The organism is Edaphosphingomonas laterariae (genome assembly GCF_900188165.1).
GTDB lineage: Bacteria > Pseudomonadota > Alphaproteobacteria > Sphingomonadales > Sphingomonadaceae > Sphingomonas_E > Sphingomonas_E laterariae.
This window is the reverse complement of sequence record NZ_FZOS01000009.1, coordinates 1-54,471: the sequence shown is the minus strand read 5'-3', so window position 1 is coordinate 54,471 and position 54,471 is coordinate 1. Positions and strand designations below refer to the sequence as shown.

Annotated in this window: 57 protein-coding genes and 1 pseudogene (1 of these 58 only partly in view); 21 read left to right on the top strand and 37 right to left on the bottom strand. The window is 67.2% G+C overall.

Translation table 11 applies throughout. The features are described from left to right. Together CHB74_RS10070 and CHB74_RS10065 are read left to right on the top strand one after the other, a co-directional pair. A protein-coding gene (locus CHB74_RS10070) for a hypothetical protein (protein ID WP_089219506.1) crosses the window boundary here: on the top strand, positions 1–587 show its 3' portion. It extends 130 nt beyond the left edge of the window; 587 of the gene's 717 nt are visible here — the last part of the coding sequence; its start codon lies beyond the left edge, outside the window; the stop codon is at positions 585–587. A 161-nt stretch (positions 588–748) separates the two neighbouring features. After that, positions 749–1,246: a nuclear transport factor 2 family protein gene (locus tag CHB74_RS10065; RefSeq protein ID WP_245842804.1), complete on the top strand. Its 498-nt coding sequence runs from the start codon at positions 749–751 to the stop codon at positions 1,244–1,246. A gap of 107 nt (positions 1,247–1,353) precedes the next feature. Here the strand turns inward: CHB74_RS10065 and CHB74_RS10060 are convergent, their stop codons facing one another. Beyond that, complete coding sequence (locus CHB74_RS10060) at positions 1,354–2,025, bottom strand: HAD family hydrolase (RefSeq protein ID WP_089219505.1); 672 nt, start codon at positions 2,023–2,025, stop codon at positions 1,354–1,356. 109 nt (positions 2,026–2,134) lie between these two features. On the opposite strand from CHB74_RS10060, the gene CHB74_RS10055 reads away from it, so the two are divergent. The 5 genes from CHB74_RS10055 to CHB74_RS10035 all read left to right on the top strand — a co-directional run bounded on the left by CHB74_RS10055 (position 2,135) and on the right by CHB74_RS10035 (position 6,317). Further along, positions 2,135–2,779, top strand: a complete 645-nt coding sequence (locus tag CHB74_RS10055; RefSeq protein WP_089219504.1) for a prolyl hydroxylase family protein — start codon at positions 2,135–2,137, stop codon at positions 2,777–2,779. A gap of 63 nt (positions 2,780–2,842) precedes the next feature. Next, positions 2,843–3,943: an ABC transporter permease gene (locus CHB74_RS10050; RefSeq protein WP_089219503.1), complete on the top strand. Its 1,101-nt coding sequence runs from the start codon at positions 2,843–2,845 to the stop codon at positions 3,941–3,943. Beyond that, positions 3,943–4,764, top strand: coding sequence for an ABC transporter ATP-binding protein (locus CHB74_RS10045; RefSeq protein ID WP_089219502.1), 822 nt, complete (start codon positions 3,943–3,945; stop codon positions 4,762–4,764). Before CHB74_RS10050 ends, CHB74_RS10045 begins: the two co-directional genes overlap by 1 nt. Positions 4,765–4,770: 6 nt before the next feature. Continuing rightward, positions 4,771–5,724 (top strand): MlaD family protein, encoded by a 954-nt coding sequence (locus CHB74_RS10040; protein ID WP_089219501.1) that lies wholly within the window; start codon positions 4,771–4,773, stop codon positions 5,722–5,724. 5 nt (positions 5,725–5,729) lie between these two features. Continuing rightward, positions 5,730–6,317: an ABC-type transport auxiliary lipoprotein family protein gene (locus tag CHB74_RS10035; RefSeq protein ID WP_089219500.1), complete on the top strand. Its 588-nt coding sequence runs from the start codon at positions 5,730–5,732 to the stop codon at positions 6,315–6,317. Positions 6,318–6,349: 32 nt separating this feature from the next. Here CHB74_RS10035 and CHB74_RS10030 read toward each other — a convergent pair whose 3' ends face one another. The 8 genes from CHB74_RS10030 to CHB74_RS09995 form a co-directional block, all read right to left on the bottom strand. Then, positions 6,350–6,958 (bottom strand): response regulator, encoded by a 609-nt coding sequence (locus tag CHB74_RS10030; RefSeq protein ID WP_245842802.1) that lies wholly within the window; start codon positions 6,956–6,958, stop codon positions 6,350–6,352. Between the two features lie 55 nt (positions 6,959–7,013). Next, complete coding sequence (gene ppc, locus CHB74_RS10025; protein ID WP_089219600.1) at positions 7,014–9,689, bottom strand: phosphoenolpyruvate carboxylase; 2,676 nt, start codon at positions 9,687–9,689, stop codon at positions 7,014–7,016. 80 nt (positions 9,690–9,769) lie between these two features. Next, positions 9,770–10,174 carry a hypothetical protein gene (locus CHB74_RS10020; protein WP_089219498.1) on the bottom strand — a complete coding sequence of 135 codons (405 nt, stop codon included), beginning with the start codon at positions 10,172–10,174 and terminating at the stop codon, positions 9,770–9,772. Positions 10,175–10,229: 55 nt separating this feature from the next. Then, entirely contained in the window at positions 10,230–10,958 is a 729-nt protein-coding gene (gene gloB / locus CHB74_RS10015) for a hydroxyacylglutathione hydrolase (protein ID WP_089219497.1), read from the bottom strand. After that, positions 10,955–12,022: an NAD(P)H-dependent flavin oxidoreductase gene (locus CHB74_RS10010; RefSeq protein ID WP_089219599.1), complete on the bottom strand. Its 1,068-nt coding sequence runs from the start codon at positions 12,020–12,022 to the stop codon at positions 10,955–10,957. The genes gloB and CHB74_RS10010 overlap by 4 nt, the downstream gene beginning before the upstream one ends. After that, positions 12,016–12,429, bottom strand: a complete 414-nt coding sequence (locus CHB74_RS10005) for a VOC family protein (protein WP_089219496.1) — start codon at positions 12,427–12,429, stop codon at positions 12,016–12,018. Before CHB74_RS10005 ends, CHB74_RS10010 begins: the two co-directional genes overlap by 7 nt. Positions 12,430–12,478: 49 nt before the next feature. Next, on the bottom strand, positions 12,479–14,035 hold the full coding sequence (locus CHB74_RS10000; protein WP_089219495.1) for a methyl-accepting chemotaxis protein: 1,557 nt from the start codon (positions 14,033–14,035) through the stop codon (positions 12,479–12,481). Further along, positions 14,032–14,340: a hypothetical protein gene (locus CHB74_RS09995; RefSeq protein WP_245842797.1), complete on the bottom strand. Its 309-nt coding sequence runs from the start codon at positions 14,338–14,340 to the stop codon at positions 14,032–14,034. The genes CHB74_RS10000 and CHB74_RS09995 overlap by 4 nt, the downstream gene beginning before the upstream one ends. Positions 14,341–14,644: 304 nt before the next feature. On the opposite strand from CHB74_RS09995, the gene CHB74_RS09990 reads away from it, so the two are divergent. After that, positions 14,645–15,010 carry a UrcA family protein gene (locus CHB74_RS09990; RefSeq protein ID WP_089219494.1) on the top strand — a complete coding sequence of 122 codons (366 nt, stop codon included), beginning with the start codon at positions 14,645–14,647 and terminating at the stop codon, positions 15,008–15,010. Between the two features lie 113 nt (positions 15,011–15,123). Here the strand turns inward: CHB74_RS09990 and CHB74_RS09985 are convergent, their stop codons facing one another. Together CHB74_RS09985 and CHB74_RS09980 are read right to left on the bottom strand one after the other, a co-directional pair. Continuing rightward, positions 15,124–15,876: a LytR/AlgR family response regulator transcription factor gene (locus CHB74_RS09985; RefSeq protein ID WP_089219493.1), complete on the bottom strand. Its 753-nt coding sequence runs from the start codon at positions 15,874–15,876 to the stop codon at positions 15,124–15,126. Further along, entirely contained in the window at positions 15,866–17,197 is a 1,332-nt protein-coding gene (locus CHB74_RS09980) for a sensor histidine kinase (protein WP_245842796.1), read from the bottom strand. The genes CHB74_RS09985 and CHB74_RS09980 overlap by 11 nt, the downstream gene beginning before the upstream one ends. A 149-nt stretch (positions 17,198–17,346) precedes the next feature. Here CHB74_RS09980 and CHB74_RS09975 point away from each other — a divergent pair, with 149 nt between their 5' ends. Both CHB74_RS09975 and CHB74_RS09970 read left to right on the top strand, forming a co-directional pair. Further along, positions 17,347–17,613 (top strand): hypothetical protein, encoded by a 267-nt coding sequence (locus tag CHB74_RS09975; RefSeq protein WP_179220797.1) that lies wholly within the window; start codon positions 17,347–17,349, stop codon positions 17,611–17,613. Positions 17,614–17,690: 77 nt separating this feature from the next. Further along, on the top strand, positions 17,691–18,188 hold the full coding sequence (locus CHB74_RS09970; RefSeq protein ID WP_089219491.1) for a sterol desaturase family protein: 498 nt from the start codon (positions 17,691–17,693) through the stop codon (positions 18,186–18,188). 30 nt (positions 18,189–18,218) lie between these two features. Here CHB74_RS09970 and CHB74_RS09965 read toward each other — a convergent pair whose 3' ends face one another. The 5 genes from CHB74_RS09965 to CHB74_RS22630 are packed head-to-tail and all read right to left on the bottom strand — an operon-like array spanning position 18,219 to position 21,003. Continuing rightward, a complete protein-coding gene (locus tag CHB74_RS09965) occupies positions 18,219–18,923 on the bottom strand; it encodes an endonuclease/exonuclease/phosphatase family protein (protein ID WP_089219490.1) in 705 nt (234 codons plus the stop codon). After that, entirely contained in the window at positions 18,920–19,141 is a 222-nt protein-coding gene (locus CHB74_RS09960) for a putative signal transducing protein (RefSeq protein ID WP_089219489.1), read from the bottom strand. Before CHB74_RS09960 ends, CHB74_RS09965 begins: the two co-directional genes overlap by 4 nt. A 13-nt stretch (positions 19,142–19,154) precedes the next feature. After that, positions 19,155–20,585 carry a metalloprotease TldD gene (gene tldD / locus CHB74_RS09955; RefSeq protein WP_089219488.1) on the bottom strand — a complete coding sequence of 477 codons (1,431 nt, stop codon included), beginning with the start codon at positions 20,583–20,585 and terminating at the stop codon, positions 19,155–19,157. A gap of 43 nt (positions 20,586–20,628) precedes the next feature. Continuing rightward, positions 20,629–20,835 carry a zinc-finger domain-containing protein gene (locus tag CHB74_RS09950; protein WP_089219487.1) on the bottom strand — a complete coding sequence of 69 codons (207 nt, stop codon included), beginning with the start codon at positions 20,833–20,835 and terminating at the stop codon, positions 20,629–20,631. Between the two features lie 33 nt (positions 20,836–20,868). After that, a complete protein-coding gene (locus CHB74_RS22630) occupies positions 20,869–21,003 on the bottom strand; it encodes a hypothetical protein (RefSeq protein WP_281253533.1) in 135 nt (44 codons plus the stop codon). Positions 21,004–21,121: 118 nt separating this feature from the next. On the opposite strand from CHB74_RS22630, the gene CHB74_RS09945 reads away from it, so the two are divergent. Next, the gene (locus tag CHB74_RS09945) at positions 21,122–22,045 is read left to right on the top strand and encodes an ABC transporter ATP-binding protein (protein WP_089219486.1); all 924 of its coding nucleotides are present in this window, start codon (positions 21,122–21,124) and stop codon (positions 22,043–22,045) included. After that, positions 22,038–23,621, top strand: a complete 1,584-nt coding sequence (nadB, locus tag CHB74_RS09940; protein WP_089219485.1) for an L-aspartate oxidase — start codon at positions 22,038–22,040, stop codon at positions 23,619–23,621. Before CHB74_RS09945 ends, nadB begins: the two co-directional genes overlap by 8 nt. A gap of 80 nt (positions 23,622–23,701) precedes the next feature. Here nadB and gdhA read toward each other — a convergent pair whose 3' ends face one another. The 6 genes from gdhA to CHB74_RS09910 all read right to left on the bottom strand — a co-directional run bounded on the left by gdhA (position 23,702) and on the right by CHB74_RS09910 (position 29,721). Beyond that, entirely contained in the window at positions 23,702–25,051 is a 1,350-nt protein-coding gene (gene gdhA / locus CHB74_RS09935) for an NADP-specific glutamate dehydrogenase (RefSeq protein WP_218821417.1), read from the bottom strand. 493 nt (positions 25,052–25,544) lie between these two features. Then, positions 25,545–26,342 (bottom strand): sulfite exporter TauE/SafE family protein, encoded by a 798-nt coding sequence (locus CHB74_RS09930; RefSeq protein WP_089219483.1) that lies wholly within the window; start codon positions 26,340–26,342, stop codon positions 25,545–25,547. A gap of 7 nt (positions 26,343–26,349) precedes the next feature. After that, complete coding sequence (locus CHB74_RS09925; RefSeq protein WP_089219482.1) at positions 26,350–27,930, bottom strand: bifunctional protein tyrosine phosphatase family protein/NAD(P)/FAD-dependent oxidoreductase; 1,581 nt, start codon at positions 27,928–27,930, stop codon at positions 26,350–26,352. 29 nt (positions 27,931–27,959) lie between these two features. After that, positions 27,960–28,367: a DUF6691 family protein gene (locus CHB74_RS09920; protein WP_179220796.1), complete on the bottom strand. Its 408-nt coding sequence runs from the start codon at positions 28,365–28,367 to the stop codon at positions 27,960–27,962. After that, complete coding sequence (locus CHB74_RS09915; protein WP_089219595.1) at positions 28,367–28,804, bottom strand: YeeE/YedE family protein; 438 nt, start codon at positions 28,802–28,804, stop codon at positions 28,367–28,369. Before CHB74_RS09915 ends, CHB74_RS09920 begins: the two co-directional genes overlap by 1 nt. After that, on the bottom strand, positions 28,804–29,721 hold the full coding sequence (locus tag CHB74_RS09910; protein WP_089219594.1) for an MBL fold metallo-hydrolase: 918 nt from the start codon (positions 29,719–29,721) through the stop codon (positions 28,804–28,806). Before CHB74_RS09910 ends, CHB74_RS09915 begins: the two co-directional genes overlap by 1 nt. A gap of 101 nt (positions 29,722–29,822) precedes the next feature. On the opposite strand from CHB74_RS09910, the gene CHB74_RS09905 reads away from it, so the two are divergent. After that, entirely contained in the window at positions 29,823–30,446 is a 624-nt protein-coding gene (locus CHB74_RS09905; RefSeq protein WP_089219593.1) for a peroxiredoxin, read from the top strand. Further along, positions 30,443–30,841, top strand: a complete 399-nt coding sequence (locus CHB74_RS09900; protein ID WP_089219481.1) for an ArsR/SmtB family transcription factor — start codon at positions 30,443–30,445, stop codon at positions 30,839–30,841. Before CHB74_RS09905 ends, CHB74_RS09900 begins: the two co-directional genes overlap by 4 nt. Positions 30,842–30,896: 55 nt before the next feature. On the opposite strand, the gene CHB74_RS09895 is transcribed toward CHB74_RS09900, so the two are convergent. The 3 genes from CHB74_RS09895 to CHB74_RS09885 all read right to left on the bottom strand — a co-directional run bounded on the left by CHB74_RS09895 (position 30,897) and on the right by CHB74_RS09885 (position 33,346). Beyond that, on the bottom strand, positions 30,897–31,286 hold the full coding sequence (locus tag CHB74_RS09895) for a group II truncated hemoglobin (RefSeq protein ID WP_425442264.1): 390 nt from the start codon (positions 31,284–31,286) through the stop codon (positions 30,897–30,899). 97 nt (positions 31,287–31,383) lie between these two features. Continuing rightward, the gene (locus CHB74_RS09890) at positions 31,384–32,676 is read right to left on the bottom strand and encodes an Hsp70 family protein (protein ID WP_089219479.1); all 1,293 of its coding nucleotides are present in this window, start codon (positions 32,674–32,676) and stop codon (positions 31,384–31,386) included. A gap of 205 nt (positions 32,677–32,881) precedes the next feature. Continuing rightward, positions 32,882–33,346, bottom strand: coding sequence for an Lrp/AsnC family transcriptional regulator (locus tag CHB74_RS09885; RefSeq protein WP_245842795.1), 465 nt, complete (start codon positions 33,344–33,346; stop codon positions 32,882–32,884). Positions 33,347–33,465: 119 nt separating this feature from the next. Between CHB74_RS09885 and alr the strand changes: the two genes are divergently transcribed. The 4 genes from alr (at position 33,466) to CHB74_RS09865 (ending at position 38,587) form a co-directional block, all read left to right on the top strand. Continuing rightward, a complete protein-coding gene (gene alr, locus CHB74_RS09880; protein WP_089219477.1) occupies positions 33,466–34,614 on the top strand; it encodes an alanine racemase in 1,149 nt (382 codons plus the stop codon). Then, positions 34,611–35,870: a D-amino acid dehydrogenase gene (locus tag CHB74_RS09875; RefSeq protein WP_089219476.1), complete on the top strand. Its 1,260-nt coding sequence runs from the start codon at positions 34,611–34,613 to the stop codon at positions 35,868–35,870. The genes alr and CHB74_RS09875 overlap by 4 nt, the downstream gene beginning before the upstream one ends. A gap of 25 nt (positions 35,871–35,895) precedes the next feature. Beyond that, positions 35,896–36,243: a RidA family protein gene (locus CHB74_RS09870; protein ID WP_179220795.1), complete on the top strand. Its 348-nt coding sequence runs from the start codon at positions 35,896–35,898 to the stop codon at positions 36,241–36,243. A 139-nt stretch (positions 36,244–36,382) separates the two neighbouring features. After that, positions 36,383–38,587 (top strand): penicillin acylase family protein, encoded by a 2,205-nt coding sequence (locus tag CHB74_RS09865; protein WP_089219474.1) that lies wholly within the window; start codon positions 36,383–36,385, stop codon positions 38,585–38,587. Positions 38,588–38,614: 27 nt separating this feature from the next. Here CHB74_RS09865 and CHB74_RS09860 read toward each other — a convergent pair whose 3' ends face one another. Together CHB74_RS09860 and CHB74_RS09855 are read right to left on the bottom strand one after the other, a co-directional pair. Beyond that, on the bottom strand, positions 38,615–39,376 hold the full coding sequence (locus CHB74_RS09860; RefSeq protein WP_089219473.1) for an SDR family NAD(P)-dependent oxidoreductase: 762 nt from the start codon (positions 39,374–39,376) through the stop codon (positions 38,615–38,617). Positions 39,377–39,402: 26 nt separating this feature from the next. After that, a complete protein-coding gene (locus tag CHB74_RS09855; RefSeq protein ID WP_089219472.1) occupies positions 39,403–40,587 on the bottom strand; it encodes an acetyl-CoA C-acyltransferase in 1,185 nt (394 codons plus the stop codon). A gap of 189 nt (positions 40,588–40,776) precedes the next feature. Between CHB74_RS09855 and CHB74_RS09850 the strand changes: the two genes are divergently transcribed. Further along, positions 40,777–41,610, top strand: coding sequence for a class I mannose-6-phosphate isomerase (locus CHB74_RS09850; RefSeq protein WP_089219592.1), 834 nt, complete (start codon positions 40,777–40,779; stop codon positions 41,608–41,610). Here the strand turns inward: CHB74_RS09850 and CHB74_RS09845 are convergent. The 4 genes from CHB74_RS09845 to CHB74_RS09830 form a co-directional block, all read right to left on the bottom strand. Beyond that, positions 41,597–42,421 (bottom strand): kinase, encoded by an 825-nt coding sequence (locus CHB74_RS09845; protein ID WP_089219471.1) that lies wholly within the window; start codon positions 42,419–42,421, stop codon positions 41,597–41,599. The genes CHB74_RS09850 and CHB74_RS09845 overlap by 14 nt on opposite strands. 10 nt (positions 42,422–42,431) lie before the next feature. Then, positions 42,432–44,309 carry an ABC-F family ATP-binding cassette domain-containing protein gene (locus CHB74_RS09840; RefSeq protein WP_089219470.1) on the bottom strand — a complete coding sequence of 626 codons (1,878 nt, stop codon included), beginning with the start codon at positions 44,307–44,309 and terminating at the stop codon, positions 42,432–42,434. A 58-nt stretch (positions 44,310–44,367) separates the two neighbouring features. Further along, a complete protein-coding gene (locus tag CHB74_RS09835; protein ID WP_245842794.1) occupies positions 44,368–46,137 on the bottom strand; it encodes a hypothetical protein in 1,770 nt (589 codons plus the stop codon). Positions 46,138–46,582: 445 nt separating this feature from the next. Further along, positions 46,583–46,831 (bottom strand): hypothetical protein, encoded by a 249-nt coding sequence (locus tag CHB74_RS09830; RefSeq protein ID WP_245842791.1) that lies wholly within the window; start codon positions 46,829–46,831, stop codon positions 46,583–46,585. A gap of 109 nt (positions 46,832–46,940) precedes the next feature. Between CHB74_RS09830 and CHB74_RS09825 the strand changes: the two genes are divergently transcribed. Together CHB74_RS09825 and CHB74_RS09820 are read left to right on the top strand one after the other, a co-directional pair. After that, positions 46,941–48,758 carry an ABCB family ABC transporter ATP-binding protein/permease gene (locus CHB74_RS09825; RefSeq protein WP_089219469.1) on the top strand — a complete coding sequence of 606 codons (1,818 nt, stop codon included), beginning with the start codon at positions 46,941–46,943 and terminating at the stop codon, positions 48,756–48,758. Between the two features lie 203 nt (positions 48,759–48,961). Next, on the top strand, positions 48,962–50,002 hold the full coding sequence (locus CHB74_RS09820) for a zinc-dependent alcohol dehydrogenase family protein (protein ID WP_089219468.1): 1,041 nt from the start codon (positions 48,962–48,964) through the stop codon (positions 50,000–50,002). Positions 50,003–50,021: 19 nt separating this feature from the next. On the opposite strand, the gene corA is transcribed toward CHB74_RS09820, so the two are convergent. The 6 genes and pseudogenes from corA to CHB74_RS09790 all read right to left on the bottom strand — a co-directional run. Continuing rightward, the gene (gene corA, locus CHB74_RS09815; protein ID WP_089219467.1) at positions 50,022–50,990 is read right to left on the bottom strand and encodes a magnesium/cobalt transporter CorA; all 969 of its coding nucleotides are present in this window, start codon (positions 50,988–50,990) and stop codon (positions 50,022–50,024) included. A gap of 258 nt (positions 50,991–51,248) precedes the next feature. Next, positions 51,249–52,295 (bottom strand): tyrosine-type recombinase/integrase, encoded by a 1,047-nt coding sequence (locus tag CHB74_RS22425; protein WP_089219466.1) that lies wholly within the window; start codon positions 52,293–52,295, stop codon positions 51,249–51,251. Between the two features lie 23 nt (positions 52,296–52,318). Beyond that, positions 52,319–52,453, bottom strand: a pseudogene (locus CHB74_RS22770) (helix-turn-helix domain-containing protein); the annotation flags it as partial. A gap of 11 nt (positions 52,454–52,464) precedes the next feature. Continuing rightward, a complete protein-coding gene (locus CHB74_RS09800) occupies positions 52,465–52,848 on the bottom strand; it encodes a head-tail connector protein (protein WP_179220792.1) in 384 nt (127 codons plus the stop codon). Beyond that, positions 52,845–53,993: a phage portal protein gene (locus CHB74_RS09795; protein WP_089219464.1), complete on the bottom strand. Its 1,149-nt coding sequence runs from the start codon at positions 53,991–53,993 to the stop codon at positions 52,845–52,847. The genes CHB74_RS09800 and CHB74_RS09795 overlap by 4 nt, the downstream gene beginning before the upstream one ends. Beyond that, a partial coding sequence (locus CHB74_RS09790; RefSeq protein WP_144033765.1) for an HK97 family phage prohead protease occupies positions 53,984–54,471 on the bottom strand: 488 nt, incomplete at its 5' end. The genes CHB74_RS09795 and CHB74_RS09790, both read right to left, overlap by 10 nt.

Here is a 54,471-nt window from a genome sequence, read left to right as displayed (position 1 = left end):
GCGAGGTTTACGCGCTCGATCCGTCGGAGATGATGGAATCGAGCCTCGGCAGCATCGGCTCCGACACCGATGAAGGCGAGCTGACCGACGAGCAGAAGGCTGAAAAGGCGGCCGAAAAGGCGCAGAAAGCCAAGGAAAAGGCCGAAACCGAAGTCAAGCGCAAGGCGGTGGCCGAGGCGTTGATGAAGGAAACCGGCTATCGCTCGGTCGTCTATCTCGGCAACGGTAAATATCTGATCGATTACGAGATTTCCGGCAAGCTCGACCATAGCTTCGTCTATCCGTTCAATTCGGATGCGGAGATCGTGCTGCCGTTCATCGCGGTCGAACTGCGCAAGGACGGATCGGTGCGGGTGAGCGCGCCTGCCTTTGCGGGTTCCACCGACCAGCGCGCCTCCGCGCCCGGCATGCCGAGCCGCAACGACGTGCTGGACGGCAGCTTCACGCTCACCACCGACGCCGAAATCGTCATGCACAATGAAGAAAGCGGCGTGCAGCCCGGCGCGGGCGGCATGAAGACGCTGACCTGGCGGGTGACGCCGCTGACCAAGGACGCGCCCAAGGCATCGCTTCGACTGGCGAAGTGAAGGGCGATGAAGGGGAGGGCGCGAATCGCCGGCCCACCCACCTTGCTGTTGCCGAGGACGCAACGAGGATGCCCCTGACCCTCCATTGAATGCACGCCTGCGATGCGACACTTGCTGAAGGGGCAGGCCCGGCCGGGCCGGGCGAACGACAGGAGGGGCGCATGATGAAGCGGATTTTTGCGGCGGCGATTCTGGCTATGGGCGTGATTGCGCCGGCGCAGGCCGCGCCCCAGGCGCCGACCGCAACCTTCTCCAGGCCGGTGGCCGATGATGCGCTGACCCGGATGTTCACCTGGTGGAACGCGGCGTTCAAGGATCCGCAGGGCTTCACCCCCGAAGCGTTCGGCCGCTATTTCACCGAGGATGCGGTGATGCGGATCAACGGCACCGATCGCGCGCGTGGGCTGACCGACATGGCGCAGCGTTTCCGCAAGATTCAGGCGAGCGTCGATCAGGTCGAGATCAAGGTGCCTTTCGTCGAGGCCTTCTCGTCACCCGATGGCAGCAAGATCTTCACCTATCATCTCGAAAGCTCGGTCAGCGATGGCAAGCCGAGCCGCGGCATGGTGATGGGCTATGCCGAGGTGCGCGACGGCAAGATCGCGCTCGTCAATTTCCTGTCGATGGATGGCGAGCCGGGGCCGATCGCGGGAAAGTGATCGCTTGGAGCGCTTTCCAGGCCGGTCGAATCCCCTGCTGACTCGGAAGGCGCTGTAAACAAAGAGCTTGGAGCATTCGAGCCGACGCATTCGGACCGGAAACTGCTCTAGCCCCATTCCACCGTCGGCCAGCCGCGCACCGCCGCCATGCGGCGCAGCTTGTCGTGCGCGTTGACGGCAAAGGGTTCGTCCGACCATTCCATCACCGGCGCGTCGGAGGCGTGGTCCGAATAGAAGCGGATCCGGCACTCGGCGCGATCCAGCCCCTCTGCCGCCATCCACGCCTGCACCATGCGCAGCTTGGCGGGGCCGTAATTATTCTCGCCATCGATCTTGGCGCGAATCCGCCCGTCGAGCCCGATGATGCTGTTGGTGGCGATGCAATCGTCAAAGCCCAGCCGGTCCGCGATCGCTTCCGAATAGAGGCGGTAGGACGCGGTCGCCAGCACCAGCCGGCGGCCGGCGGCGCGATCGGCGGCGATCTGGGTGAGCGCGCCGGGGTGGATGTTGTTGGCGACGGTCGCCTCGGCGAAACTGTCGATCACGGTGCGCAGTTCGTGCGGGTGGTTATGCCGGCCCAGCAGCAGCGCGTGGTTGATTTCCTTCAACCGCGCCCGATCGATCAGCTTCAGCACATAAGCCAGCATCGACAGCAGCACGAGCGGGGTGAAAAGCAGCCGCCAGGGCGCCCGCCGCCGCGCCGCGTGGAGCAGGAACGGCGTGTAGGTGGCGACGCGCGTGATCGTGCGGTCCATGTCGTAGATGGCAAGTTCCGTCATGGGGCGGGCTTAGAACATCACCGCGCGAGAAGCGAGGCCGGCTGGACCCCCGGCCGGCGGCCGCCTAAGATGCGGCATTCCGATATCGTCTGACGAGGCCCGTTCCGGGATGACCGCTCACACCCCGCCCGCATCGATCGGCGAGCGGCTTTCCTCCACGCCCGGCGTCCGCCGCTTTCCCAACCGCAAGCTGGATCTGTTTCTGGCGCCCGATTTTCTGGACACGGACGCGTGTGCGGCGATCATCGCGCTGATCGACGAGCAGCGCCGCCCGTCCACCCAGGCCGATGCCAATGGCGATCCGCTCTACCGCACCAGCGAGACCTGCGACCTTGACTGCGCGCACCCCGCCGTCGCCGCGCTGGATGCGCGGATCGCGGCGCTGACCGGCCTCGATCCTGCGCATGGCGAGCCGATGCAGGGCCAGCGTTATGCGGTGGGGCAGGAATTCAAGGATCACACCGATTATTTCGAACCCGGCGGGCTGGATTATGATCGCTATTGCACGGGCTGCGGCCAGCGCACCTGGACGGTGATGATCTATCTGAACCAGCCGGCAGCCGGCGGCGCCACGCGCTTTCGCCGGATCGACAAGATCATCCAGCCCGAAACCGGCAAGTTGCTGGCCTGGAACAATCTCGATGCCGCGGGCCAGCCCAATGGCTGGACGCTCCATCATGGCATGAAGGTGCGCAGCGGCACCAAATATGTCGTCACCAAATGGTTCCGGCAGCACCGCTGGCCGCATGGCTGATCGCGGCTTGCGCGGGCGCACGCTACTTGCCGTTCGCATCATCCTCCCCCATGGTTGGCGCGCATGAGCGAAGCGGCTGATTTCACTGTCGACGGGGAGGGGATTCTCCGCTTTTCGGGGGCGCTCACGCTTCCCCGGCTCGATGATCTTGCCGATCGGCTGGACGCGCTTGAAACCCCGCCGGCGCGTATCGACCTGTCGGGCGTTCAGCGCATGGACACGGTGGGCGCGTGGCTCGTCCACCGCCTGACCCGCGACAGCGGAGCCGTGACGCAGGGCGCGAGCGAGGATTGCGCGCGGCTGATCGACCAGGTGGCGCAGGCCGACAAGCCATGCCGCATCCGGCCGGATCATGTGTCCCCGCTCGCGCGGGTATTGGCGCAGATCGGCGCGGCGACGGTGGTCGCGTGGCAGACCTTGCTCGGCCTGATCGGCTTCTTTGGCGCGATCGTCGTTTCAACGGGGGCGGTGATCCGCAACCCACGCAAGTTTCGCGGCAATGCCGTCGCCCGCCAGTTCGAGGTGGTGGGTGTCGACGCGCTCGCCATCATCGGCCTGATGAGCATCCTGATCGGGATCGTCATCGCCCAGCAGGGCGCAGTCCAGCTCCGCCAGTTCGGGGCCGAGGTGTTCACCATCAACCTGATCGGGCGGATCACGCTGCGCGAACTGGGCGTGCTGATGACCGCGATCATGGTCGCCGGGCGATCGGGCAGCGCCTTTGCCGCCCAGCTCGGTTCGATGAAACTGGCCGAGGAAGTGGATGCAATGCGCACGATCGGCGTTTCGCCGATGGAGGCGCTGGTGCTGCCGCGCGTGCTCGCCACCGTCGTGCTGATGCCGTTGCTCGGCTTCTATGCCTCGCTCGTCGCGATCATCGGCGGCGGCATCCTGTGCTGGATCTCGCTGGAGATTCCGCCGGCCACCTATATCCAGCGGATCCGCGAAGTGGTGCCAATGACCGATCTGTGGGTCGGGCTGATCAAGGCGCCGGTGTTCGGCGCGATCGTCGCCATCGCCGGCTGCTATCAGGGCATGCAGGTGAAGGGCAATGCCGAGGAGGTCGGCCTGCGGACCACGGCGGCCGTGGTGCAGGCGATCTTCCTGGTGATCGTGCTCGACGCCTTCTTCGCCGTCTTCTTCTCGTCGATCGGCTGGATCTGATGGGCCAGGGCAGCGACGATATCGCCATCCACGTCCAGGGGCTGAAAAACGCCTTTGGCGATCAGGTTGTCCATGAAGGGCTCGATCTGGACGTGCGGCGCGGCGAGATCATCGGCGTGGTCGGCGGATCGGGCACCGGCAAGTCGGTGCTGATGCGCTCGATCATCGGCCTGCAGATGCCCGAGGCGGGTGAGGTGACGGTGTTCGGCGTGCCGATGCTGGGCCGGTATGACGAGGGCGAGGCCGAGGCGATCCGCCGGCGCTGGGGCGTATTGTTCCAGAATGGCGCGCTGTTTTCGACGCTGACCGTCGCCGAAAATGTCGAGGTGCCGCTGCGCGAATATTATCCGCAGCTTTCGGAAACGCTGCTCGACGAGATCGCGTCCTACAAGATCGTCATGTCGGGCCTGCCGGTGGAGGCGGGGCCGAAATATCCGTCGGAGCTTTCGGGCGGGATGCGCAAGCGCGCCGGGCTGGCCCGCGCGCTGGCGCTCGACCCCGAACTGCTGTTTCTGGACGAGCCGACCGCCGGGCTCGATCCGATCGGCGCCGCGGCCTTCGACGAGCTTCTGGCCGATCTGCAGGAGCGGCTGGGCCTGACGGTGTTCCTGATCACCCATGATCTGGACACGCTCTATGCGATCTGCGACCGCGTGGCCGTGCTGGCCGATCGCAAGGTGATCGCGGTCGGAACGATCCCGGAATTATTGGCGTTGGACCATCCGTGGATTCAGGAATATTTCAACGGCCCGCGCGGCCGTGTCGCCGCCGATACGGCGCAGCGCAACGGAACCGGGCCGGATATGGCGGGGAGCAACTGACGAACGATGGAAACCCGCTCTAACCATATCCTTGTCGGCAGCGTCGTGCTGGCCCTGCTCGCCGTCGTGCTGATCTTCATCGTCTGGCTCGCGCGCCTTTCGGGTGGCAACGAACAGCTGTTCGACATCTTCTTCAAGCAATCGGTGGACGGGCTGGCCAAGGGATCGTCGGTCACCTTTTCCGGCGTGCCGGTGGGGCAGATCAAGGAAATCGTGCTGATGCCCGATCAGCCCGAATTCGTTCGCGTGCGCATATCGGTCAACGGCGATACGCCGATCCTGCAGGGCACCACCGCCACGATTGCCGGCGTCGGCTTTACCGGGGTCAGCCAGATCAATCTTGATGGCGCGATCAAGGGCCAGCCGCCGATCGCCTGCCCGGACAATGATCGCAGCGCGCAATGCCCCCATGGCGTGCCCGTGATCCCGACCAAGCCGGGGGCGCTGGGCGAATTGCTGAACAGCGCGCCCGAATTGATGGAGCGCCTGTCGACGCTGACCGAACGGCTCGGCGAACTGGTGAACGAGGATAATCAGCGTTCGGTGGGCCACATCCTCGCCAATCTCGAACGGTTGACGGGATCGCTGGCGCAGCAGGGGCCCGAAATCGGCCAGGTGCTGGCCGACACCCGAGTCGCCATCCGCCAGGCGGGCGATGCGGCCGAACAGATCGGCAAGCTCGCCGCCACCACCAATGGCGAATTGCAGCCGATCGCGGCCGATCTGCGCCGGACCGTGCAGTCGGCCGAGCGCAGCATGAACCAGCTGGAAGGCGCGATCGGCGATGCGCGGCCGGGCCTCAAGGCTTTCTCGACGCAGACGATTCCCGAAGTCAGCCAGCTCGTCCGCGATCTCACCGAAATGTCGGAAGCGCTGACCGGCGTTGCCGGCAAGCTCGATCGGGGCGGCGCCGGCGCCGTGCTCGGTGGCAACAAGCTTCCGGACTATGAACCGAAATGAGGCGCATGAAACCGCATCCGATCCTGATCGCCGCGGCGCTGCTGCCGCTTTCCGCCTGCGTCAGTTTTGGCGAGGATCCGCCGGCCACGCTGATGACGCTGTCGGCCGATGCCACCATGCCCGCCGGCGCCGCGCGGCCGGCGCGCGATGGCCAGGCGGTGACGGTGATCCCGCCCAGCGTGCCGCAGGCGCTCAACGTGTTGCGCGTGCCGGTGCAGACGGGGCCGACCAGCGTCGCGTATCTCAAGGATGCGCAGTGGATCGAGCCGCCCAACCGGCTGTTCCGCAATCTGCTGGCCGAAACCATCGCCGCGACGACCGGCCGCCCGGTGCTCGACCTGCGGCAATATTCGCTCGCGCCGGGGATCAGGCTGACCGGCCGGCTGCAGCGTTTCGGCCTTGATGCCACGACGCGCGAGGCGGTTGTGACCTATGATGCCAGCCTGGCGCGCGGCGGGGCGGATGCGCTGGAGACACGGCGCTTCGAAGCGCGTGTGCCGGTGACGCGGGAAGATGCCAAGACGGTTGCGCCGGCGCTGAACCGCGCGGCCAACCAGGTGGCGGGTGAAGTGGCGCAGTGGATCGGCGCCTGAACGGCGCGGATTGATCCCAGCGGGGGTTCCGATCAGGCGGTGAGTCGGGCGCTTTCCAGCGATCGCACCATCGCGCTCAGCCGCGCGCGATCGGCCAGTGCCTCGTCGAGCAGGTTGCGCAGCTCACCCAGTTCCATCGCGCGATCGGCGATGCGCGCGTCGAGCGCGGCATTGGTGCGGCGCAGCTCGTTCATCCTCTTCGCGCGATCGAGCAGGCGCAGGAGGCGGGCGGCCAGCACGTCGAAATCGAACGGCTTGGTGACATGATCGTCGGCACCGGCGGCCAGCGCGTCAACGGCCGCGCCGATATCGCTGCGCGCCGTCATCATCAGCACCGGCATGTCCGCCGTGCGGGGGGCGGCGCGAATTTCGCGCAGCGTTGCCAGCCCCGACAGGCCATGGAGCTGCGCGTCGATCAGCATGATATCGAACGCGCGGCTGTGGAGAAGATCGAGCGCGGACGGACCGTCGCTGCACAACATCGTGCGGAAACCGAGCCGGCGAAGCCTGCGGCCGATGACGTTGAGGCTGGTGGGGTTGTCGTCGACCACCAGCACGTCGCGGCCGTTCCGCACCATTTCACCCATGTCGTCCACCATGCCCTTCCCCGGGAATCGATGGACGAAGCCTAGGGCGGTCATGTCACGAAATGGTTAACCATGGCCGTTGGCGCCGGCCGTGATGGGCGGCGCGAGGTTAGCCGCTGTTGCGGAGCGCGGTGGCGATGGCGTTGATCGACAGCTGGATGCCTTCGCGGATGCGCGGATCATCTTCCCCAGCGCGATGGCGCTTGAGCAGTTCGATCTGCAGATGGTTGAGCGGCTCGATATAAGGCAGGCGCAACCGGATCGAATGGTCGAGCGCCGGGTTCTTTTCCAGCAGATGGGCCTGTCCGGTGATCGCGAGAAGCCCGTCGCGGGTGCGATGCCAGTCGTCGCGGATGCGATCGAAGATGGCGTGGGCGCGCGGCTGATCCTCGACCAGCGCGACATAATGGCCCGCGATGCCCATGTCCGACTTGGCGAGCACCATTTCGAGATTGGCGAGCGTCGCGCGCAGGAACGGCCAGCCTTCCACCATTTCGCTCAGCAGCGCGCGATCGGGAAAGGCGGCGATGGCATGGCCGACGCCATACCAGCCCGGCAGCATCACCCGTGCCTGCGCCCAGGAGAAGACCCAGGGGATCGCGCGCAGATCTTCGATCCGGTCGCTTTGGGTGCGGCTGGCCGGGCGCGACCCGATCTTGAGGTCGGCGATCTCGGCGATCGGCGTCAGCTGGCGGAAGAAGGTGCGGAACCCATCGGTGCCGTAAACAAGATCGCGATAGGCGTGGAAGGCGGTGTCGGACAATGCCGCCATCGCTGCCGCGAAGCGTTCATATTGCGCTTCGGGCAGCTGCGGCGGCTCCAGGCTGGCGAGGAGCGTGGCCGACGTCATCGCTTCGAGATTGGCGGCGGCACTTTCGAGCGTGCCATATTTGGCGGCGATCACCTCGCCCTGTTCGGTGATGCGGATGCGGCCCGCGACGGTGCCGGGCGGCTGGGCGCGGATCGCCGCGAAGCTCGACCCGCCACCACGGCCGACCGCGCCACCGCGACCGTGGAAAAGCTGCATCGCCGCGCCGGCGCGCGCGAATACCGGGGCGAGCGCGCGGCTGGCCTGATGCAGGCTCCATACCGATGTCAGATAGCCGCCATCCTTGTTCGAATCCGAATAGCCGACCATCACTTCCTGATAGCCGCGCGCCGTGGTGATCGCCGCCGCTTCGGGCAGGGCGAACCAGTCGGTCATCACCTCGGGCGCATTTTCCAGATCGCCGATGGTTTCGAACAGCGGCACCACCATGATCGCGGCGGTGGGCGGATTGCCCGGCAGATAGAGGCCGGCTTCCTTGAGCAGGACATGCACTTCCAGCAGGTCCGAAACGCTTTCGGCCTTGGAAATCAGATAGGTGGTGATCGCCGCCGGGCCGTAGCGCCCATGGGCTTCGGCGGCGGCGTGGACGATCGCCATTTCGGACGCGGTTTCGTCGGAATAACGCGCATAGGGGCTGGAGAGCGGACGGCTGCTCGCCAGTTCGCGGCGGAGGAGCGCGACGCGTGCCGCCTCATCGAGCGCGCGATAATCGGCTTCGACGCCCGCCACCTGCAGCAGTTCGGCGACCACGCGTTCGTGCACGTCGGCATTCTGGCGCAGATCGAGCGTGGCGAGGTGGAAACCGAAGGTCTCGACCGCCCGGATCAGCCGGCCGAGCCCACCGCCACCGGCCAGCGCGCCCCCGCCGCCTTTGGCGAGCGCATGGGCAATGGCGACGAGATCGGCGCGCAGTTCGCCCGGCGCGGCATAGGGATCGGCCGCGAAGGAGGCCGGGCGCGGCGGCTCGCGCCCCGCAAGCGCGCGATAGGTGGCGGCCAGCCGGGAATAGATGCCGGTGATGGCACGGCGGAACGGTTCGTCGCTGCGGCTGGCCGCCATGTCGCCGCTGCGATCGGCCAGCGCCAGCAGGTCGTCGGTCACGACCGCCAGTTCGGTCGAGATCGACAGTTCGGCACCCAGTTGATGCAGGGTATCGAGATAATGGCCGATCACCGTTTCGGACGCGCGGCGCAGCGCCAGCCGCAGCGAATCGGCGGTGACATTGGGATTGCCGTCGCGATCGCCGCCGATCCAGCTGCCGGGCTTCAGGAAGCTGGGCGGTCGCTGCCCGAGCGCGCGTTCCCAGCGCGCTTGCAGCGCAGGGATGACGGGCAGGAAGATGTCGCGCAGATAAGCGAGCGCGGTTTCCACTTCGTCGGCGACGTAGAGCCGTTCGCGCCGCAGCGGCCGCGTTTGCCAGAGCAGCGCGATCTGGCGGTAGATCGCCTCGTCCACCAGTTCGCCGCCATCGGTTTCGGTGCGGCCAAGATCGCGGAGCTTCATCAGTTCGGCGATATGGTTGCGATGGTCGATCATCGACTTGCGGCGCACCTCGGTGGGGTGCGCGGTCAGCACCGGCGCGATCAGCGCGTGCTGGAGGAGGGTGGCGACCTGATCGCGGCCGATCCCCTGCGCGTCCAGCGCCGCGATGGCGTGGGCGACGTCGGCACCCGGCTCGGCCGCGACGCCCTGGCGATCTTCGGCCAGGTTGGCGAGCATCGAAAACAGCATGAAGCCGCGCACGAAGGCGAGCGTATCGTCCAGGCTGAGCGCATCGAGGCCGGGATCCACGCTATCGGCGTCGGCCACCCCGCGATGCCGGTCGACCGAGGCCGATCGGATATATTCGATCCGCCGGAACAGCGCGTCGCCGCCATAGGCCCGAATGACGTCGCCCAGCAGCCGGCCGAGGAAACGGATGTCGGGGTTCTGGGTGATCGGTGCATGGACGGCCATGGCGGGATGCTGCACCGCAACAGCCATGGCCGTCAATGCATGCTTGGCGCCTTACCGAAATCGCCGCCTGCCGGGCCCGATCAGGGCTTGCGCTGATATTCGACGAAATCGCCCAGCGGGCAGGAGCCGAAATGCATCGGCGACGGCGGGTCGATCACGCCGACGATATCGAGATTGCACAGGCTGCCCGTCGTGATCTGCGTCACCAGCGTGCGATCGGCCTTGAGCGCGCGGCAGCTGCCGCCGGCGGGCTGGTTCACATACCATTTGCGGGAATTGATCTTGTAGATGATCGCGGTCTGATCGACGATCTGGCTCGATCGCACCTGGCTGAGCTGGATGCACGAGGCCCGACCGACGGGTTCGAACTTCTCCAGCGCCTTCTGCGCCTTTTCGCTATATGTCACGTTGGGCGCGGTTTCCGCCGCGTGCGCGCTTCCCGCGGCCAGCAACGCGGCGGCGATGGTCGGGATAAGATAGCGCATCGTCCTGTCCTTTCGAGGGGTTACCCCTGACGGACGAAGCCTAGCACGCCGCACCTTAACCGCGAAAAACATCCTTGGCCGCGCGGCGTTCGGCAAGCTCGGCGATCGAGGCTGCGCGCATGAACGGATTGGTCGCGCGTTCGAGCGCGATCGTCGTCGGCACCGTGGGCAGCCCTTCCGCGCGCGCGGCATCCACGTCGGCCATGCGCGCGACCAGCGCGGCATTGTCCGGCTCGGCGGCGAGCGCGTAGCGCCCGTTCGACTGGGTATATTCATGCGCGCAATAGACGCGGGTTTCCGCCGGCAGCGCTTCCAGCCTGCGCATATTGGCGAACATCTGGTCGGCCGTGCCTTCGAACAGCCGGCCGCAGCCCATGGCGAACAGCGTGTCGCCGACGAACACCATGTCTTCGGCGGGCAGGTGATAGGCGATGTGGCCGGCGGTGTGGGCGGGCACCGCGATCACGTCGGCGGTGATCGCGCCGATCCGTGCCTGATCGCCATCATCGACCAGCCGGTCGAGCGTCGGGATGCGTTCGGCCTCGGCGGCAGGGCCGGTGATCGTGCAGCCGGTGGCGGCCTTGATCGCTTCGTTGCCGCCCGTGTGATCGGGGTGCCAGTGGGTGTTCCAGATCTGCGTGATCCGCCATCCACGCGCGGCGGCGGCATCGAGCACGGGTTCGGCGACCGCCGGGTCCACGGCCACGGTTTCGCCGCTCGCCGGATCATGGGCCAGCCAGACATAATTGTCGGAGAGGACGGGAATGCGCGCGATCTCGATCATGTCGGCCAGCCTTTGCCTGTCCCGCCGAGCAGCGCAAGCGCCTCGGCGGCAAGATGTTCGGTCAGGGCTTTTGCGGGGATCGGCCGGCTCAGCCGCGATGCCTGGCCGGACCAGAGCGGGCCGAAACCGGCAGGATCGGCGGTGCGCAGCCGCGCCAGCGCGCTGGCGGCGTGGGGGAAGGGCGGTGCTTCGGCGCGGATTGGCCCCAGCGTCGCCATCAGCCGGTTGGGAATGCCGCGTGCCAGCCCGCCGCTGAACAGGTTGGTGAAGACGGTGCGGTCGGCCGCATCGCTGGCCAGTGCTGCGCGATGGGGTTCGTGGATCAGGCTTTCGGGGCAATGGAGATAGGCGGTGCCGATCTGCACCGCGCTCGCGCCCAGCATCAGCGCGGCGGCAATGCCCCGGCCATCGGCGATGCCGCCCGCCGCGATCACCGGCACGTCGACGACATCGACGATCTGGGGGATCAGCGCCATCAGCCCCATCTGCGCGTCCGCCGATCCGCCAAGGAAACGCCCGGCATGGCCGCCGGCTTCCCAGCCCTGCGCGATCACCGCGTCGACGCCATGGGCCGCCAGCCAGCGCGCTTCGGCAACGCTGGTCGCGCTGGCCAGGATCATCGCCCCGGTCGCGCGGGCGCGATCGAGCAGGGGCTTGTCGGGCAAGCCGAAATGGAAGCTGATGATCTCCGGCCGCAAATCCTCCACGACGGCGGCCATCTCCGCGTCGAACGGCGCGCGCAGCGGCGGCGCCGTGGCCGGCGCGTCGACATGATATTCGGCGAAGAAGGGGGCGAGCAGCGCGCGCCAGGCGCTGTCATCGGGCGCGGGGCCGAGCCGGTGGCAGAAGAAATTGAGGTTGACCGGCCCGGTCGCGCGGGCGCGAAGCTCATCGAACTGGCTGCGCAGCGCGCCGGGGGTCAGCATGGCGCAGGGCAGGGCGCCCACGGCGCCACCGGCCATCGCCCCGGCGGCCAGGCCGACGCCGCCGGCCGCGGCCATGGGGGCCAGCAATATGGGGTGGGCGGAACCGAGCCGCCCGAGAAAGGTGCCCTGGCCTACCATGTCCCCGTATTCGGCATCGACGCCCATGGCTCCTGCGGCGGCAGATGGCCGTCCTGGAGCAGTTCGATCGAGATATTGTCGGGTGTGCGGACGAAGGCCATGTGGCCGTCGCGCGGTGGGCGGTTGATCGTCACGCCGGCGTCCATCAGACGCTGGCAGGTTTCGTAGATATTCTCCACCCGATAAGCGAGGTGGCCGAAATTGCGGCCGCCGTCATAGCCGGCCTCGCCCCAATTATGGGTCAGCTCCACCTGTGCGCTCTCGTCGCCCGGCGCCGCCAGGAAGATCAGCGTGTAGCGCCCGGCCTCATTGTCCATGCGCTTTGTCTCGCGCAGGCCGAGAAGCTCGAAGAAACGGATGGTCGCGTCCGGATCGGACACGCGGATCATGGTGTGGAGATATTTCATGCCCCCAATCTAGGCCCGGACACCGTCCGGTTGAAGGGGGAGGCTGAAATCAGGCGGCGCGCAGATGCGCGATGAACCGGGCGGTCACATCTTCCAGCATCGTCGCCTGGGCCATCAGCGCGCCGGCGGATTCCTCCACCTGCCCCGAAAGCCGTTCGGCGGAGGAGGCGGCATTGGCGACAAGGCCCATGCGCCGCGCCATTTCATTGGCGCCGGCGGCGGTTTCGGCGGCATTGCCCTCGATCGCGCCGGCGGTGCGGCGCTGTTCCTCGATCGACAGGCGGATGCCCGAGGATGCGCGCGACAGATCGGCGACGGCGATCGCGACTTCGTGGAGCGCATGTTCGGCATCCTGCGCGCCGCTATGCACGTTGCCGATCAGCGCCGTGATCTCGCTGGCGGCATGTTCGGTGCGGGTGGCGAGCGCCTTCACCTCGCCGGCGACGACCGCGAAGCCCTTGCCGGCATCGCCCGCGCGGGCGGCTTCGATCGTGGCGTTGAGCGCGAGCAGGTTGGTCTGCGCGGCGACGGCCTGAATCAGATCGGCGAACTCGCCAATATGGGTGGCGCGCGCGGCCAGCGTGCGGACGGCGGTGTCGCTCGCGGTCGAATCGCGTTCGGCGGCGGCACCGCGCGCCACCTGCTGGGTCACATTGTCGGCAATGCTGGTGATCGACCGCGACAGATCGGCAACGCTGGCCGCGACCGCGCCGGCGGAGGAGGAGGCCTGGGTGGCGGCGGTGGCGACGTCGGATGCCTGGCGGCCGGTTTCGCGGGCGAGGCCGCTCAGGTTTCGGGCCGACCCTTCCAGCCGGGCGGCGGCTTCGCCGACGGCATGGGCGACGCTGGAGACCGAACCTTCGAACTCGGCGGCAAACGCCATCAATTCGGCCTTGCGCGCCACGCTGGCGGCCCGTTCGGATGATTCACGCCGCTCGCGCTCCTGCGTGGCGCGGCCATCGGCGGCGCGGGCGGCGGCGAGTGCCTCGTCGGCCCGGGCACGCAAGGCTTCCGCGCGCTCGCGGCTGGCCTGGGCTTCGGCGGTCAGCGCCTCGCTTTCGCGGCGGGCGGCGAATTGTTCGAGGATCAGGTGGCGCAGCCGCGTCGTCGGATAAGCGAGGGCCGCACATTCGAGCAGCACCGCGACTGCGTGGATCGGCACGCGCGCGCTGCTCAGGTCGCCGCTGAACACCCAGGCCGGCTGGACGATCTGCAATACGAAATGGTGGACGGCGATCAGCGCCGCGGCGAGCGCGATCGGCCGCCAGTCGCACAGGATCGCCAGCGCGGCGAGCCCGACGAAGAAATACATATGCATGTCCATCTGCCAGGGATGGCCCTGCAGGACATAAAGATAGAGCGCGGGGTGCACCGCGACCATCACCGCCATCACCGCGCGGGCGGCGGCATCATGGCGGTGCTGGAGGGCGACGATCGTCGGCAGCAGGTTGACCGCCGCCGCGATCGCCAGCGCCGATGGCTCGTGCTCCAGCGAAAGCGCCAGGCTGAGCAGCAGCAGGCAGAGCGTGGACACCCAGCCGCAAATGGCGAGCAGGCGGATGCCCCGTGCGCGCAGCCGGTCGAGATCGCTGGTCATCGCGCTCATGCCTTTTCTCCACAGCCCGATCGCGGCGCGGCGAGCGTCAGGATGCCATGGCCGATCAGCGCGCCCGCCAGCGCATCGCCATCGACGATCAGCGATCCGGGCAGCGGCCCTTGCGCGATCAGGCGCGATCCGCTGGCGACGGCCAGCGCCGCAAGCTCGGTTGCGGCGGCAGGGGTGACGGGCACCAGCAGCATCGGGCCGCGCGCGGGCGGCGCCAGCGCGATGATCGCCAGCGCGGCGGCGGCGATAGCAAGCTGCATCGCCAGAATCGGCTGGCGAACCACGGATAAGCCAAGCAAACGCATGGCGGCGGCATGGGCGGCGAATGCTTAATTTTTTCGTAAATTTCGTAAATGCGCGGCGAATCGCAACGACGCTTGCGGAATCTGCACGTCGATCCGGGCACTTGCCGTTCGTCTTTTGCCGTTGGCCGTTCGTCGTCCGCCCGCGAAGTTGGTGGAGCCGAGCCGCCGCCCGGTCGAACCCCGAGTGCGTGCCAGGCCAGCTTTCCGTAGGGAAAATGCACGGCAACGGAAGCCTCCCCTTTCAACCGTCGCCGACAGGATGACAGGCCGCGTTGGCGGCGCCAGGGTTTGAAGGAGAGTTCTCATGTTCACGCGTTTCGCCCGCACCGGTTTCTTTACCGCCCTCAGCATCGTCGCGGCTTCGGCCACGGTGGTCGCGGTCAGCCCCGCCTCGGCGCAGAGCGAGAGCCGCAGCCAGCAGGTTCGCTTCGGCGATATCGATCTGCGCAGCGATGACGGCCTTGCCGAACTCAACAGCCGGATCGACAACGCCGCCAAGGACGTCTGCGGTGTGAGCGATGCGCGCACGATCCAGGAGATCTCGGTCGCCCGCAAATGCGCCCGCGTCGCGATCGCCGACACGGCTGGCCCGGTCCAGCTGGCGGTGGCGGAAGCCCGCTCGCAGCAGGGTTATGCCAGCAACGAAGTCTCGGTGCGCGCCGGCCGCTAAGGCCACCGCATCACGACAGGAAATCGCGGACGCGCCCCCCGGAATCCAGTCCCTTCCGTAGCGTTTGCGATGCGCCCCCGGGGTTCCCTTGTCCCGGGGGCGCAATTCGTTTGTCAGCGGCCCATCAGGGCCTTGGCCGCCTGCAAATAGGTGCGCCCGATCCGCACTTCGGTGCCATCCGCCAGATCGGCGTGCCACACGCCCAATCCATCATGGCGCAGCTTGGCGATATGATCGCGCCGCACGATCGTCGATCGGTGCAGGCGGACGAAGCGTTCGGGATCGAGCCGCCGTTCGAGTTCGCTGATCGTCTGGTGGAGCAGGAAGCTGCGCGGGCCGATATGCAGCCGCATATAATCGCGCTCGGCCTCGATCCGGTCGATGTCGGTCGCGGCGATGCGGATCATCTCCGAGCGATGCGGCACCCAGAATTCATCGGTCCAGTTCGTCGCGGCCGGCTGATCGGCGGGGGGTGCCCGCAGTTTCTCATGGACGCGCGCCACCGCCTTGCCCAGCCGATCGCCCGAGACCGGCTTCAGCAGATAATCGACGGCGGCCACGTCGAACGCCGCCACGGCGAACTGATCGAACGCCGTGCAGAAGATGATCGCCGGCCGGTCCGCCTGCGCTTCCAGCGCGTGGGCGACGCCCATGCCGTCGAGCCCGGGCATCGCGATATCGCACAGCAGCAGATCGGGCTTCAGCGCCTCGACCAGGCGGAGCGCGGCTTCACCATCGGTGGCGGTTCCGACAAGATCGATCCCCGGCGTCTGCGCGCACAGAATCTGCAGCCGCTCGATCGCCAGCGGTTCATCGTCGACGATCAGCGTGCGGAGCGGCCGTTCGGCCCCGGGATCAGCAGCCATTGCGCGACAGCGGCAGGAACAGCGTTACGGCGAAGCCGCCGCCCGGCAGCGGCCCCCAGCGGCAGCGGCTGTCACCCCCGAAGCGCGCCGCCAGTCGTTCGCGCACATTGCGCAGGCCGACGCCCGTGCCGTTGCTCGTCTCGTTCTCGGTCATCGGATCCCCGTCGTCCTCCACCGATAGCACCAGCCCGTCCGAATCCTCGCGGGCCCTGATCCGGATCGTAACCGGACGGCGCGCGCGCGATACCCCATATTTCACGGCATTCTCCACCAGCGGCTGGAGGATCAGGCCGGGCACGCAGGCGGTGCGCAGCGGATCGGGCACCTCCACCTCCACCTTCAGCCGATCGGGGAAGCGCACGGCCTCGATATCGAGATAGAGCCGCTGGAGGCGGATCTCCTCATAGAGCGGCACATCCTCGGTCGGATCGGCGGTCAGGCTGGTGCGGAAGAAGGTGGACAGGTTCATGATCATCCGCTCGGCCTCCTCCTTCTTGTCGGTCATCACCAGCGACGAGAGGGAGTTGAGCGTGTTGAACAGGAAGTGCGGATTGACCTGATAGCGCAGCGCGCGGAGCTCGGCAGCCTGGGCCGCGGCGCGGAAGCCGGCGGATTCGCGTTCGGCCGCGCGCACGGCGGCGGCGTAGCAGAGCGCGAGGAACAGGGCCGACCAGGCCGAGAAGAAGAAGAAGCCGTTGGCCGCCTGATCGGCGATCGACATGATCGGAGATTTCTCCTCCATGTCCTGCTCGCTCTCGTCGCCGACCTGGATCGTCACCTGCCGCGTCGTCGTGGCGACGGAGGGTGGCGCCGGTGGGGCCGGCGGGGCAGGGGGGGCGGCGCCGCTACCCGCTGCCGGATGCGGCGGAACGGCCGGCGCGGCTGGCGTGGCGGGAATCTCTTCCTTGTGGATGATGACCTTGGCGGTCTTGTCCTTCTTCTGGCTTTCGAATCGCTCGTCGAAATCCTTGAAGGCGAGCCAGTTCACCGTCGAATAGGTGATCGCCGCCGGCACCGCGAGCAGCGCCGCGACGATGATCGCCTGCTTCAGCGAATGGCGCACCGCGCGACGCAGGAAGAGATAGACGACATAGGTCAGCGCCATGCTGAACAGAGTCACGCCGGCCCGATAGGCCAGCATGATCACCTGATGGTCATAGCCCAGCCCGGCCGCGCGAAAGGTGATGATGGTGAAATAGAACAGCCAGAATCCGACGATCGAAAGCAGCGCTACCCGGTGGCTGATCTGCGCCCGTGGCGCGTCATCCTGATCGATATCCATCACGGGGGTATAACGCCGGATGGCTGAATCGCGAGTCATGCCGGCCGCACGCCCGTCGAACGGACGGCGTCGTTCATCGAAAGTTCAGGTTCAACGACCGGGTTGCACCTGCCTTTATTCCAACGAAATCCTGTCTGGAACGGCCCGCTCTGGCTGTGCGTTTTCCCACAGCCAGAGAGGAGTTTTCCATGGACGTGAAAGGCCACCACAAGCCCCGGACCGACGATCATCCGATGCCCAAGGTGCGCACCGCGCACGATGCCAGCGATGACAAGCGCCTGCGGCGCGACCCATGCGACGAGGATGCCAAGCTGGACGTCGCGCTCGACGAGAGTTTCCCCACCTCCGACGCGCCGGCCAACACCCAGCCGGGCAAGGGCAAGGATCCGGCCCCGTCATCGGGCTATGATGCCGATGCCGAACGCCGGATCGCAGCGAAGCGGGCCGATCGATAAGGTCGTGATGCCGTTCGGCCGGGGTGAAATCGCCCCGGCCGCTCGCTTCGTTCGGGGACCGTGGTTATAGCGGTGTCATGCCATCGCTGATCGGGCCGCTCTGTTTTCTTGTCGCGCTGGCCGCGATGGAAGCCGTGGCCTATGCGGCCCACCGCTGGATCATGCACGGCCCCGGCTGGTTCCTGCACCGCAGCCACCACCGCCCGCGCGACGGCTGGTTCGAAGCCAATGATCTCTATGCGGTGATCTTCGCGCTGCCGTCGATCGGGCTGATCTACGCGGGCGTGCAGCTCGGTTGGGGCGCCGCCTATGCGTGGGCGGGGGCAGGCATCGCGGCCTATGGCGCGATCTATTTCGGCTTTCACGATGTCGTCGTCCATCGCCGGATCGCCCATCGCTACGTCCCGCGCTCGGCCTATATGAAGCGGATCGTGCAGGCGCATCGCCTGCATCATGCCGTCGAAACACGCACCGGCGGCGTCAGCTTCGGTTTCCTTGTGGCGCCCCGGCCCGAGGCGCTGAAGGCAGAGCTGGCGGCAGGGGAGCGGCGCGCCTTGCGCAAACCGCGCAGCTAGCCACCACCACCACGGACGGCCGTTGCGCGGTCAGATGGCGAACTTGGCCCAGATCGGCAGATGATCCGATGCCCGTGACGATTTGGCCGAACGGTGCACCCCGCAGGCAAGGAGCTCCACCCCGCGCCCCAGCATGATCCGGTCGAGGCTGGCGACCGGGCGGCGGCTGTGAAAGCTCCGGCCGGTTTCGATGACCTGGAAGGCGGGAGAAAATTCCCGCAGGCAGCCGCCCGCCTTGGCCCATTCATTAAGATCGCCCATCATCACCGTCGGGATGCGCGATCGCGCGGCAACCTGCGCCAGAATGGCGCGCACCTGCCGCCGCCGCCACAGGCCGGACAGATCGAGATGCATGCCGACGATGCGGATGGGGCGGCCATGGACCGCCAGATCGGCGACCACGGCGCCGCGCGGTTCCAGCACCGGCAGGTGCAGCGGCGCGTGGGACAGGATGTTGACCCCGCGCTTCACCAGAATGGCATTGCCATGCCAGCCGATGCCGCCAGGGTGGATATCGTAATCAACCGGCTTGTAGGCGCTATGTTCGGCGATCATGTCCACGGGGATCGCCGAAACCCGCGATCCGAAGCGCATATCGGCTTCCTGCAGCGCGACGATATCGGCGTCGATTTCGTGCAGCACGTCGAGGATGCGACGCGGGTCGCGCTTGCGGTCGGTGCCCACCGCCTTGTGGATATTGTAGCTGGCGACGGTGATCGGCCCGGGGGCGGTCATGCGCCATCGCCCATATCTTGGGCGTCCGCCAGGATCGCGCGGGCGGCACCCTCGTCCTCATCGTCGATCATCAGCCGGATCGGGATGGCCATGCCCATCGCCTGCAGGCTCATTTCGAGGTCGAACAACACCGAAGGGATGCCTTCCGCTTCCAGCCGCGACTGGACGACGCCCGCTTCGAAGCTGTTGTAGAAGCGGGCGAGCTCGATGAGCGCCATCCCCCGGCTCCGTTCAGGCGGCGGTGCCGCCGACGGTGAGGCCTTCGATCAGCAGCGTCGGCTGGCCCACCCCGGCGGGCACGGACTGGCCGCCCTTGCCGCAAATGCCCACGCCTTCGTCCAGCGCCATATCGTTGCCGATCGCACGGATCTTGGTCAGCGCCGACGGGCCGTCGCCGATCAGCGTGGCGCCCTTGATCGGGGCGCCGATCTTCCCGTTTTCGATGCGATAGGCCTCGGTGCAGGAAAAGACGAACTTGCCCGAGGTGATATCGACCTGGCCGCCGCCGAAGCTGGTGGCGTAGATCCCGTTCTTGACGCTGCCGATGATTCCGGCGGGATCGTCGTTGCCGCCGAGCATGAAGGTGTTGGTCATGCGCGGCATCGGCGCATGGGCGAAGCTTTCGCGGCGGCCGTTGCCGGTGGCCGGCACGCCCATCAGCCGCGCGTTCAGCCGATCCTGCATATAGCCGACGAGGACGCCGTCCTCGATCAGCACGTTGCGCTGGGTCGGCGTGCCTTCGTCGTCGATCGTCAGCGATCCACGGCGCTGGCCGATCGCGCCGTCGTCGACCACGGTAACGCCGCGCGCCGCCACCTGCGTGCCGATCCGCCCGGAAAAGGCGGACGATCCCTTGCGGTTGAAATCGCCTTCCAGCCCATGACCGACGGCTTCGTGCAGCAGCACGCCGGGCCAGCCCGGGCCGCAGACCACGGTCATCTCGCCAGCGGGGGCGGGGACCGATTCGAGATTGACCAGCGCCTGGGCGAGCGCCGCGTCGATCGCGCGGTTCCACGTCGCCTCGGCGAACAGATCATCATAGAGATAACGCCCGCCAAGGCCGAAGAAGCCGCTTTCACGGCGGCCATTTTGTTCGGCGACGATCGACACGTTGAGCCGGACGAGCGGGCGCACGTCATGCGCGACGAAGCCGTCGGGGCGCACGATCTCGATCACGCTCCACGATCCCGAAAGCCCGACGGTGACCTGCGCGACGCGTGGATCGCGCGCGCGGGCGGCGGCGTCGATCTTCTGGCACAGTTCCACCTTCTTCGCGAAGGGCACGAGACCGAGTGGATCATCGGCCGTGTAGAGCGATGCGTTGGTGCGCCGTGGCGGCGGCGCCTTGGCGCCCGCTGCGGGATCGAGCAGCGTCAACGTCTCGGCGGCGCGGCGGATGGCGGCTTCGCTGATCTCGTTGGCGTGGGCGAAGGCCGTCGTCTCGCCCGAAATGCCGCGCAGGCCGAAACCGGCCTGGGTGTTGAAATCGGCGGTTTTCAGCCGGCCGTCGTCGAACCCGAAGCTCTCCGACGCCGCATATTGCAGATAGAGTTCGCCATCATCGCAGTTCTTCAGCGCGTCGGCGGTCAGGCGCAGAGCGCCATCGGGGTCCAGCGCATTGTCGCGGTAAAGGAAGCGGCGGGGGTCGAGGATCGTGCTCATGCCCACCGATATAGGCATGTCATGAGCAAAGTCGAAGGGATGATCAGTGGTCGGAACCGGCCGTTTCGTCCGCAGGGCCGCCGATCAGCACGAAGCGGCGATCGCAATAGCCGCAATCGGCGAAACCTTTTTCGTCGATCTCAAGCCAGACGCGGGGGTGGCCCAGCGCGGCGCCAGCGGGAATGTCGGTAGCCCCGTCGCAGGCGACGCGGGACGTGGTGACGCGGGTGGATTCGGGCGGCGGCAACATGAACGCCCCCCTAGCGCAGCCGAAGGCCGCGGTTCAAGCGGTCTGATGCGCGGCCGTTGCGGCGGCGCGGGCGGGATGCAGCGGCGTCAGCGTCGCCAGCATAGTGGCAAGGACGGCGGCGCAGGCCAGCGCGCGGCGCGATCGGCGGAGGTGCAGCTGGTGTAACATGCGTGCAGAATCGGCCATTCGCGTAAACGGGACGTGAAGGAAGCTGGTTAATGTCGTGTCGGTGACGATCCTTGCCGTCCCCTTTGCGCCACCGCCTGCGGGCCGCTAAAGCGGCGGGATGACCGACGCCGCGATCCGCATCCTCGATCTCGCCAAGACCTATGCCGGTGGCAAGCAGGCGCTGAAGGGCGTCAGCTTCGATGTGCCGCGCGGGCAGATTTTCGGCCTGCTCGGCCCCAATGGCGCGGGCAAGTCCACGCTGATCAACATCCTTTCCGGCATGGTCAACAAGACCAGCGGCACCGCCGAGATCTGGGGATTCGATATCGGCCGCGATCACCGCAACGCCAAGGCGTCGATCGGGATCGTGCCGCAGGAAATCGTGTTCGATCCCTTCTTCACGCCGTTCGAGACGCTGGAAATCCAGGCGGGCCTATATGGCGTGCCCAAGGAAAAGCGGCGGTCGATGGAGTTGCTCCGCGCCGTCCATCTCGACGACAAGGCCAATGCCTATGCCCGTTCGCTTTCGGGCGGGATGAAGCGCCGGCTGCTCGTCGCCAAGGCGATGGTGCATTCGCCGCCGGTGCTGGTGCTCGACGAACCGACCGCTGGTGTCGACGTGGAACTGCGCCAGCAGCTCTGGGCCTATGTCCGCGAACTCAACCGGGGCGGGGTGACGGTGGTGCTGACCACGCACTATCTGGAAGAGGCCGAGGAGCTGTGCGATCGCATCGCCATCATCAATCACGGCCAGCTCATCACCAACCAGCCGACTCGCGAACTCGTCAACATGGCGCGCGAAAAGGCGGTGGAGGTGACGGTCGATCGCGATCTCAAGGCGCCACCGGCCTCGCCATTGTTCGACCGGATCGAGCTCAAGAGCGAGCGGACGGTCGTCATCACCTATTGCAAGGACAAGCTGAACGCGGGCGGCGTGCTGGCGGCGTTGCAGGCCGAAGGGCTGGGCATCGTCGACGTTTCGACGCGCGAGGCGGATCTGGAAGACGTGTTCCTCAATCTCACGCGGTCGGCCAATGGCTAACAGCTTCGATGTCGTCATCATCGGTTCGGGCGCCGCGGGGCTGACCGCGGCGCTCAACCTCGCCGAAAAGCACCGTGTCGCGGTGATCGCCAAGGGCGGATTGTCCGAGGGGTCGACCGCCTGGGCGCAGGGCGGCATCGCCGCGGTGCTGGAGCCCGGCGATACCTTCGACGCGCATGTCGAGGATACGATGGTCGCCGGCGCCGGGCTCAACAACCGCGCCACGGTCGAATATGTCGTCGAGAACGCACCGCGCGCGATCGAGCGGCTGGCCGAGCTGGGCGTGCCGTTCAATCCGGGTGAATCCGAACGCTGGCACCTCACCCGCGAAGGCGGGCACAGCCATCGCCGGATCGTGCATGTCGACGATGCGACGGGCTGGGCCGTCCAGCAGGCGCTGGAAAAGGCGGCCTTCGCCAATCCGAACATCACGCTGGTGCCCGACATGGTGGCGATCGACCTCGTCACCGGCCGGCATGGCGAACGCTATTCGGGCGAAGGCCATGTCTGGGGCGTCTATGCGCTCAACCGCCAGACTGGCCGTGTCGAGCTGTTCACCGGCCGCGCGACCATATTGGCGACCGGCGGGGCGGGCCGCACCTATCTCTATTCGACGGCGCCGCGCGGCGCGACGGGCGACGGCATCGCGATGGCATGGCGCGCGGGCTGCCGCGTGTCGAACATGGAATTCATGCAGTTCCACCCGACCTGCCTCTACAATCTGGAGGTCAAGAACTTCCTGATCACCGAGGCCGTGCGCGGCGAAGGCGGGCAGCTGAAGATCCCGACCACCGGCCATCGCTTCATGCCCGATTTCGATCCGCGCGGCGAACTGGCGCCGCGCGACGTGGTGGCGCGCGCGATCGACCATGAAATCAAGCGGCTCGGCCTCGATTACGTCCATCTCGACATCAGCCACATGCCGCCGGATTTCGTGCGGGAGCATTTCCCCAACATCTATACCAAGCTGATGGGGCTGGGCATCGACATCACCACCCAGCCGATCCCGGTGGTGCCCGCCCAGCATTATACCTGCGGCGGCGTGCTGGTGGACCTCAAGGGCCGCACCGACCTGCCGGGCCTCTATGCGGCGGGCGAGGTGACGCAGTCGGGCCTCCACGGCGCCAATCGCCTCGCGTCCAACTCGCTGCTCGAATGCCTTGTTTTCGGCGAGGCGGCGGCCGGCCACATCATGCGGCATTGGGACGAGATGCCGGAAGCGCCGCCGATCCGCCCGTGGGACGAAAGCCGCGTGTCGGATTCGGACGAGGAAGTCATCGTCCAGCATAACTGGCGCGAAATCCGCCGCTTCATGTGGGATTATGTCGGCATCGTCCGCACCACCAAGCGGCTCGAGCGCGCGCACCATCGCATCAAGCTGCTGCGGCGCGAGGTGGAGGAATATTACGGCAATTTCCGCGTCAGCCCCGATCTGATCGAGCTGCGCAACCTGGTCGACGTGGCCGAACTCATCATCCGCTCGGCGCTTCGCCGCAAGGAAAGCCGGGGGCTCCACTATACGCTGGATTATCCCGACACGCTGGCCGAGGCGAAGGATACCGTGCTCGTACCATAGGTGCGGCGCCGCGCGACCGCAGGAACGGGCGCTTCCAAAGCGGGTGACCGGGGCGCTGACGCCCCGATCACCCTTTCGGATCAGATGACGCCCATCGCCTGCATCGCTTCGGCCACGCGGACGAAGCCGGTGACATTGGCGCCGAGCACATAATTGCCCGGTGCGCCGTAAGCTTCTGCGGTGTTGGCGCAGCTATCGTGGATGCGGCGCATGATCATCGCCAGACGGGCTTCGGTTTCCTCGAACGTCCAGCTGTCGCGCGAGGCGTTCTGCTGCATTTCGAGCGCCGATGTGGCGACGCCGCCGGCATTGGCCGCCTTGGCCGGGCCGAACAGGATGTTGGCGTTCTGGAACAGGCGAACGGCTTCGGGCGTGCACGGCATGTTGGCACCTTCGCCGACCGCGATCAGGCCGTTGCGGAGCAGGGTGGCCGCGTCATTGCCGTTGAGCTCGTTCTGCGTGGCCGAAGGCAGGGCGACGTCGCAGGGCACATCCCAGACCGAGCCTTGTTCGGCGGAATAGGCGCCGGCGCCCTTCAGGCGTGCATATTCGGACAGCCGCTCGCGGCGGACGAGCTTGATTTCCTTCAGGATCTCAAGGTCGATGCCGGCTTCGTCGACGATGAAGCCCGACGAATCCGAACAGGCGACGACCTTGCCGCCGAATTCCTTGATCTTTTCGATCGCGAAGATCGCGACATTGCCCGAGCCCGAGACGATCGCGCGCTTGCCTTCGAGGCTGTCGCCGCGCGTCTTGAGCATCTGATCCATGAAATAGACCGCGCCATAGCCCGTCGCCTCGGTGCGTGCGCGCGAGCCGCCATAGATCAGCCCCTTGCCAGTCAGCACGCCGGCTTCGTAGCGGTTGGTGAGCCGCTTATACTGGCCGAACAGATAGCCGATCTCGCGCGCGCCGACGCCGATATCGCCCGCCGGCACGTCCGTATATTCGCCGAGATGGCGATAGAGCTCGGTCATGAAGGACTGGCAGAAGCGCATGATTTCGCCATCGGAACGGCCGCGCGGGTTGAAATCGGACCCACCCTTGCCGCCGCCGATCGGCAGGCCGGTCAGCGCATTCTTGAAGGTCTGTTCGAAACCCAGGAACTTGATGATGCCGACATTGACCGACGGGTGGAAGCGCAGGCCGCCCTTATAGGGGCCAAGCGCCGAGTTGAACTGGACGCGGAAGCCGCGATTGATGTGCGTCTGGCCCTTATCGTCCACCCAGGGAATGCGGAAGATGATCTGCCGTTCGGGTTCGCAGATCCGCTCGATCAGCGCATTATCCATATATTCCGGGTGCTTGGCGACGACGGTGCCAAGGCTTTCGAGCACTTCTTCGACTGCCTGGTGAAATTCGGTCTCGCCGGCGTTGCGCCGCAGGACGTCTTCAAAGATGGGCAGCAGCTTTTCGTCGATCCGGGGCAATGTCCTGTCTCCTTTGTGCATGTGAACGGAATGGCGTCCCGGCCGCCGGGCATCGGCGTCGGGGGAATGGCCCTTAGAAAGGGATGGCTTGGGCTGACCCGCTGCTCCGCAGGGCGTGGCGATGATCGCCGTGCGGATAGCCGGACGCGCGCGCGCGGGCGGCAGGCGAGGCACCGGCAAATGCCGGCGCCGTAAGGGTCAGATATTCACGTTCGGGAGCTTGGAGATGGACGGAGAGATGCTCTCCGGTCGGCATGGTCATGGCGCTTGATCTCGGCAGGGGGAGGGCGCGCCGCTGCAGGGCGTGCCGCAATCTCTTGCTGACCCCGGGCCCGGGGCATCGAGCGCCGTAACCCGGGGCTAGATGCCCGCGAGAAGCTGCCCCCCTTGGTAGCGGAAGCGCACATGGTCGCTGCGTGAATGCATGGCGGACCCGTTGCACGCGTGGGGCGGATTAGTCAAACCCGCAGGCGTGGGCGGCTTCTTCGCGCAATCACAGGCCGCCGCCGGGCAGAAAAGCCGCCGCGCTGCGCCAGAGCATGTAGAGTGCAACGACGAAGATCAGCCCGGCGAAGATGGTGGTAAGCCGCCCGGTCTGGCCGCCCAGCCGTGCGGCGAGGCGCGTGCCGGCAATGCTGCCCGCGACGCCGCCCAGGACGAACACCAGCGCCAGCGGCCAATCGACAAGGCCTGAAAAGGCGTAGTTGGCGGCCGTCGTCAGGCCGAACGCGGTGACCGCGACCAGCGATGTCCCGACCGCCATCAACATCGGCATTCCCGTCGAGGCGACGAGGCCCGGCACGATCAGGAAGCCGCCGCCAATCCCGAAAAAGCCTGAGAAAACACCCGAGCCCAGCCCATAGGCGACCACCTTGGGGGCCTTTTCGCGATTGCATTCCGCGCCGGGATTGCCCGGATTGCCGCGCCCCCTGAGCATCAACGCGCCGACCAGTAGCATCACCAAAGCGAACAGGAACAGCAGCTTGTCGCCATCGACCATCTTGCCGAAGGTCGATCCGGCGAGCGCGCCGACGATGCCGGCGGCCGCATAGATGCCGCCGCAGCGCCATTTGACATGATGGGCGCGGGCATGGCTGGCGAGCCCTGCGGCGGCATTGGCGGCGACGGCGAGCGCGCTCGTGCCGATTGCGACATGGGCGTTGGGCACGCCGACCAGATAGACCATCAATGGAACGGCGAGGATCGAGCCGCCGCCGCCGACAAGGCCGAGGACGAAGCCCACCAGCCCCCCGGAAACGGCGCCGAGCCCATATTGGAGCATATCCATCATCGCGGGGTCATGATTGGAGGCTGGTGCCGATCGGTTGCGGCCGGACCATCCATTCGCGACCCTTGAGCATGCCGTGCCAATAGACGGGGGGCAGAATGCTATCCTTGAGCAGCCACGACAGGCGCGAGGGGCGGGTGCCGTCGATCAGCCAGCGGGGGAAGCTGGGCAGCAATTTCCCGCCATAGCCGAATTCGGCCAGCACGATCCTGCCGGCTTCGACCGTGAGCGGGCAGCTGCCATAGCCGTCATAAGCGGCGACCGGGGGCCTGCCATCGAGCGCGGCAAGCGCGTTGACCGCCACCACCGGCGCCTGCTTGCGCGCCGCCGCGGCCGTCTTGGCATTGGAGGTGGCGCAGGCATCGCCCAGTGCGAAGATTTCGGGATGGCGCGGGTGGCGCAAGGTCGCCTCGTCGACCTCGACGAAGCCCGACGCGGCCGCCAGCGGGCTCGATCGGATGAAGTCCGGCGCGATCTGGGGTGGGACGACATGGATCATGTCGAACCGTTCCGCGATCTGCCTCGTCCCTTCGCTGTCGCTCTGTTGGAAGATGGCGGTTCGCGCCGCGCCGTCGACCGCGACCAGCTTCGACCCGAAATTGAGATGGATGCCGTAGCGATCGACATATTCCATCAGCGCGGGAATATAATCGGGCACGCCGAACAGCGCGGCGCCCGCCGAATGGAACTGGACGTTGCTGCGGGCCAGAATGCCCGACTTTTCCCAGCGATGGCAGGAGAGATACATCGCCTTTTGCGGCGCGCCCGCGCATTTGATCGGCATCACGGGCTGGGTGAACAGCGCCCGCCCGCCCTGAAACTCCCTGGCGAGCCGGTGGGTATAGGGCGCCAGATCGTAGCGATAATTGGATGTTACGCCGTTGCGGCCCAGCGTTTCGGCGAGCCCGGGAATCGCATCCCAGTCGAGCTTGAGGCCGGGGCAGACGATGAGCACGGCATAGCTGATATGACGGCCATCGGACAGGATCACCTGCTTGTCGTCGGGGCAGAACTGGACGGCTGACGCCTTGATCCATCGCGCGCCCTTGGGGATCAGCCCGGCCTGTTTGCGGCGGGTGACGCTGCTGTTGAAGACCCCGGCGCCGACCATCGTCCAGCCCGGCTGGTAATAATGCACGTCGCTGGGTTCGACGATCGCAAGGCGGATTCCGCGCCGGCGCTTGAGGATGCTGGCGGCCGTGGCCATCCCCGCGCTGCCGCCGCCGACGATGACGATGTCGTAGCGGGCGGCATCGGCGTCGACGGCCCCTGCCATCCGGGCGAGAGCTTCGGCCCGGGCGCCGGAGCGGCAATAGGCCAGCGCCGGCGCGGGACAGCTGTCGAGCGCGGATCGCATCGCGGCGGTATCGGCGTCGGTCAGCGCGCCGGCGACCGCCGGGATATGCACGAAGGCGAGGCCGGCCGCATCGGCCGCCGCGCGAATGTCCGCCGCCACCGGCTGGTCCGCGCTCTCGCCATCGGGCCGGTTGCAGATGATCGTGCGGAACCCGGCCTGCGCGATGCGCTGCACATCCTGCGGCAGCAATTGCGCGGCAACGGAAAGGCGCGGGGTGAGCGGCTTGATGTCCATGGGGATACTCCTTGCGCGGGCGGTGCCGATCAGCGTGTCGTGAAGCGGTGGAGCGCCATGCCGGCGAGCATCGCCAGGACGAAGGGCGCGGCCGAGGCAGGCGCGAGCGCGAGGCCGGCGATCGCGGGGCCGGGGCAGAGCCCGCCCAGGCCCCAGCCGATCCCGAACAGGATCGCGCCGAAAGCGAGCTTGCCATCGAGGCGACGGGTTTCGGGCAGGCTGAACCGGGAATCGGCGAACGGCCGTTCCAGCCGTCGCTGGACGCGCCAGGCCAGTGCCATCGGCAGGATCGCGCCGGCCATCACGAAGGCGAGCGTTGGATCCCATGCGCCGAACAGATCGAGAAAGGCGCGCACGCGCATCGGATCGGCCATGCCTGAGATGACAAGGCCCGCGCCGAACAGCGTGCCGGACAGCAGGGCGAGCAGCAGCGCCATCACAGCCATCCCGTTGCGCGCATGGCTGCGACCGTCACGAAGCCGCTCGCCATGAACAGCAGGGTCGCCACCAGCGAACGGCGCGACAGGCGCGACAGCCCGCAGACGCCATGGCCGCTGGTGCAACCCGACCCCAGGCTTGTCCCGATGCCGACGATCAGCCCGGCGACGATGAGCACGCCGGTCGCCGGGAAGCTGACCCTGATTCCGCCCGTGACGCTGGCGACAAGCAACGCGCCGAGCGGCAGGCCCAGGATGAAGGCCAGCGCGATGCCGCGCGGCGCGCCGGTTCGCGCGATGCCGGCGGCGCGCGCCGCCAGGCCGCTGACCCCGGCAATCCGGCCAAGACCGAGCAGCATGATCGCAGCGGCGACGCCGATCATCGCGCCGCCGATCAGCCCGGCGACCGGCTGGGCGTCAGGAAGGGAAGCGGCGATCACAGCTGGTTCATCGGGATCTTGAGATAGACGATGCCATTGTCTTCAGCCGGCGGCAGGTGCCCGGCCCGCATGTTGACCTGCACCGACGGCAGGATGAGCCGGGGCACGGCGAGCGTGCGATCGCGGCTTTCGCGCATCGCCACGAAGGCGTCTTCGCTGATCCCGTCGTGGGCATGGACATTGGCAAGGCGCTGGTCCGCGACGCTGGTTTCCCAGACATAATGGTCGCGCCCTTCGGGAAGATAATCGTGGCACATGAACAGCCGGGTTTCGGCCGGCAGTTCGAGCAGCCGGCGGAGCGAGCGGAACAGGGTGCGGGCATCGCCGCCCGGAAAATCGGCGCGCGCCGTGCCATAATCCGGCATGAACATGGTGTCGCCGACGAAGACAGCGTCGCCGATCACATAAGCGACGCAGGCCGGCGTGTGGCCCGGCACGTGCAGCACTGTGACGGGGATATTGCCGATCGCGAAGGTGTCGCCATCCAACCAGAGTCGATCGAAATCGGACCCGTCACGCGCGAAATCGCTGCCCGCGTTGAACAGGGTGCCGAAGGTCTGCTGCACCTCGCGGATATGGGCGCCGATGGCGATGCGGCCGCCCAGCTTCTGCTGGAGATAGGGCGCGGCCGACAGGTGATCGGCATGGGCGTGGGTTTCCAGATGCCAGTCGACCGTCAAGCCTTGTTCGCCGACATAGGCAATGATGGGATTGGCGGCATCGGGCGACGTGCGCCCCGCAGCGGGATCATAGGGCAGCACGCTGTCGATCACGGCGGCGCGCCGCGTTTCCGCGTCATGGACGACATAGCTGACCGTGAAGGTCGGCGCGTCGAAGAAGGCCTTGATGACAAGCCCGTCTTTGGCCGCGCCGGCGATCTGCGCCGAGGCGTTGGTGAGGGCGGTATCGGGCATCGCAACATCCATTGATTTCATATTTACAATAATCATGTATTTATAAACTGTGAAAGTGTCAAGGGCTTGCCATGCCGGCGGCCCGCTTGCAGGAACCGGATATGGACGATGTGACGATGAGCACCGCGGAGCCGCTGCGGATCGGCGACAGCGCGCCCGATTTTCAGGCGCGTTCGACGCAGGGGGATTTCCAGCTGTCCGCGCTGCGCGGCGAGTGGGTGGTCTTCTTTTCGCACCCGGCCGATTTTACGCCGGTCTGCAGCACGGAATTCGCGGCCTTGGCGCGGCGCCAGGCGGAATTCGATGCGCTCGGCTGCCGGCTGGTCGGGCTGTCGGTCGACAGCCTCTACGCCCATCTGGCCTGGGTGCGCGCGCTACGCGAGCTGTTTGACGTCGAGATCGCCTTCCCGATCATCGAGGATCCCAGCATGGCGGTGGGGCGGGCTTATGGCATGATCAGCGATGCTGCCGCCGACAGCATGACGATGCGGTCGACCTTCTTCATCGACCCCGACGGTATCATCCGCGCGATCACCTGCTACCCGCACAATGTCGGCCGCTCGGTCGAGGAGATGCTGCGCCTGCTGCGGGCGTTGCAGCAGGTGGATGGCGCTGATGTCCTGACGCCCGAGGGATGGAACGAAGGCAAGCCGGTGCTGCTGCCGGCCGATGAACAGGCCGACGCCGGGTCGGACTGGTTCTGTCGCTTCGCGGATCGGCCATGAAGGCGTTCTATGAGGATCGCGACGCGGCGGGTCTGGCGGCCGAGAAGATCAAGATCTTCGCCCAGCCGCAGCGGCTGATGATCCTGTCATGCCTGCTGCGCGGCGAACGCAATGTCGGCGAGATCGCGGAGATTACCGGGCTGGTGCAGCCGGCGCTCAGCCAGCAGCTTGGCGAATTGCGGCGCGCCGAACTGGTGCAGACCCGCAAGGAGGCCAAGCAGGTCTGGTATATGCTGGCGGACGAGGATGTGGCGCTGTGCGTACGCACCATCGAAGCCATTTTCGGCGGCGACGGGATGCCTGCGCTGCCGCCAGCGGGCCGGACGATGCCGGCGGCGGGCGCCGTCCCGGGGCCCCGCCGACAGGGCGTCGCCGGCTTCGCCCGAATTCTTTGAACGCCGCCAGCCAAAGATCTGCCTGTTCGCCGTCGCGGACCGCCACCTTCGCCGATCAGGAATCCCGGCGCGCCATGGCCTGCGCCATGTTGGTGAAGGCTTCGCCGACCATCGCCGCCACATCGGGGCCGACGCCGGTTTCGGCGAAGGCGCGGGCCATGGCGTCGAGCCATTGGCGGGCGGTTTCGGGCGTCACCCGGATATTGCCATGGGCGGACATCACACAGGCGCCCGGCCGATCGGTGAACCAATCCTGCGGGCCGCCCAGCCAGGCGATCAGGAAACCGGTGAGCGAGGCGCGCATCGGCGCCAGATCGGGCGCGTGGATCGCGCGCAGCTCGGCATATTGCGGTTCGCCGTCCATCAGATCGTAGAAGCGATCGACGATGCGGGCGATCACCGCGTCACCGCCGATCCGGTGATAGGGCAGGGTCTGGGCGTCCAAGATCATCTCCTTACGGCCCTTGCCCTGCGCGCTTCGCTGCGTGTCCGCAAGGGCGATGTGGCGGCCGGGGCGCGGGCGGCGGGGTGGCCGATCGGGCTTATTGCGCGGTCCAGGCGGCCAGATTCTCCTCCTGCCCGATCAGCGCCAGCCCGTGGGCGATCGAGGTGAGTTCGCCACCGGTGGCGATTTTTTCCCCACCGAAACGCTGTTCGAACAGCCGGCGGATGGCGGGGATCAGCGATGACCCGCCGGTCAGGAACACCCGGTCCACCGTGTCAGTCGCGACACCGGCATTGGCGAGCGTCTGATCGACGGTCGCCTCGATCCGCGCGACATCTTCGGCGATCCAGCCTTCGAAGTCGCTGCGGCTGACCTCGGCGTCGATCGCAAGGCCGCCGCCGGTGAAGTGGAACGGCGCATGTTCGGCGCTGGACAGCGCGCGCTTGAGCTGGCCGACCGCATCGTAGAGCGGATAGCCGAGTTCATTGTCGATCAGCGCGATCATCCGGCCGATGGCATCGGGATCGACCGCGGCCTTTTGCAGCCGGCGGAGTTCCTCCATCGTGCGGCGATTGCGCATCAGTGCCAGCCGCGACCAATCGGCGAAATCGGTGAAATAGCCGCGCGGGATTTCCAGCACCTTGTCGAAGGAGCGGTAGCTGCCGCCCTTGCCCAGCATCGGCAGGATCAGCCGGTCGACGATGCGATAATCGAAGCGATCGCCGGCGATGCCGATGCCGGCCGAGCCCAGCGGCACGCAGCGCCGCGCATCCCCCGGCGCACCGATGCGGACGATCGAGAAATCGCTGGTGCCGCCGCCGAAATCGGCGACCAGGATGGTGGCGGGATCGGTGATCCGCGATGCATAGCTGAACGCCGCGCCGAGCGGTTCGTGGACATAATGGATTTCGGTGCCGAAGCCTTCGAACATGCGATCATAGCGTTGCCGCGCCAGCACGGGATCGGGCCGGCCGCCGGCATATTCGACGGGCCGGCCGACGATGATCCGTTCGGGCCGGTCGTTCAGCCGCCCGCCCGCATGGGCGACCATCCGTTCGATGAAGTGACGGCCTAGCTCTTCGAAGCGGAAGCGTTTTTCGAACACGGTGGCATGTTCGAAGGCGGCGCTGGCGGCGACCGACTTGAACGACTGGATGAAGCGGCTGTCCTGCGGATATTCCAGATATTCGGCGATCGCCCACGGGCCCGCCTCATGTGCCAGCCCGCCGCGCACGCCATCATCATGCCAATAGCACAGGGCTGAACGGAAGACCGCGCCGGTGGCGCCATCGCCGGCGAAGGACAGCAGGTCCGATTGCCCGGGCGCGTCGGCCAGGGCGACGACGCTGTTGGTCGTGCCGAAATCGAGGCCGAGCGCGGCGCGTGACATGGCGGGGGTCTCCACGGAAAGAAGCGGCGGATGGGAAAGGGCCGGCGCCTATGAACCCCGGGGCCCGCCGCCGCAAGCCATGATGGCCCGGTTGCCGCGCCTTTGCCGGGCGGCTTTCGATCCCATGGCATCGGATGGCGGCTTCATGATGTTGCGATATTGCGATTTTCGAGCTGGGGATGATTCCGTCTGTCGCGGAATCGGCCTAGCGCGATCGCGCCGCTGGGGTGGCCGGGTGCAGCACGTTGCGCATCGCGATGCTGGAATGGATCCGCACGACCCCGGGCAGGCGGGACAGGATTTCCTTGTGTATCAACTCATAAGCGGCAGCATTGGGGGCCGATGCGCGCAGGATATAATCGGCATCGCCGGTCATCAGGAAACATTCCTGGATTTCGGGATGCGATCTGACCGCGGCCTCGAAACGGTTGAGATAGGCCTCCGTCTGCCGTTCGAGGGTGATCCGCACGATCGCGATGATGCCGTCATCCGCCGCGCCGGCGACGATGGCGGTGTATCCGCGAATCGTGCCGCTCGCCTCAAGCTGCCTGACGCGACGCAGGCAGGCCGACGGAGATAGACCGACCTGCGCGGCAAGATCGCTGTTCGGCATCCGGCCATCGCGGCGCAGCAGCCGGATGATGTTGCGGTCGATAGCGTCGATCGACACAAGATTCCTCCAATCAGGTGCTCGAACATCGCAAGTATGCGCGATTCTTCGCATATTTCACCGATAAATCGACATTCATTCGAATGATGATGCCCTAGCCTCCCTTGCAGGAGGAGCGGATGAGTTACCAGTTCGAACATGATGCATCCGCGATGGCGGGCGGGCGGTTGCGGATCGACCTTGCCGCGCTTGTCGAGAATTATCGCGCGATCCGATCGAGGGTGGCGCCGGCCCGGCTTGCCGCCGTGGTGAAGGCCGATGCCTATGGGCTGGGCGCCGGCCGGGTGGCGGGCGCGCTCCACGAAGTGGGTTGCCGCGACTATTTCGTCGCGCATCTGGCCGAGGCGCTGGCGCTCCGCCCGCTGATACCGGCCGGCGCGACGGTCTATGTTCTCAACGGATTGATGCCGGGCAGCGAAGCGGCCTGCGCGCGCACGGACATCGTGCCCGTCCTCAATTCCCTGGATCAGGCGCGCCGCTGGCAGGCTGCCGCGCGCGCCATCGGTCGCCCGCTGCCGGCGGTGCTGCAGGTGGATTCGGGCATGTCGCGGCTTGGCCTCGCGCCCGAGGATGCGGTGCGGCTGGCCGGCACGTCCGCCTTCAAGGCGCACATTTCGCTGCTGATGGTGATGAGCCACCTGGCCTGCGCCGACGAGGCGGATCATCCGGCCAACGCGGCGCAGCTTGCGAGTTTCACCGCGCTGGCGAAGCATTTTCCCGGCACGCCCATGTCGCTGGCCAATTCGGGCGGCGCCTTCCTGCCGGCGGGCTTCCACGGCGATGTCGTCCGCGCGGGCGTGGCGCTTTATGGCGGGGCGCCCCATGACGGTCCGGCGAACCCGATGCGCCCCGTGATCGCGCTCGACGCCCGCGTGATCCAGCTGCGCACCGTGCCGGCGGGAAGCGGGGTCGGCTATGGCCACAGTTTCCGGGTGAAGCGCCCGACGCGGATCGCGACGATCGGCGTCGGCTATGCCGACGGCTTGCCCCGCTCGCTCGGCAATAGCGGGGCGGCGTGGTTCAAAGGGCATCGCCTGCCGATCGCCGGGCGGGTTTCGATGGACAGCATCACGCTCGATGCCTCGTCGCTGGCGGAAGGCGCGCTTGCGCCGGGCGACTGGGTCGAGCTGATCGGGGCCAGCCAGTCGCTCGACACGCTGGCGCGCGACGCGGGCACCATTTCCTACGAGATCCTGACCAGTCTCGGCGGGCGCTATCATCGCCATTATCGCGAGCCCGCCCGTCACGCGCGGACGAACGCAGCATGAAGATCATCATTCTGGGGGGCGGCGTCATCGGTGTGACGTCGGCCTGGTATCTGGCGCAGGCCGGCCATGAGGTCCGCCTTGTCGACCGGCAGGCGGGGCCGGCGCTGGAGACGAGCTTCGCCAATGCGGGCGAAATCTCGCCCGGCTATGCATCGCCCTGGGCGGCGCCGGGCATACCGCAAAAGGCGATCAAGTGGCTGCTGATGGAGCATGCCCCGCTGATCCTGCGCCCGCAGGTCGATCGCGAGATGCTTGGCTGGCTGTTCGCCATGTTGCGCAACTGCACGAGCGCGCGTTACGCCATCAACAAGAGCCGCATGGTCCGGCTTGCGGAGTTCAGCCGCGACCGGCTGATCGACCTGCGCGGCGAAACCGGCATTGCCTATGACGAACGGATGCAGGGCACCTTGCAGGTGTTCCGCACGCAAAAGCAGCTGGACGGCATCGCCAAGGACGTCGAGGTGCTGCGCGCCGGCGGCGTGCCGTTCGAGATCCTCGATCCCGCCGGCTGCGTCGCCGCCGAACCGGGCCTTGCCAGCGTCGCCCACAAGCTGACCGGGGGTTTGCGCCTTCCCAATGACGAAACCGGTGATTGCTTCAAATTCACCAATGCGCTTGCCGCGCTCGCCGCCCGGAAAGGTGTCGCGTTCGATTATGGCGTCAATATCGCGGCGCTGGAGACCGCGGGCGGCCGGATCACCGGGGTGCGGACGGATCGCGGCCTGCTGACCGCCGATGCCTATGTCGTAGCCCTCGGCAGCTATTCGGCGCGCATGCTGGCGCCGCTGGGGCTGAAGCTGCCGGTCTATCCGGTGAAGGGCTATTCGATCACCGTGCCGATCACCGATGCCGCGCGCGCGCCGGTCTCGACGCTGATGGACGAGACCTACAAGATCGCGATCACGCGCCTGGGCGATCGCATCCGGGTTGGCGGCATGGCGGAGATTTCTGGCTATAACAATGTGCTGCCCGAACGCCGGCGCGCCACGCTGGCGCATTCGGTGGGCGATCTGTTCCCCGGCGCCGGCGATCTGGCGGCCGCGACCTATTGGTCGGGGCTGCGGCCGATGACGCCCGATGGCACGCCGGTGATCGGGGCGACAGCCTACGACAATCTGTTTCTCAACACCGGGCATGGCACGCTGGGCTGGACCATGGCGTGCGGCTCCGGCCATGTGCTTGCCGATATGGTGAGCGGCAGGCCGCCGGCCATCGACACCCGCGACCTGTCAATCGCGCGCTACGCAAGGCGCTGACTTCACAAACCGAAAGGACTGCATGATGACCATTCGCCGCCTTGAGGCCGGCCCCCGGATGAGCCAGGCCGTGATTCACGGAAACACCGTCTATCTGGCGGGCCAGGTCGGTTCCCCCGGCGAGAGCGTGACGGTTCAGACGCGCACCATCCTCGGCCAGATCGACGATCTGCTGGCGCAGGCGGGTTCGGACAAGTCGCGGATCCTTTCGGCGACGATCTGGCTGGCGGACATGACGACCTTCGCCGAGATGAACGCGGTGTGGGACGCATGGGTCGATACCGCCAACGCGCCGGCGCGGGCGACCGGGGAATCCCGCCTGGCGACGCCCGATTACAAGGTGGAGATCATCGTCGTCGCGGCATGTGACTGACGCGGTGCCCGCACGGCCCTGACCATCGCGCCGGTTCGCTCGCCCGCCGGAGGGCGAACCGGCCGGGGTGTCTGGCGGCGCCCATCCGCGCCACGCCGCCCGCCTTGCCGCCCGTGCCGCTTCGATCTAGCGCAGGCGAATGAGCAAGCTCCTCCCCCGCATTCGCCTGATCGTTCTGGCCCCGCTCCTCGCGCCGGCCCTGATGGCCGCCCCGGTAGAGGCGCGGGACGAGGGCGCCGCCTGGGCCGCGCAGGCCGCCCGCGTCACCATCACCCGCGACGATTGGGGCATTGCCCATGTTAAGGGCAAAAGCGACGCCGACGCCGTGTTCGGCATGATCTATGCCCAGGCCGAGGACGACTTCAACCGGATCGAGACCAACTATCTCGTCAGCCTTGGCCGGCTGGCCGAAGCCGAGGGCGAAAAGGCGATCTGGCAGGATCTGCGCCAGCGCCTGTTCGTCGATCCTGAAAGGCTGAAGGCCGATTATGCGCAATCCCCGCCGTGGCTGCAGCGGTTGATGCAGGCCTGGGCGGACGGGCTGAACCATTATCTTGCCACGCACCCTGAAGTGCGGCCGCGCGTCATTACCCGGTTCGAGCCGTGGATGGCGCTGAGCTTCAGCGAGGGCAGCATCGGCGGCGACATCGAACGCGTGCCGCTGACCCAGTTGCAGGCTTTCTACGACAAGCGCGCGATCGCGATGACCGACGCCGAAAAGGGCCTGCTCTATCGCGAGCCGCAGGGGTCGAACGGCTTTGCCATCGCGCCGTCGCGCACCCGCGACGGCCACGCGCTGCTGCTGATCAACCCGCATACCAGCTTCTTCTTCCGATCCGAACAGCAGGTGACGAGCGACGAGGGCCTCAACGCCTATGGCGCGGCGACCTGGGGGCAGTTCTTCATCTATCAGGGCTTCAACGCCAAGGCCGGCTGGATGCACACGTCGAGCGGCATCGACAATGTCGATGAGTTTGCCGAGACGATCGCGCGCGGCGAGGATGGCCGCCTGACCTATCGCTATGGCAAGGAACGCCGTGCCGTCACCGAAAAGCCGGTTACGCTGCGTTTCCGGGGCGCGGATGGTGAAATGCGCGAACGCCGCTTCACCACTTATGCCACGCACCATGGGCCGATCGTGCGCGAGGCGGATGGCAAGTGGATCGCCTTTGCGCTGATGAACCGGCCGGTCGCCGCGCTCGAACAGAGCTTCCTGCGTACCAAGGCGAGCGATTATGCGAGCTTCCTGAAGGTCGCCCGGCTGCAGGCCAATTCGTCCAACAACACGCTGTTCGCCAGCAGCAAGGGCGAGATCGCCTATCTCCACCCGCAATTCGTGCCGATCCGCGACGATCGCTTCGATTATCGCAAGCCGGTCGACGGCAGCGATCCGGCCACCGACTGGAAGGGGCTGCACAGCCTGGAAAGCCTGCCGCAGGCGGTGAACCCGGCCAATGGCTGGGCGATGAACACCAATAACTGGCCGTGGACGGCGGCCGGTGCCGACAGCCCGAAGCGTGCCGCCTTCCCGCGCTACATGGATCAGGCGGGCGAAAATCCACGCGGGCCCCATGCCGAACGCGTGCTTGCCGACATCCGCGATTTCACCCCGCAATCGCTGACCGCCGCCGCCTACGATCCCTATCTGACCGCCTTCGCCCGGCTGCTGCCGGGGCTGATCGCCGCTTATGACCGGCTGCCCGCCGCCGATCCGCAGCGCGCCGGGCTGGCGCCGGCCATCGCGCTGCTGCGCGGCTGGGATTATCGCTGGGCACGTGATTCCGCGCCGACCTCGCTCGCGATCTTCTGGGGCGAGGCGCTGTGGGCCGAAATCGCCGCACCCGCCAAGGCGGCCGGACTGTCGGTGTGGGACTATGCCGCCGATCGCGCCGTCGATGACCAACGGCTCGCCGCGCTGGCTGCTGCCGCCGACCGGCTGACCCGGGATTTCGGGCGGATCGCGGTGCCATGGGGAGACATCAACCGCTTCCAGCGCAATGACGGCGCGATCGTCCAGACCTTCGACGATGCGAAGCCCAGCATCGCCGTGCCCTTCACCTCATCGCAATGGGGCTCGCTCGCCGCGTTCGGGGCGAAGCCCTATCCGGGCACGAAGCGTTATTATGGCACGCTGGGCAACAGCTTCGTCGCTGTCGTCCAGTTCGGCCCGAAGCCGCGCGCCTGGGCGATCAATGCCGGTGGCCAGAGCGGCGATCCGGCATCGCCCCATTTCAGCGATCAGGCACAGCGTTATGCCGATGGTGCACTGCGCGAGGTGCGGTTCGACCCGGCCGACCTGCGCCGCCACACCGCCAGCAGCTACCGGCCGGGCGAGAAACGCTGAGCACCCGGCCGGGTATGTCGCTCAACCTTATTTCGGCGCCATGCGGATGGCGCCGTCGAGGCGGATCACCTCGCCATTGAGCATGGGGTTGGCGATGATCGAATCGACCAGCTGGGCATATTCCTCCGGCTTGCCGAGCCGGCTGGGGAAGGGCACCTGCTTGCCGAGCGATTCCGTTGCCGCCGGCGGCAGGCCCGCCAGCATCGGCGTCCAGAAGATGCCCGGCGCGATGGTGACGACGCGGATCGCATGGCTTGCGAGATCGCGCGCGACCGGCAGAGTGAGGCCGACGACGCCGCCCTTGGACGCGGCATAGGCAGCCTGGCCGATCTGCCCGTCATAAGCGGCGACGCTGGCGGTGTTGACGATCACGCCGCGTTCCTCGCCCACCGGATCAGCCTGCGCCAGCCGTGCCGATACCTTCGAGATCATGTTGAAGGTGCCGATCAGATTGACCTCGACCGCCTTGCGGAAGCCATCAAGCGGATGGGGCACATATTCGCGGTTGAAGGTCTTGATCGCGGGGGCGATGCCCGCGCAGTTGACGAGGATGCGGGCAACGCCGTGCGCCGCTTCCGCCGCCGCGATCGCATCCGCCGCGCTGGCATCGTCGGCGACGTTGACCTTGAAGAAGCGGCCGCCGATTTCGGCGGCGGCGGCCTGGCCGGCATCCTCGTTGAGATCGAAGATCGCGACCTTGCAGCCCTTGGCCGCCAGCATCTTCGCCGTCGCGCCGCCAAGGCCCGAGGCGCCGCCGGTCACGATCGCGGCGTGGTTCGCATAATCCATGATAATCCCCTTTGTTGGCGGTCGCGTCAGGCGAGTTCGATGGCGATGGCGGTCGCTTCGCCGCCGCCGATGCAGAGGCTGGCGACGCCGCGCTTCGCGCCGCGATGTTCGAGCGCCGCGATCAGCGTGGCGATGATCCGCGCGCCCGACGCGCCGATCGGATGGCCGAGCGCGGTGGCGCCGCCATTGACGTTGAGCTTTTCGGCCGGAATGTCGAGTTCGCGCGCGGCGATCATCGGCACGACGGCGAACGCCTCGTTCACCTCGAACAGATCGACGTCGGCGACCGACCAGCCGGCCTTGGCCAGCACCTTGCGGATCGCATCGACCGGCGCGGTGGTGAACAGTGCCGGTTCATGGGCGTGGGCGGCATGCGCCACCACCCGCGCGGCGACCTTGAGGCCCTGCGCCTGCGCTACGCTGGCGCGCGTCATCACCAGCGCCGCCGCGCCATCGGAGATCGAGGCGGAGCTGGCGGCGGTGATCGTGCCGTCCTTGGCGAAAGCGGGCTTGAGCGCGGGAATCTTGTCCGGCCGGGCATTGCCGGGCTGTTCGTCGGTATCGATCGTCACCGGGCCCTTGCGCGTCGCGACCTCGACCGCGACGATTTCGCGGGCGAAGGCGCCGCTGGCGATCGCCTCGTTCGCGCGGGCGAGCGAGCGGAGCGCATAGGCGTCCTGCTCCTCGCGGCTGAACTGATAGTCGCGGGCCGTGTCCTCGGCAAAGGCGCCCATCGGCTTGCCCTTGTCATAGGCGTCTTCCAGCCCGTCCATCATCATCGTGTCGATCACGCGATCATGGCCGATGCGCGCGCCCGAGCGGTGCTTGGGCAGCGCATAAGGCGCGTTGGTCATGCTCTCCATGCCGCCGGCGACGATCATGTCGACCGACCCCGCAGCGAGCGCCTCGGCCGCCATGATCGCGGCCTGCATGCCCGATCCGCACATCTTGTTGACGGTGGTGGCTTCCACCGAACGGGGCAGGCCGGCGCCGAGTGCCGCCTGCCGCGCGGGGGCCTGGCCAAGCCCTGCGGGCAGCACGCAGCCCATATAGATCCGCTCGATCGCGGTCGGCGCGACGCCGGCGCGTTCCACCGCCGCCCGGACCGCCGCCGCGCCGAGATCGGTGGCCGATGCGCCCGACAGCGCGCCCTGGAAGCCGCCCATCGGCGTGCGGGCATAAGCGGCGATGACGACGGGATCTGCGGACATGAAGCAACGACCTTTCAGGGGGCGCATCCGCACCTTGCGGCGCGGGTGGCAATGGAAACCTGGTGCCAAGATATGCGGCGCGCGGCGTTACTCAAGAGAGCCTTGTCGGGCAATCCGGCCATGCCGGAAAGGATCGTGCGTTATTGCGTTCAGGGGCATATCCTTGCGCTTCCCGATTCGGAGACGTCGATGCCCGCCATCCGCCTGACCACGAAACGCGTCGAAAAGCCCTGGGGCCGCAGGCAGCTGGGCGCGGGTTTCGACGACGTGGCGGCGGGCGGCGCGCCGGTGGGCGAGATCTGGTTCGAGCTGCCGGGCGGCGGCGACCCCGAACTGCTGGTCAAATATCTCTTCACCAGCGAGAAATTGTCGATCCAGGTGCATCCCGACGACAAGGCGGCGCAGGCGCGCGGGCTGCCGCGCGGCAAGGACGAGGCGTGGGTGGTGCTCGCGGCGGATCAGCGCGCGTCGATCGGCGTCGGCATGCGGCATGTGATGACGCAGGACGAGTTGCGCGCCGCTGCGATCGACGGTTCGATCGAGGACAAATTGTTCTGGAAGCCGGTGAAGAGCGGCGACGTCTTTTATTCGCCGGCCGGCACCGTCCATGCGATCGGCGCCGGGCTGACGTTGGTCGAGGTGCAGCAGAATGTGGACTGCACCTATCGGCTTTATGATTATGGCCGGCCGCGCGAGCTGCATCTCGACGATGGCGTCGCGGCATCGCGCCCGGTGCCTTATGTGACGCCGCATGTGCCGCGCGAGCTGGGCGGCGGGCGTACCGCGCTGGCTTATGGGCCGGCGCTGGTGCTGGAACGCTGGGCCGGCGCGCGGCGGACGGCGGTGAAGGCGGGCGAGGGCCGGCCGATCTGGCTGATTCCGATCGGCGGCAATGGCACGATCGATGGCGAGCCGTTCGCGCCCGGCGGGGTCTGGCTGGTCGAGGACGATGCCACCATCGACGTGAACGAGCAGAGCTTCATCCTCGTCGCTTATCCCGGCGCGGACATTATCGGCGGCTGATTCGCACCGCCGCCCGGTTGCGATCCAGCGCGACCACCAGATCGGCGCGCGGCGGCATTTCGGTGAGGACGTGCCGCGTCAGCCGCTCATAATGCGCGACGAACCGGGCGATCTGGCCATCGTCCATCAGGCCGGGCGCGTCGCGGGTAGCTGCGCGAAGCGCGGCTTCTTGTTCGGCCCGCCAGTCGCGCACCACGGCGAAATCGGGCGCGGCGAGCAAAGCGAGCAGGTCGATTTCGGCGAACAGGCGCTGATAGTCGGCGGCAAGCGCGGTGTTGACGAAGCGCCGCCAGCGGCCATCGGCATCCTCGTCCCTCTCCAGCGCATTGACCGGCGCCGCCAGCGCGTCTTCCGGCTGCGGGCGCGCACCGACGCACCAGCCTTCGAGGATCAGGAGCGCGCAATGAGCGGGCGCGCAATCCCATGTCGCGGGCGGGCGGCGATCGTCGGTGGCCTTGTCGAAGCGGGGAAGCGGCGCGGCCTCGCCCCGCCGCAACGCTGCGATCACCTGCCGGCCGAGCGCGATATCGTGGGTGCCGGGCACGCCGCGCGTGGCGAGCAGCGGATGTTCGGCGGCGGCGAGCGCCAGCCGCTCCGCGCGGGGCAGATAGAGATCGTCGAGCGAGAGTATCGCCGTGGGCGTGCCGGCGGCGTTGAAATGGCCGGCGAGCGCGGCCGCCAGCGTCGATTTGCCGCTGCCCTGCGCGCCACATAGCCCGACGACGAGCATCGATCCTGCGCGGCCGGCGAGGGCGGGGCCGATCGCCGCGATCAGCGCGTCGCGCGCGGCGGGATCGGCCCGATCACTCATGCGGTGACGCTCACGCCGCGATTTCGAGCGCCTCGCTCGCTTCCAGCCATTCGGCCTCGGCGGCCTCGATCTTCGCCTCGACATCGGCGCGCCGCTTCATCAGCGTCGTCATCGTCTGGTCGCGATCCTGCGGATCGGCGCTGGCCGGATCGAACATCGCGCGGTCGAGCGCGGTCAGCCGGGCGCCCAGCGTCTTGATCGCATCCTCCGCCGTCTTGACCCGCTTGCGCAGCGTCGAATTGCGCTCGCGCGCTTCCGCCGCCGCCCGGCGATCATCCTTGCGGCTCGTCTTGGGTTCGGCCGCGCCGCCCTGTTTCGCCGCGTCGCCCCGGCCGAGGACGAGATCGGTATAATCGTCGAGCGTGCCGGCGAATTCGCGCGCGGTGCCGCCATCGACCAGCACCAGCCGGTCGGCGGTCAGTTCAAGCATGTGGCGATCATGGCTGACCACGACGACCGCGCCTTCATAATCGTTGAGCGCCTGGACGAGAGCCTCGCGCGCGTCGACGTCGAGATGGTTGGTCGGTTCGTCGAGGATCAGCATGTGCGGCGCATCGCGGGTGATGAGCGCCAGCGCGAGACGCGCGCGCTCGCCGCCCGAAAGCTTGCCGACCTCGATCGTCGCCTTGTCGCCCGAAAAGCCAAAGCGGCCGAGCTGCGCGCGCACCGCTGCCGGCTTCGCATCGGGCATCAGCCGCGCCATATGCTGGAGCGGGGTATCTTCGGCGTCGAGTTCCTCGACCTGATATTGCGTGAAATAGCCGACCCGCATCTTGCCGGCGGTGGTGACGGTGCCTTCCATCGGCGTCAGCTGGGCGGCGAGCAGGCGGGCGAGCGTGGTCTTGCCGTTGCCGTTGCGGCCGAGCAGCGCGATGCGATCATCGGGATCGAGCCGCAGGTTGAGCCGCGACAGGATCGGCTTGTCGCCATAGCCGACGGTGGCGAGATCGAGCGTGATCAGCGGCGGCTTCAGCCCGTTTTCGGGGCTCGGGAAATCGAAGCTCATCGTCGGATCGTCGATCACCGCGGCGATCGGTTCCATCTTCGCCAGCGCCTTCACCCGGCTTTGCGCCTGCTTGGCCTTGGTGGCCTTGGCGCGCCAGCGATCGACGAAGGCCTGCAGCTTCGCGCGCTGGGCGAGCTGCTTTTCGCGTGCGCTGGCCTGCAGCATCAGGCGCTCCGCCCGCTGCTTTTCGAACGCGTCATAGCCGCCGGGATAGAGCGTCACCTTCCCCTTATCGAGATGGAGGATGTGATCGACGACATTGTTGAGCAGATCGCGTTCGTGGCTGACGACGAGGATCGTCGCGCGATAGCTTTTGAGGAAGTTTTCGAGCCACAGGGTCGCTTCGAGATCGAGGTGGTTCGACGGTTCGTCGAGCAGCAGCAGATCGGGTTCGGAAAAGAGCAAGGCAGCCAGCGCCACGCGCATCCGCCAGCCGCCCGAAAAGCTGTCGAGCGGGCGTTGCTGCATTTCCTCGTCGAAGCCGAGGCCGATCAGGATCTTCGCGGCGCGCGCCGGGGCGGCGTGCGCGTCGATCGCGTTCAGCCGCTCGTGAATCTCGCCCAGCCGGTCGGGATCGTGGCTGTGCTCGGCCTCGTCCAGCAGCGCCGCGCGCTCGAGATCGGCGGCCAGCACCGTTTCAAAGGGCGTGGCCGATCCCGCCGGCGCTTCCTGCGCGATATAGCCGAGCCGGGTGCCGCGCGGCATTTCTGCCGAACCGCTGTCGGCTTCGCCTTCGCCGGCGATGACGCGCATCAGCGTCGATTTGCCGGCGCCGTTGCGGCCGATCAGCCCGACACGGCTTTTCGGCGGCAGCGCGGCCGTGGCGTTGTCGAGGATGAGGCGGCCGCCCAGCCGCACGGTGATACCGGAAAGCGTCAACATAGCGGCGCCCCGATAGCAGGCCCCGCCTTCGGAAACAAAGGTGGTTCGGCGGATCGGATCAGCGCGGCGCGGTGGGCGGGATCAACCCGGCTCTGGCCAGTGCGGCCAGGCTCTTTTCGCGATAGGGCCGGGGCAGCATCATGCGATCATACATGATGTTGGGATCGCGCGCGGTGGCCGGGTCCATGCGTTCGAGCCGCGCCCAGGCGGCTTTCGCCCCGGCGATGTCGCCCGCGCTGGCCGCGACCGTCGCGCGCATCAGATCGGCGACGGGCTGGCCCAGCGGCGTCGGCGGCGGCAGATCGTCGATCATCTGGCGCGCACTGGCGATATCGTCGCGGCCGAGGGTGGCATAGACGAGCGCGGTGCGGGTGGCGATCGGCGCGTCGGGATCGAGCTTGACGGCGCGAAGGAGGACCGCTTCGGCATCGGGTTCGCTGCAATTCATCAGCATCACGCCCGCGATGCCGATCAGATTGGCGTCATAGGGGTTGAGTTCGATCGCGCGGCGCGCGCTGCGTACGGTGAGCCCGCAACCGGCCCCATATTGGGCGGACCGGGCGAGTGCGATCTGCGCAAACGCGTTGAACGGATCGGCGGCGACGGCCTTGCGCGCGAGGGCCAGGCTGGCGGCCCGTGTGCCCACCGCTTCGGGGTCGAAGCCGAACAGCTTGCGATCGGTTTCGACATAGGAGCGCGCCGCGAGCGCCATGGCGTGCGAGGGATCGTGCGCGAGCGTCCGATCGAGGCAATCGATCAGCCGCGCGTGGATGGGCGCCGTGCGATCGCGCCGGTAGCGATCGAATTCGAGGATGCAGCGATGGCCCGGCGCGAAGCGATCGCCGGCGACATTGCGTTCGTCGGTCGCGATCACGCCATAGGCCTGGGTGAGTTCGGAAATGATCGGCGCCAGCGCGGCACGCATCGCGGCATTATCGGTGGGAAGATCGACTTCGCCCGTCCACAATAGCTGGTTGGTCAGGCTGTTCGTCAACTGCAGCACCAGTTGCGGCGTGGCGCCGGCATTGACCGTGCCGGTCAGGCGATAGGAGGGCGGGCCGTTGGGGGATGTGCCGCTGGCGGGCGTCAACGGGCGGGGCGCGCCGGGCGCTTCTTCTTCGTCATAGACGCGGACGAGCCAGGTCCGTCGGAGGCCATCGAGCAGGATCGATTCCGCCTCTTCGTCCACCGCCGCCAGGCCGGGGGCATGATCGAAGGAGGCGACGCTGAGCACGGGCGGCTGGGTGAGCGCCGGGCCGGGGACGGCGGCATCGCGCCGACTGAGATAGAGCGCGCCGACGATCAGCGCGAGGACGGTCACCGCAAGCAATGCGGCAGCCAGCCGGAACAGATATGGCGGGGTCGGTGCCGGGGACGGCGGCGATGTTGGCGGGGGAGACGCGGTGTCGAGCGCCGCCAGCGCTTCGGGTTCGACCGGGGCGGTGGCCGATTCGGCTGGGGCGGCCTGTCCCGCAACGTCGAAGAAGACCCGATATTGCCCTTGCGGAATGTGCAGGCGGAGGCCCTCAGCGGCGCCCTCGCGTGCGTAGAAGGCATCCAGCATGCGGCGCAGGCGGCCCACCTGGACGCGGGGATAGCTGTCGGTCTGCGGGTCGAAGCTGTCGGGGCGGCCCAGCCCGTCGACCGCGACGGCATAGGCCTTCAGCACATCACCCCGCCCGGCGAGCGTTTCGCCGACGAGGAATTCGAGCAGGCGGCGCATCACCGGCGCACGCGCGAAATCCGGCGCGGCCGAGATTCGCGTGACCTCCTGCGCGATTCGCGCAGCCGTCACGTCGCGAGGAAGATCGCCCGCCTGGTCCGTCACGTTGATTCCGCCGTCCCCACATGCCCGTCGGCTGCCCCACATCAGCCCGGTGTTGTTACGGTAACATCGTTAAAGCTTCACCTAGGATAAACGGAGAAACCCAGCGGGTCACGATAGTTGCGACGGGCCGGTCGATCCGTCCGGTGTGGGCGTAAAATGCCGTCTCTTACTTAGCTTTTCAGCAATTTAAGGGCACATAGCGGATCGCGGAGGCTGATTGGTCACCGCATGCGGTGCTCCTAACACCGGCGGGTGGAGGTTCTGGTCCCCCCATCAGCCGAGGGATGCACGGCCAAGAGCGGTCGAGCGTGCAATCAAGGTTCTGCCCCCACGGAACGATTGCAATGCATCAACCGGCCTCGCTCTTCCGGCTGCGGCCCACCCCCACTGGGCCGCAGCCGGCACGAGCCTGCCTTCCAGAACCAACCTTGAAAACAAGCCTGGCCTAGCCGCCGATAGCGGGCTGTCCCGTCGCGTGATGGGCGTCCTTCGCCATCTGCGCGCCGGCCGGGCGGCAGGCCGCCATCACCACCGGAAAGGCGACATCGCTGTTCGCGACGAGCATGGCGGGCGTGGCGGCGGCGCAGGCATCGGCGCTGACATATTGGGTGTCGACCAGGCGAACATCGCGGCACGCCGTCTGATCGTCGGCGCAGCCCAGAATTGCCATGACGTAAAAGGCCTGTCCCAGCATGGAAGCTCTCTCTCCTTGCGGGAATCAACCTATCGCCGCGCGCCCGGTTCCGCTGTGACGCCGGCCACAGCATTGGTGTTTGGTGGCAATCGCCCTATCTAGGCGGCCCATGCCGCCCGACCGCCCATCCGATACCGCCCGGCCCGAAGCCGGATTCGCCGCGCTTCGCCGCTTCCTGCCTTATTTGTGGCCGGCGGATAATCCGGCGCTGCGCCTGCGTGTCATGGTGGCGCTGGCGCTGGTGCTGCTGGCCAAGGCGGCGACGCTGGCCATGCCCTTTGCCTATAAGGCGGCGGTCGACCGGATGGCACCGGGGCTCGAACCGGCGGTGATGCTGGCGGTGGCGCTGGTCGTCGCTTATGCGGGCGCGCGTTTCAGCGGCGTGCTGTTCGACAATATCCGCAACGCCATCTTCGAACGGGTCGGCCAGGATGCCGCGCGCCGGCTGAGCGAGGATGTGTTCCGCCACCTCCATGCCCTGTCGCTGCGCTACCATCTCGAACGGCGGACCGGCGCGCTGACCCGCATCGTCGAACGCGGCACCAAGAGCATCGACACGATGCTCTATTTCATCCTGTTCAACATCGCACCGACGATCATCGAACTCGCCGCGGTCTGCGCGATCTTCCTCGTCAAGTTCGGCTGGGGCATGGTCGGCGCGACGCTGGTGATGGTCGCCGCCTATATCCTGTTCACCCGGCGCGTCACCGAATGGCGGATGAAGGTGCGGCGCGAATGGGCCGAGCATGACGGCTATGCCACGCAGCGCGCGGTCGATTCGCTGCTCAACTATGAAACCGTCAAATATTTCAATGCCGAGGAAGTGGAGCAGCGGCGCTACGCAACCGCCGTCCGCAAGCTGACCGACACCACGGTGAAGGTCGAATCCTCGCTTGCCGTGCTCAATATCGGCCAGTCGCTGATCACCAACCTGATGATGGCCGGTGCCATGGGCTATACCGTCTGGGGCTGGTCGCAGGGCCTGTTCACCACTGGCGACGTGGTGCTGGTCAACACGCTGCTCGCCCAGCTTTTCCGCCCGCTCGACATGCTCGGCATGGTCTATCGCGAGATCCGCCAGGGGCTGATCGACATGGAGGCGATGTTCAAGCTGGTCGATACCCCGCCCGAGGTGGTCGATCAGGCTGGCGCGCCCGACCTTCACGTCGCTGGCGGGGCCCTGCGCTTCGAAGATGTGCGCTTCGCTTATGATCCCGACCGGCCGATCCTGAAGGGGGTGAGCTTCGCGATCCCCGCGGGCGGCACGCTGGCGGTGGTCGGGCCGTCGGGCGCCGGCAAGTCGACGCTCGCCCGGCTGATCTACCGTTTCTATGAAGTGACCGGCGGGCGCATCACCATCGACGGGCAGGATATTCGCGCCGTCAGCCAGGCCAGCCTGCGCCGCGCGATCGGCATCGTCCCGCAGGATACGGTGCTGTTCAACGACACGATCGGCTACAACATCGCTTATGGCCGCGACGGCGCGGGCCAGGACGAGGTGGAAGCGGCCGCGAAGGGCGCCGCCATCGACGGTTTCATCCGATCGCTGCCCCAAGGCTATGACACACGCGTCGGCGAACGCGGCCTCAAGCTTTCGGGCGGCGAAAAGCAGCGCGTGGCGATCGCGCGGACATTGCTCAAGAATCCACCGATCCTGATCCTCGATGAAGCGACCAGCGCGCTCGACAGCCGCACCGAGGACGAAATCCAGACGACGCTCGACGCGATTTCGGAACGGCGCACGACGATCATCATCGCCCACCGCCTGTCCACCGTCGTCCATGCCGACGAGATCGTCGTGCTCGACGCCGGCCGGGTGGTGGAACGCGGCAGCCATGCCGCCCTGCTCGAAGCGCGCGGCATCTATGCCGAGATGTGGGCCCGCCAACAGGCCGAACGCGCGGCGGAACTGGTCGAGGAGGCGTAACGGCCCCAACGCGGGGCTATGGCCTGTCGGACAAGCTTCGCAGACGCACGGCACGACCGAAGGCGGCGTTGGGGACGCCGCCGCTTTACGCGCCAGCCTTCGCGCCATCGCCTGACTCGCTGGTAGGCAGGCGGCGGTGCCGATGTTAGGCATTCCGCCATCGCAGCAAGACCGGCGGGTGCCGGCGGCGCGGAGGAGGGGCGATGACACGCAGCTATCGATTGAGCCGGCAGGCGACACCCTTGCACCCCGGCGCCGCGCTGGGATTGGCGATGACGGAGGGCGAACAGCCGCAGCCGGGCGCGGGCGAGGTGCTCGTCCGCGTTCGCGCCAGTGCGCTCAACTTCGTCGATCTCACCCTGCTCGATGGCTCCATGCCGGGTATCGACGGGCGCGTGCCCCTGCTCGACGGCGCGGGCGAGGTGGTTGCGGTGGGCGCGGGCGTCACCCGCTGGCGGCCGGGCGACCGCGTGATCGCCAATCCGCACCAGAACTGGATCGGCGGCTTGCCCAGCCCCGAAAATAACGGCGTGGTCATCGGCTGCGTGGTCGATGGCATGCTGCGCGATCATGCCTGCCTGCCGGAAAGCGGCCTTGTCGCGATGCCCGACGGGCTGAGCTTCGAGGAAGCGGCGAGCCTGCCCTGCGCAGGGCTCAGCGCGTGGAACAGCATTCTCGGCGGGCCGAGCGGACGCGCCTGCAAGCCTGGCGACACGGTGCTGACGCTTGGTACCGGCGGCGTTTCCCTGTTCGCCGTCCAGTTCGCCAAGGCGGCCGGCTGCCGCGTGATCGCGACGACATCGAATGCGGCGAAGGCGGAATTGCTGCGCGGCCTGGGCGCCGACCAGGTGATCGATTATGGCGAGACGCCCGAATGGGGCGCGGCGGTGCTGGAGGCGACGGGCGGTCGCGGCGTCGATCTCGTCGTCGAGGTCGGTGGCCCCAACACATTGCCGCAATCGCTGCGCGCGGTGCGGACCGGCGGGCGGCTGGCGCTGATCGGCATCGTCGCCGGCATGGGCCCGCTCGATTATCTGCCGCTGCTCAACATCACGACGCGCACGCTGACCATCTTCGGCAACGGCATGGGCAGCCGCGATGATCTGGAAGCGATGCTGCGCGCGGTGCGCTATCACGGCATCCGCCCGACGATCGACAAGGTTTTCGACTTCGATCAGGCGGTGGAGGCGATGGGCTATTTCGCGGCGCGCCGCCATGTCGGCAAGGTCGTCATCCGCCACTGACGGCGGCGCGCGGCGCTCCCTACAGCCAGTTGGCTCGTTTGAAGCGGATGTAGAGCGCGCCGCACAACGCCGTGATGACGCCAAGCACGACGAAATAGCCGTAATGCGTCTTCAGTTCGGGCATGTTGGCGAAGTTCATCCCGTAGATGCCGGCGATGGCCGTCGGCACGGCCAGAATCGCGGCCCAAGCGGCGAGCTGGCGGGTGATCGTGCCCTGGCGCTGCTGTTCGAGCAGATGGCTGACTTCGAACACCGATGACAGTACTTCGCGCAGCGAGCCGACCATCGCCTCGACCCGGCGAACATGATCGAGCACGTCCTTGAAATAAGGACGCGCCTCGACATCGAGGCAGGGCAGATCGAGATGGACGAGCTTGCTGCACACTTCCGACATCGGCCCGATGATGCGCTGGAAGCGGATCAGTTCGCGTCGCAGGTTGAAGATGCGCATCACCTCGTCCCGGGTGAGGAAGGTGTCGAGCGCGCGTCGTTCCATTTCGAGGATCGATTCCTCGACGGTCTCGACGATCGGCAGATAGCCGTCGACGATGAAATCAAGGATGGCGTGAAGCACATAATCCACGCCCTGGTTAAGCAGCGAAGGCGCGGCTTCGAGCTGGGCGCGCAAGGCGCTGTGCGCGCGGGCCGATCCGTGGCGGACGCTGATGATATGGCTTTCGCCGACGAAGATCGCGGTTTCGCCATAAGCGATCGTGTCGCCTTCGAGATGCGCGGTGCGGGTGACGACGAACAACTGGTCGCCATAGACGTCGACCTTGGGCAACTGGTGCGCCTTGAGCGCGTCCTCCACCGCAAGCGGGTGCAGCCCGTAGCTCACCTCAAGCTGGCGCAATTCCTCCTCGGACGGCTCGACCAGGCCGATCCAGGCGAACTCCGATCGATCCTTGGAACATTCGACCCGCTGGTCGAGCGTGATCGCCTCCGCCTTCTGGCCGTGGCGATACACATAGGCAGCGACGACGCTCATGGCGCCTCCCGAAAATCACCGATGAAGGGGCGTAGCAGATCGCCGCCGCCGCCGAAATGAGGGGTGCGTCCCCCAAGGGGGGCGAGATCATCGATCCGATATGTGATGGTCGGGGAGAGAGGATTCGAACCTCCGGCCCCTGCCTCCCGAAAACACGTGACACCATGTTTTTCCTCACTTTTTCTTGCGTGTTCCGGCTTTGTTGCCGGGAACATGACATGAACTGACGCACGTAGCACGGACATAACTCGGACACGCTCAGGCCCTCCGCCGATCGACGGCGTTGCGAGCGTCTTCCATGAAGTCCGGGTGGTGGTGGGCATAGAGCTGCGTCGTGCGCGCGTCCGAGTGCCCAAGCCAGCCGCCAATCTTGTCCAGCGGCACGCCTGCCTGTGCCAGCCAAGTGCCGCACGTGTGCCGGAGCGTGTGCGGCGTGACGTCATCCAGGCCGGCATCAGAACAGGCGGTGTTGAATGCCCGCTTCATGTTGTCGAGCCGCGCACCGTCGCGGTGGACGACATAGCCAAGGTCGGTGCCGCGTCGCCGAGCGAGGCGGAGGAACGTCAGCAGACGGCGGGGGATGGGGAGATGGGCCCGCCCCTTCGATGTGCGCTGCCGGCCGGGCGGGTTGAAGTCGATGCGGCCGGCCTCAAGGTCCACCTGTGGCCAGCGAAGCTCCAAGATCGCGCCCTTCCGCGCGCCGGTATGGAGCGCGATCAGGATGAACAGCGGCAGATAGGGGCGGGTCGTCGCATGGCCGGTTCGCGCGGCGTTGAGCAACGCGGCAGCCTCCGACCGGCGAAGCCATCTGTCCTTGCCCTCCGGTTTCGGCGGAAGATGGACAGTGGGCGCGTAGGTGATGCGGCCTTCGTCCTTCGCGTAGTTGATGGCCGCGCGCAGCGTCGCCAGTTCACGCCGGATCGTTCCCGGCGCTTTGCCGCGCTCGCGCGCATAGGCGCGGCACGTCTCACGGGTGACGTCGCCGACGGCCCGGCCGGCCCAAAAGGGAGCGAGCGCCGCAATCGCATAGCCGATTCGCTGAGGATCAGCGGCGTGCGGGGCATGTTCGGTGCCGTACAGGGTTAGCGCGTCGTCGATCGAGAACTGAGAGGGATCACGTGGCCCGGCTGGCCGGGTGGCGCGCTCGCGCTCCTGGATGAACTGGGCGAGCGCGATTTGAGCTGCTGCGCTATCGTCAGTGCCCGTGCTGAGCTGCCGGGTGCGGCCGGCCTCGCTCCACTGGATGTACCAGCGGCCACGGTCCCGGACGAAGGCGAGATATGGGCCCCGATTCGGTCGCGGCATTTCGTTTCCTTCCGGCTCTGGATGAACTCCCGCACGTCATCCGCGTCAAAGAGATAGGCTTTGCCCAGTTTGACGGCTGTAAGGCCATCCGCGCGCATGGTCCGAACCGTGCGCGCCGAGGGAAGCCCGAACTCCGTCGCCACCTGTTCCGCTGTCATCAGGCGACACATCAGACGTTGTGCTCCCGATACGGCGCGAGGATGCGTTCGAGGTTCACGTCGGAGATGTCGCTGCGGAGATCGTAATGCGCGGCGACCAGCGCGAGCGTTGCCAGTTTCAACCGCGCCGGCACCGGGTCAATGCCGTCCCAGGTGGCCGCGTACGCCCGCACGGTGGCCGACGCCGCTTCGATCAGGATTTCCAGCGTGGCATCTTCATAGGTGCCATCGACGCGGCAATAGAGCTTCGCTTCCTCAAGCGAGACAAGCGGCATGGCCTCGTCGATGACGGGGGTGGCACCCTGGATCATGTCGGCCCAGGCCGAGACAACGGCGGCATCGCTGACTTCGGGGCCAAGGCCGGTGGCCTCGCGCATTTCGGCAATCGTCGTCATAACGCTGCCTCCTGCTTGGCGCGCGGGTTCCATCCCTCCACCTGGCGCACTTCGTCCGCGTCGAGCACGCCCGCGTCGATCGCGATCTTGTGGGCATTCCAGCGCGTCGCCGGGTCGCCGCGCAGGAAGCCCGACAGGTCCAGCTCCATTTCGAGGCCGCTGCCGGCCGGGAAGACGCTGCGCGCAAACTCCGCCTCGATCTTGCGCGCCCACGGGGCAAGCGTGAACATGGCGAACCAGCGGCCAGCCGTTTCGGAGTTGGTGAACGTGTTGTGGCTGTAGTCCTGCACCAGCGGCGGCGGCACCTGATAGATGCGGCAAATCTCCTCCACCGCGAACTTGCGGCTTTCGAGCAGCTCGGCATCCTCGGGCGAAATCTGCGAAGCCTTCCACTGCGCGCCGCCGTCGAGGATCATCACGTTGCCGGCCTTCTTCGCGCCGGTGTGGCGTTCGGCCATCTGTTCGCGCAGCCGCGCGAATTGGTCGCCCGTCAACACGCCCGGCATTTCGAGCACGCCACTGGGCTGGGCGCCATTGTTCAGGAAGCTGCGGGCAAAGTCGTTCGCGGCCATCGCCCCGGCCAGAGCATCACCGGCGCGGCTGAGGCGCGAACGGCCGATCAGGCCATCATCTGTCCGGTCGCGAAGGTGGATCACCTCACCGGCCAGCAGGCGCCAGCTACGGCCCCGGGCATCGCTCACGTCATAGGCAAGCCGCCCGCTGGACAATTCGGCCACCGTCACCATCCCCCAGGGGATATAGCGGAGCCCGGCAAGCTCACCGCCCGGGCCGCGCAGGATCTCGGCCAGGCCATTGCCGGTCAGCAGTGTGGAAGCGACCAGATGCTCGATGAACTCGGGCCAGGTCATCGCGGCCGTGACGCCCTCGCGGGTGATCCGGGCGAGCGGGTGGCCAGAAACCTCCGTCCGGCCATCGCCCTCGCGGCGGTAGATCAGCGCCGGGATCGAGGCGAGCGAGCTGGCGATCACACCCGTGCAGGCGAGCACGGCGGAAAGGTTCTCCGCCGCGCGCGCCGACATGCCGGCCATGGCACCGATGCCGGGCGCGAGCGCGGCCCAGCTCGGATCGTCGCCAGCGCGCTTTTCATAGCCGGCCCATGCGGCAAGGCGTTCGATCATCCCCATGCGCCAACCTCCGCGAGAATGAGGCGCCGCGCACGCCGGCTGGCTTCCGCGCCGGCCGTGAGCGAGCGCAGCGCAATTTCCGTGTCGGGATACGCGGGCCACGCTTGCACGATGGAGATTTCGCGCAAACCGACGCGGTGGAGCGAGCGGCGGTTGCCCTGCCATGCCTCCCCGCCCTTGGGCACCGTGAAGCCGAAGGACATGCCCCCCAGGTCGCCGCGATCCGCCAGCGCCAGCACGTCTCGGCCAGCCTGCGTGTCGGGAAGGTCGAGCGAGAAGGCGAGGCCGCGACTATCTTCCGACAGGCGCAGCGTGCCCGAACGGGTCCGCCCCAGCACCTTGCCGGGATCATGGTCGAGCATGGCGAGCACGTCGCCGGCCAGCGCCTCGCGGAATGCGCCGGGGGCGATGGTTTCGGTGAAGCGGCCAAGGTTGGCCACCGTGCCGAAGGTGGCGGCATATCCCTCGATGCGCCGCC

Excerpts from the sequence above, each read along its gene's own strand:
- CHB74_RS10045 (WP_089219502.1), top strand. The coding sequence starts at position 3,943 with ATGGGCCAGGGCAGCGACGATATCGCCATCCACGTCCAGGGGCTGAAA.
- CHB74_RS09950 (WP_089219487.1), bottom strand. The coding sequence starts at position 20,835 with ATGTTGCCGCCGCCCGAATCCACCCGCGTCACCACGTCCCGCGTCGCC.
- alr (WP_089219477.1), top strand. The coding sequence starts at position 33,466 with ATGAGTTACCAGTTCGAACATGATGCATCCGCGATGGCGGGCGGGCGG.
- CHB74_RS09905 (WP_089219593.1), top strand. The coding sequence starts at position 29,823 with ATGGACGATGTGACGATGAGCACCGCGGAGCCGCTGCGGATCGGCGAC.
- nadB (WP_089219485.1), top strand. The coding sequence starts at position 22,038 with ATGGCTAACAGCTTCGATGTCGTCATCATCGGTTCGGGCGCCGCGGGG.
- CHB74_RS09840 (WP_089219470.1), bottom strand. The coding sequence starts at position 44,309 with ATGTTGACGCTTTCCGGTATCACCGTGCGGCTGGGCGGCCGCCTCATC.
- CHB74_RS09890 (WP_089219479.1), bottom strand. The coding sequence starts at position 32,676 with ATGTCACGCGCCGCGCTCGGCCTCGATTTCGGCACGACCAACAGCGTC.
- CHB74_RS09820 (WP_089219468.1), top strand. The coding sequence starts at position 48,962 with ATGACACGCAGCTATCGATTGAGCCGGCAGGCGACACCCTTGCACCCC.
- CHB74_RS22425 (WP_089219466.1), bottom strand. The coding sequence starts at position 52,295 with ATGCCGCGACCGAATCGGGGCCCATATCTCGCCTTCGTCCGGGACCGT.
- CHB74_RS09875 (WP_089219476.1), top strand. The coding sequence starts at position 34,611 with ATGAAGATCATCATTCTGGGGGGCGGCGTCATCGGTGTGACGTCGGCC.
- CHB74_RS09910 (WP_089219594.1), bottom strand. The coding sequence starts at position 29,721 with ATGCCCGATACCGCCCTCACCAACGCCTCGGCGCAGATCGCCGGCGCG.
- CHB74_RS09855 (WP_089219472.1), bottom strand. The coding sequence starts at position 40,587 with ATGTCCGCAGATCCCGTCGTCATCGCCGCTTATGCCCGCACGCCGATG.
- CHB74_RS10060 (WP_089219505.1), bottom strand. The coding sequence starts at position 2,025 with ATGACGGAACTTGCCATCTACGACATGGACCGCACGATCACGCGCGTC.
- CHB74_RS09980 (WP_245842796.1), bottom strand. The coding sequence starts at position 17,197 with ATGACTCGCGATTCAGCCATCCGGCGTTATACCCCCGTGATGGATATC.
- CHB74_RS09830 (WP_245842791.1), bottom strand. The coding sequence starts at position 46,831 with ATGCTGGGACAGGCCTTTTACGTCATGGCAATTCTGGGCTGCGCCGAC.
- CHB74_RS09990 (WP_089219494.1), top strand. The coding sequence starts at position 14,645 with ATGTTCACGCGTTTCGCCCGCACCGGTTTCTTTACCGCCCTCAGCATC.
- CHB74_RS09965 (WP_089219490.1), bottom strand. The coding sequence starts at position 18,923 with ATGACCGCCCCCGGGCCGATCACCGTCGCCAGCTACAATATCCACAAG.
- CHB74_RS09865 (WP_089219474.1), top strand. The coding sequence starts at position 36,383 with ATGAGCAAGCTCCTCCCCCGCATTCGCCTGATCGTTCTGGCCCCGCTC.
- corA (WP_089219467.1), bottom strand. The coding sequence starts at position 50,990 with ATGAGCGTCGTCGCTGCCTATGTGTATCGCCACGGCCAGAAGGCGGAG.
- CHB74_RS09925 (WP_089219482.1), bottom strand. The coding sequence starts at position 27,930 with ATGGACATCAAGCCGCTCACCCCGCGCCTTTCCGTTGCCGCGCAATTG.
- CHB74_RS09960 (WP_089219489.1), bottom strand. The coding sequence starts at position 19,141 with ATGGCGCTCATCGAGCTCGCCCGCTTCTACAACAGCTTCGAAGCGGGC.
- CHB74_RS09900 (WP_089219481.1), top strand. The coding sequence starts at position 30,443 with ATGAAGGCGTTCTATGAGGATCGCGACGCGGCGGGTCTGGCGGCCGAG.
- CHB74_RS10030 (WP_245842802.1), bottom strand. The coding sequence starts at position 6,958 with ATGACCGCCCTAGGCTTCGTCCATCGATTCCCGGGGAAGGGCATGGTG.
- ppc (WP_089219600.1), bottom strand. The coding sequence starts at position 9,689 with ATGGCCGTCCATGCACCGATCACCCAGAACCCCGACATCCGTTTCCTC.
- CHB74_RS10020 (WP_089219498.1), bottom strand. The coding sequence starts at position 10,174 with ATGCGCTATCTTATCCCGACCATCGCCGCCGCGTTGCTGGCCGCGGGA.
- CHB74_RS10065 (WP_245842804.1), top strand. The coding sequence starts at position 749 with ATGATGAAGCGGATTTTTGCGGCGGCGATTCTGGCTATGGGCGTGATT.
- CHB74_RS10005 (WP_089219496.1), bottom strand. The coding sequence starts at position 12,429 with ATGAAATATCTCCACACCATGATCCGCGTGTCCGATCCGGACGCGACC.
- CHB74_RS09920 (WP_179220796.1), bottom strand. The coding sequence starts at position 28,367 with ATGGCGCTGCTGCTCGCCCTGCTGTCCGGCACGCTGTTCGGCGCGGGC.
- CHB74_RS09860 (WP_089219473.1), bottom strand. The coding sequence starts at position 39,376 with ATGGATTATGCGAACCACGCCGCGATCGTGACCGGCGGCGCCTCGGGC.
- CHB74_RS09795 (WP_089219464.1), bottom strand. The coding sequence starts at position 53,993 with ATGGGGATGATCGAACGCCTTGCCGCATGGGCCGGCTATGAAAAGCGC.
- gloB (WP_089219497.1), bottom strand. The coding sequence starts at position 10,958 with ATGATCGAGATCGCGCGCATTCCCGTCCTCTCCGACAATTATGTCTGG.
- CHB74_RS10035 (WP_089219500.1), top strand. The coding sequence starts at position 5,730 with ATGAAACCGCATCCGATCCTGATCGCCGCGGCGCTGCTGCCGCTTTCC.
- CHB74_RS10010 (WP_089219599.1), bottom strand. The coding sequence starts at position 12,022 with ATGGTAGGCCAGGGCACCTTTCTCGGGCGGCTCGGTTCCGCCCACCCC.
- tldD (WP_089219488.1), bottom strand. The coding sequence starts at position 20,585 with ATGAGCACGATCCTCGACCCCCGCCGCTTCCTTTACCGCGACAATGCG.
- CHB74_RS10050 (WP_089219503.1), top strand. The coding sequence starts at position 2,843 with ATGAGCGAAGCGGCTGATTTCACTGTCGACGGGGAGGGGATTCTCCGC.
- CHB74_RS09870 (WP_179220795.1), top strand. The coding sequence starts at position 35,896 with ATGACCATTCGCCGCCTTGAGGCCGGCCCCCGGATGAGCCAGGCCGTG.
- CHB74_RS09845 (WP_089219471.1), bottom strand. The coding sequence starts at position 42,421 with ATGAGTGATCGGGCCGATCCCGCCGCGCGCGACGCGCTGATCGCGGCG.
- CHB74_RS09930 (WP_089219483.1), bottom strand. The coding sequence starts at position 26,342 with ATGATGGATATGCTCCAATATGGGCTCGGCGCCGTTTCCGGGGGGCTG.
- CHB74_RS09850 (WP_089219592.1), top strand. The coding sequence starts at position 40,777 with ATGCCCGCCATCCGCCTGACCACGAAACGCGTCGAAAAGCCCTGGGGC.
- CHB74_RS22630 (WP_281253533.1), bottom strand. The coding sequence starts at position 21,003 with ATGTTACACCAGCTGCACCTCCGCCGATCGCGCCGCGCGCTGGCCTGC.
- CHB74_RS09825 (WP_089219469.1), top strand. The coding sequence starts at position 46,941 with ATGCCGCCCGACCGCCCATCCGATACCGCCCGGCCCGAAGCCGGATTC.
- CHB74_RS10055 (WP_089219504.1), top strand. The coding sequence starts at position 2,135 with ATGACCGCTCACACCCCGCCCGCATCGATCGGCGAGCGGCTTTCCTCC.
- CHB74_RS09945 (WP_089219486.1), top strand. The coding sequence starts at position 21,122 with ATGACCGACGCCGCGATCCGCATCCTCGATCTCGCCAAGACCTATGCC.
- CHB74_RS09995 (WP_245842797.1), bottom strand. The coding sequence starts at position 14,340 with ATGCGTTTGCTTGGCTTATCCGTGGTTCGCCAGCCGATTCTGGCGATG.
- CHB74_RS09970 (WP_089219491.1), top strand. The coding sequence starts at position 17,691 with ATGCCATCGCTGATCGGGCCGCTCTGTTTTCTTGTCGCGCTGGCCGCG.
- CHB74_RS09985 (WP_089219493.1), bottom strand. The coding sequence starts at position 15,876 with ATGGCTGCTGATCCCGGGGCCGAACGGCCGCTCCGCACGCTGATCGTC.
- CHB74_RS10040 (WP_089219501.1), top strand. The coding sequence starts at position 4,771 with ATGGAAACCCGCTCTAACCATATCCTTGTCGGCAGCGTCGTGCTGGCC.
- CHB74_RS10000 (WP_089219495.1), bottom strand. The coding sequence starts at position 14,035 with ATGAGCGCGATGACCAGCGATCTCGACCGGCTGCGCGCACGGGGCATC.
- CHB74_RS09800 (WP_179220792.1), bottom strand. The coding sequence starts at position 52,848 with ATGACGACGATTGCCGAAATGCGCGAGGCCACCGGCCTTGGCCCCGAA.
- CHB74_RS09975 (WP_179220797.1), top strand. The coding sequence starts at position 17,347 with ATGGACGTGAAAGGCCACCACAAGCCCCGGACCGACGATCATCCGATG.